The following is a 55,143-nucleotide window of genomic DNA, read 5'->3' as shown; positions in this document are numbered from 1 at the left end:
TCGTCGTGCTCGTTGAAGGCGGCATAGAGGTTGATCGGCTCGCCTTCGCAGCCCTCGGTCCACAGCTCCTTGCCCAGACGCCCCTGGTTGTTGGCAATCAGCGCGTTGGCGGCCTTGAGAATGCACGCGGTGGAACGGTAGTTCTGTTCCAGACGAATGGTCTGGGCATCGGCGAAGTCCTGGCTGAACTGCTGCAGGTTTTCGATGCGCGCGCCACGCCAGCCGTAGATCGACTGGTCGTCGTCGCCGACCACCATCAGGCTCTCGCCGCCCTTGGCCAGCAACCGCAGCCAGGCGTACTGCACGGCGTTGGTGTCCTGGAACTCGTCCACCAGCACGTGACGGAAACGCCGCTGGTAATGCGCCAGCAGCCCAGGATGGTCGCGCCACAGATCCAGCGCGCGCAGCAGCAGCTCGGAGAAGTCGATCACTCCGGCGCGGGCACAGGCCTGTTCATAGGCTTCGTAGATCTTCAGCTGGGTGGCGAGGAACAGGTCGCCGCCGGCCTGGATGTTCTGCGGGCGCTGCCCTTCGTCTTTCTGCCCGTTGATCCACCACTGCGCCTGACGTGCCGGCCAGCGCTGCTCGTCCAGGCCGAGCTCGCGAATCACCCGCTTGACCAAGCGTTGCTGGTCGTCGGAATCGAGGATCTGGAAATTCTGATCCAGCTTCGCTTCCTGCCAGTGCGCCCGCAGCAGCCGGTGGGCCAGGCCGTGGAAGGTGCCGACCCACATGCCCTGCGGATTGACGTGCAACAGCTGCTCGATGCGCTGGCGCATCTCGGCAGCGGCCTTGTTGGTGAAAGTCACCGACAGGATCGAATGCAGCGAGGCGTGTTCGATCTGGTTGAGCCAGGCGATGCGGTGTACCAGCACGCGGGTCTTGCCCGAGCCGGCACCGGCGAGAACGAGTTGACGCCCCAGCGGCGCGGCCACGGCCTGCCGCTGGGCATCGTTGAGGGAGTTCAGGAGGAGGGAGAGATCGTCAGACATGGTCGCCATTCTATCCGCAAACCGGCCTTCTTCGCTGCGTTCACCCGTCTCGGGTGGATGGGCGCTCATTCATTGGTCGGAATGGGGCTGTTGCCCTGGGCTGCCAACGTGCCATTATCCGCCGCTGTCATATTTACCAGGCTCCGGATACCACTGCAGAGCAACTGATGATCGATCCCGCTCAAGCAACACCATCGGCGTCATCGGCCAAGGAGGACCGCACCGTTTTCAACTTCGCAGGCATTTCGCAACCGACCGAACGGACACGACTCCTCTATCAGGATTCGTGGGCTTGGCTGGTGCTCATGGTCCTTGCCAGCCTGTTCTGCGCAGGGCTGTTGTGGGGTGAGGTTTCAGCGCTGGAGCTGGGGATGTGGTCCGGCTGGACGCTGTTGCTGACGTTACTACGGCTGCAACAGGCGAGTGCCTTCGCAGGTGCTGCCACGATTGACCAGCAGCGCCCCTGGTGGCGTCACGCCTTTGTCGCGGGCAATGCCTTGACGGGGCTGACGCTCAGCTATGCCTTTGTTGCGCTGGTCCCCGGCGGCGGCTTCGTCCAGCAAGCCCTGCTCTATGGATCGCTCAGCGCGGTCATCATCATCGGCAGCATTGCCAGTGCCGTTTCCTGGCGAGACTTCCTTGCGCTTGCTCTGCCGGGCCTGTTGCCGTCGGGCACGGTGTTGCTGAGCAGTGATCAGGCGACGCTGCAGGGCTGGGGTGCGTTGCTGCTGATCGTCCTGCTGACGCTGTGCATGGTTGCCTGGCAGCTCAACCGACTGCTGATTGCACGACGCAATGATCTGCTGGACGGGCCGGGTGAGCCGGCCACCGCCCGGCCACCGCAGCATGCCGAGGCATGTCCTATCGACGGGTTGCAACAGCGGGTGGCGAGCACCCTGTTCGAGGCGGCGGGCGAAGGTATGGTCATCATGGATGCCGAATTCCGCCTGCTGGCTGTCAACGATGCCTGTTGTGCGCTCTCCGGCTACAGCCGCGAGGAGCTGGTTGGTCATCGACTGGCGCAGCTGGCCAGCAGCGAAAGCAGCCGTCAGCAATACGAAATGATGCGTACCGTGTTGCTGCGCGAGGGCTGCTGGCAGGGCGAGCTGATCAAGACCCGCAAGAGTGGTGAGGTCTACCCGCAATGGGTGCAGTTGCAGGTGGTGCGCGATGCCGAGGGTGGTGTCGTCAATGTGGTGGCCTTTCTCTCCGATCTGAGCGCCCGCCGCCAGGTGGAGGAGCGCCTGCGTTACCTCTCGCACTTCGACGAACTCACCGGGCTGGGCAATCGCAGCCTGCTTCTGGAGCGGCTCAATGGTGCCTGCGAGCGTGCACGTCACAGCAGTCGCGGCCTGGCGGTGCTCTATATCGACCTTGACCGGTTCAAGATTCTCAACGAAAGCCTGGGCCACGAAGTAGCCGACCGGCTGCTGTGTGAGGTCTCACGTCGCCTGTCACATACCTTCACCAGCGCCAACACCATTGCGCGGTTGTCAGGTGACGAGTTCGTGGTGCTGCTCGAAGGCTATGGCAGCCTCTCGACCCTGGCTCACAGTGGCAGTCGGCTGCTGTCGCGCATTGCCAAACCCATCATCGTCGACGGCCAGGAGCTGGTGATCGGTGCCTCCATCGGCGTCAGTCTGCTGCCTGACAATGCCCGCGACGCCACTTCGCTGCTGCTGCAGGCGAACATGGCGATGCGGCATGCCAAGCACCTGGGCGGCAATACCCTGCAGTTCTTCACCGAACGCCTGCGGGTTCCCAGCCTGGAAAATCTCAAGCTGGAAAATCAGCTGCGTCGCGCCATCGACGAGGGTCAGCTCGAAGTCTTCTATCAGCCACGGCTGAACCTGAAGGAGGGACGTCTCGACGCGGCGGAAGCGCTGGTGCGCTGGAATCACCCGCAGCAGGGGCTGATGGCGCCGGGTTACTTCATTGCGCTGGCCGAGGAAACCGGGCTGATCATTCCGCTGGGCGAGTTCGTCCTGCGCCAGGCCTGCCGTCAGGCACGCCAGTGGCAGCAAGACGGGCTGGCGCAGATTCGCGTGTCGGTGAACCTGTCGGTCAGGCAGCTCCGACAGGGCAATTTCGTCAGCCTGGTGCGCCAGGTGCTGGAAGAAACCGGCTTGCCGCCACAAATGCTCGAACTTGAACTGACCGAAAGCCAGCTGCTCGACGATATCGACAACGCCATCAGCATCAGCCGTCAGTTGCGTGCGCTGGGGGTGAAGCTGGCCATCGACGATTTCGGCACCGGCTATTCCTCACTCAGCTACCTCAAGCGTTTCCCGGTGGATTTCGTCAAGATCGACCGTTCCTTCATCTCCGAGCTGGAACAGTTCGGAGATGATGCGGCCATCGTCCGCGCCATCATTGCCATGGTGCACAGCCTGGAGCTGCAAGTAGTGGCCGAAGGCGTCGAAACCCAGGCGCAGCTGGACTTCCTCAGCGAACAGGGCTGCGACGAGATTCAGGGCTACCTGATCAGCCGCCCGGTGCCCGCCGAACAGTTTGCCGCGCTGCTGGCTGCTCCGTAGGGCGGATGCCGCTTTTTGCATCCTCCATGTCGCCACCGGTGGATCGCCACCCGGTGGACCGACAAAGAGCTATCCACCCTATAAACGTGCAGTTCGCGGCCTCACCTCCAATACCCAGTCACCATCCTCTTCCTGCGCGGTCGCCTGCAGCCGCAGCGGCCTCAACGCGACGAGATGCAGGGTCAGGCCGTGCTCGGCGGGTTGCACACGCCAGCGAATGCTCTGGCCATTCAACCTCATCTGTCCGGCACGTTCGCGGCCCTGGGCCTGCAACAGCAGGGTGTAGGCACCATCGAGGTTCCCCTCGCGATAGACCGCTGGCACATTGAAGCGCAGCCGCAGAGCATCCTCAAAGACTTGCACGTCGACCAGCCGTGCCGGTTCCGGCGTCGTCAGCCGTCCGATCATCATGCCCACCAGCAGTCCGATCAGCACCAGCGAGGCGAAAAAGCGCCGACGCAGGCGCGGTAGCGGGTCGTGCGCCGCAGGGCCGTCTGCCGCAGGATCACCTGCCGCAGTAGAATGCCCGCCGTTTTCAGATTCGGTGCCCGCCATGTTCCACGTGATCCTTTTCCAGCCGGAAATTCCGCCCAATACCGGCAACATTATCAGGCTCTGCGCCAATGCCGGCTGCAGCCTGCACCTGATCGAACCGCTGGGTTTCGAGCTGGACGACAAGCGCCTGCGCCGCGCCGGACTGGATTATCACGAATACGCACCGCTCAAGCGTCACACCGACCTGGAAAGCTGCCTGGCCAGTCTGGGCCAGCCACGCCTGTTCGGTTTCACCACAAAAGGCTCGCAGCCTTTTCATGAAGTCGCCTTCCAGCGCGGCGATGCCTTCCTGTTCGGCCCTGAGAGCCGAGGCCTGCCGGCGGAGATTCGCGACTCGCTGCCCATTGAACGCCGCCTGCGCCTGCCGATGCGTCCCGACTCACGCAGCCTGAACCTCTCCAACACGGTTGCCGTCGCCGTCTATGAAGCGTGGCGCCAGTTCGATTTCGCCATGGACTGATCCTGAACGTTAGGCCACGCACTACGTCGTAACTAGAACTCCAGCTCAAGAAGAAAGAGGAGATCGACGTGAGCCAGCCAACCTTCAAGCCCTACCACGCGCCTGCCGGTGGCTGGGGTTCGGCCTATTCGGTCGCCAACATCCTGATTCGCCAGAAGATCCCGCTCTCCGGCGCATCGCTGCTGCTCAAGCAGAACAAGCCCATCGACGGCTTCGCCTGTGTCAGTTGTGCCTGGGCCAAACCGCATCCGTCGCGACCTCTTTCCTTCTGCGAGAACGGCGCCAAGGCCACGTCTTGGGCAGGCGATCAGATCGAAGCGGTGACCGAGGTCGATGACGGCGTGCACCGCGCTGTCGGGCCACTGCGCGTAACCCCTTACGACATTCCCGAAGGCTGCTGCGCCGGCTACTACCCCGAATGCAATGTGCTGCTGCCGCTCTGGCACCACGCCAAACGCAGCAAGGTGCCGGCGGCGAAGTCGATTCCGATACGCTTGCGCAAGGTGATTGCCGCGGCCTGAAGCCGATCACCCATTCCGCCGCGCCTCGACCCTACGAAATTGTGCGTGCAGACAACGCAGCCCTGATCGGTTGAAAAGCCCGCAAGGCTCCCCCATATCCATCGAATTCGGGCATTCATCGCCCCGCTGCGTGGAGATTTTCCTTTGACCACCATCGTTTCAGTGCGCCGCAACGGCAAAGTCGTCATGGGCGGCGACGGCCAGGTTTCCCTGGGCAACACCGTCATGAAAGGCAATGCCAAGAAAGTCCGTCGCCTCTATCACGGCCAGGTGCTGGCCGGTTTTGCCGGCGCCACCGCCGATGCCTTCACCCTGTTCGAGCGCTTCGAAGGCCAGCTGGAAAAACACCAGGGCCACCTGGTGCGCGCCGCCGTCGAACTGGCCAAGGACTGGCGTACCGACCGGTCGCTGAGTCGCCTGGAAGCCATGCTGGCGGTGGCCAACAAGGACGCCTCGCTGATCATCACCGGCAACGGCGACGTGGTGCAGCCCGAGGACGACCTGATCGCCATGGGTTCCGGCGGCGGCTTCGCCCAGGCTGCAGCCATGGCGCTGATGCGCAAAGGCGGTGAAGAAATGTCCGCCCAGGAAATCGCCGAAACCGCGCTGAACATCGCCGGCAGCATCTGCGTCTTCACCAATCAGAACCTGACTATTGAGGAACTGGACAGCGCCATCTAAAGCGCGTCCGCTTCCGGAGTACCGAATATATGTCCATGACGCCCCGCGAGATCGTCCACGAACTCAACCGCCACATCATCGGCCAGGACGACGCCAAGCGTGCCGTCGCCATCGCCCTGCGCAACCGCTGGCGGCGCATGCAGCTCTCCGCTGAGTTGCGCCCGGAAGTCACGCCGAAGAACATTCTGATGATTGGCCCTACCGGGGTGGGCAAGACCGAGATCGCCCGTCGCCTGGCCAAGCTGGCCAATGCGCCCTTTATCAAGGTGGAAGCGACCAAGTTCACCGAAGTCGGCTATGTCGGTCGCGATGTCGAGTCGATCATCCGCGACCTGGCCGATGCGGCGCTGAAGATGCTGCGCGAGCAGGAAGTACAGAAGATGCGCCACCGCGCCGAAGATGCCGCCGAAGAGCGCATTCTCGATGCCCTGCTGCCACCGGCACGTCCCGGCTTCAATGAAGACCCGGCGCCCAGCAGCGACTCCAACACCCGCCAGCTGTTCCGCAAGCGCCTGCGCGAAGGCCAGCTGGATGACAAGGAAATCGACATCGAAGTCGCCGAAAGTCCGGCTGGCGTCGAAATCATGGCCCCGCCCGGCATGGAGGAAATGACCAGCCAGCTACAGAACCTCTTCGCCAACATGGGCAAGGGCAAGAAGAAAAGCCGCAAGCTGAAGATCAAGGAAGCCTTCAAGCTGGTGCGCGACGAGGAAGCCGCGCGTCTGGTCAACGAGGAAGAACTCAAGGCCCGTGCGCTGGAGGCCGTGGAGCAGAACGGTATCGTCTTCATCGACGAGATCGACAAGGTGGCCAAACGCGGCAACACCAGCGGCGCCGATGTCTCTCGCGAAGGCGTGCAGCGCGACCTGCTGCCGCTGATCGAAGGCAGCACGGTCAACACCAAGCTGGGCATGGTCAAGACCGACCACATCCTGTTCATCGCCAGCGGCGCCTTCCACCTGTCCAAGCCCAGCGACCTGGTGCCGGAACTGCAGGGTCGCCTGCCGATCCGTGTCGAACTCAAGGCCCTGTCGCCGGAGGATTTCGAGCGCATCCTTACCGAGCCGCACGCTTCGCTCACCGAGCAGTACTGCGCTCTACTCAAGACCGAGGGTCTGGCCATCGAATTCCTTCCCGACGGCATCAAGCGTCTGGCCGAGATCGCCTGGCAGGTCAACGAGAAGACCGAGAACATCGGCGCGCGCCGGCTGCATACGTTGCTCGAACGCCTGCTGGAAGAAGTCTCCTTCAGCGCCGGCGACCTGGCCGGCCAGCAGAACGGCGAGCCGATCCGCATCGACACCGCCTACGTCAACGAACACCTGGGCGAACTGGCGGCAGACGAAGATCTGTCGCGCTACATCCTGTAAAGCCATGTTCCATGGGCTGCAAATGCCCTGCTGCGATTTGGTAGGAGCGGGCTTGCCCGCGAGCTTTTGGCGACAGATACCATGCTGGCGTGAAAAGCTGAGCTCGCGGACGAGTCCGCTCCCACCGAGGCAGGGGCAGCCAGAGCGGCGCTGGACACGGTCTTCTTTAAGACCGATTCCGGGCCGCTCGAACATCCTCGCCCAGCCCTCATCCTCTTTCCCGGTTCAATCCCATGCGCATCCCCACTCAGATAAAACTCCGCAAGGCCTCGAAAACCCTGGAACTGGAATACGGACCCAACGAGCGCTACAGCCTGCCGGCCGAATTCCTGCGGGTGCACTCTCCCTCCGCCGAAGTGCAGGGGCACGGCAACCCGGTGCTGCAGACCGGCAAGGTCAACGTCGCCCTGGAAGGTGTGGAGCCCGCCGGGCAATACGCACTGAAACTGACCTTTAGCGACGGCCACGACAGCGGCCTCTATAGCTGGGACTACCTCGATCATCTGTCTCAGAACCAGCAACGACTCTGGGATGACTATCTCCAGGCGCTGGCCACAGCCGGCAAATCCCGCGACCCGGATATCTCGCCGGTCAAACTGATGCTCTGAAGCCGGAAAGAACCGGCTGGCGTCAAGCTGCGCTGGCGCATTTCGGTTTAGAATGCCCCGCACATTCTTCCGGTGACAGTGACATGACCGACCCTCGCAAAGAGCATGACGCAGAACCCACCACCCACTTCGGCTACAAGAACGTGGCGGAGAGCGAAAAAGCGCACAAGGTGGCCGAGGTTTTCCATTCCGTGGCCGCCAAGTACGACCTGATGAACGACCTGATGTCCGGCGGTGTGCATCGCCTCTGGAAGCGGTTCACCATCGAGCTGTCCGGCGCGCGTCATGGCAACCGTGTGCTGGATATCGCTGGCGGTACGGGTGATCTGGCACGCCAGTTCTCGCGCATCGTCGGCCCCACCGGCGAAGTGGTGCTGGCCGACATCAACGCCTCGATGCTCAGGGTCGGTCGCGACAAGCTGCTGGACAAGGGCGTGGCGGGCAATATCAGCTTCGTGCAGGCCGATGCCGAGAAGCTGCCCTTCCCGGACAACCATTTCGACGTGGTCACCATCGCCTTCGGCTTGCGCAACGTCACCCACAAGGAAGACGCCATCGCCTCCATGCTGCGGGTACTTAAACCCGGCGGACGGCTGCTGGTGCTGGAATTCTCCAAGCCCACCAACCAGCTGTTTTCCAAGGCCTACGACGCCTACTCATTCAGCCTGTTGCCGATGATGGGCAAGCTGATCACCAATGACGCCGACAGCTATCGCTACCTGGCCGAGTCGATCCGGATGCATCCGGATCAGGAAACCCTCAAGGGCATGATGGCCGACGCCGGCTTCGAGCGCGTCACCTATCACAACATGACCGGCGGCATCGTCGCCCTGCACCGCGGCATCAAGCCCTGATGCTGCAGCTTGCCGTGCTGGCCGCAGCCGAACGCGGCATCAACCGCGTGCTGCGCCTGGACCCGAGCGCCTTGCCGCGACTGGCACGGCTGAATGGTCGCGTTATCGAGATCGACTGCAGCGCACCCGCCTGGCGCCTGTTCGTGCTGGCCGATGGCGAAGGCCTGCGTCTGGCGTCCGAATGGGGCAGCAAGCCTGATTGCCGCCTGCGCGCACCGGCGTCGAGCCTGGCGCACCTGGCTTTGAGCCGCAACAAAACTGCCGTACTGCATGGTCCCGAAGTCGACATCGACGGCGACAGCGCCCTGCTGATGCACCTTGCCGAGGTGCTGCAGGATCTGGAGCTGGACTGGCAATACGAGGTATCACGCTGGCTCGGACCGGTCGCCACCCAGTTGCTCGACAGCAACCTGCGCGGACCGCTCGCCTGGGCCAGGCAGAGCAGCGACAGCCTGCGCCTGAACCTGGCCGACTACCTCAACGAGGAGTCCCGCACACTGGTCGGCAACAATGAAGCGCAAGCCCGCTTCGACGAACTCGACCGGCTCAAGCTGGCACTCGACCGCCTCGAAGCGCGGTTCGAACGCCTCACCCATTCCCTGCAACCAGATCAAGCCGAATGAAGCTGTTCGCCGCCACCCGCCGCCTGTTCCGCATCCTGCTGGTGGTGATTCGCTACCGCCTGGACGACCTTATCCTCGATCTGCCGATGCCCTGGTGGCTGCGCGCAAGCAGCTATCTGCTGCCCTGGCGCTGGCTGCCACGGCGGCCCAGCGAACTGTCCCGCGGTGCGCGTCTGCGCCTGGCGCTGGAGGGCCTGGGGCCGATCTTCATCAAGTTTGGCCAGATCCTCTCAACCCGTCGCGACCTGTTGCCGCTGGACATCGCCGAAGAGCTGGCGATGCTGCAGGACCGCGTACCGCCCTTCGATTCGGCCATGGCTATCACCTTGATAGAGCGCCAGCTGGGCGCGCCTGTAGGCGAAGTGTTCGCCCGCTTCGACAACAAGCCGCTCGCTTCCGCCTCGGTTGCCCAGGTGCATGCAGCGCAGTTGCGCAGCGGCGAGGAAGTCGTGGTCAAGGTGGTGCGGCCCAATCTCAGGCCCATCATCAATCAGGATCTGGCCTGGCTGTTCCTGCTGGCCAGAACCGCCGAGCGCGCCTCCATCGACGCCCGCCGCCTGCATCTGGTGGAAGTGGTCGAGGATTACGCCAAGACCATTCATGACGAGCTCGACCTGCTGCGCGAGGCCGCCAACGCCAGCCAGCTCAGGCGCAATTTCCAGGACTCACCGTTGCTTTACGTACCGCAGATTCACTGGGACTACTGCCGCTCGCAGGTCCTGGTGATGGAGCGCATCTACGGCGTACCGGTCACCGACATGGCCAGGCTGGCCGAGCAGCGCACCGACATGAAGCAGCTGGCCGAACGCGGCGTGGAGATCTTCTTCACCCAGGTGTTTCGCGACAGCTTCTTCCATGCCGACATGCATCCCGGCAACATTTTCGTCAGCACCCAGCAGCCGTGGAACCCGCAATACATCGCGGTGGACTTCGGCATCGTCGGCAGCCTGACGCCGGAAGACCAGGATTACCTGGCACGCAACCTGATGGCCTTCTTCAGGCGCGATTACCGCAAGGTCGCGCAGCTGCACATCGATTCAGGCTGGGTGCCAGCGGAAACCAAGGTCAACGAATTCGAGGCGGCGATCCGCACTGTCTGCGAGCCGATCTTCGAAAAACCGCTCAAGGACATCTCCTTCGGTCAGCTGCTGGTACGCCTGTTCCAGGTGGCGCGGCGCTTTAACATGGAAGTCCAACCGCAGTTGGTGCTGCTACAGAAGACCCTGCTCAATATCGAAGGCCTGGGCCGCGAGCTGTATCCCGATCTGGACCTGTGGAGCACTGGCCAGCCTTATCTCGAGCGCTGGATGCGCGAGCGCATGAGCCCCAAACAGGTGCTGAAGAATGTGCAGGGCCAGATCGAACAGATACCGCACCTGGCCGGCATGGCCCGCGAGCTGCTCGAACACATGTCGCAGCCCCACGCCAACAACCCGGCGCCACCCTGGCGTGAGCGTCACCACGGCTGGCCGCTGCGACTGATGGGCGCAGCCCTGCTCGCCGGCGGCGCTGTTCTGGCCACCGGTGCCGACTCCTTCATCGCCGTCGCCAGCTGGCCGGCCTGGATGATGCTGGGGGCCGGCGCGTACATCGTCGTGCGCCGATAGCCATGGCCGATCGGGGCTGGCACACTTGGCGGCATCTGCGGAGAAATCGATGAACTGGCTGGACGAAATCAAGTGGAACGCCGATGGCCTGGTTCCGGCCATCGCACAGGATTACAGAACCGGGCGCATCCTGATGATGGCTTGGATGAACCGCGAAGCGCTGACGCTCACCACGCAGGAAAACCGTGCCATCTACTGGTCGCGCTCGCGCGGCAAACTATGGCGCAAGGGCGAGGAATCCGGCCACATCCAGAAACTGCACGAACTGCGCCTGGATTGCGATGCCGACGTGATCGTGCTGATCGTCGAGCAACTGGGTGGCATCGCCTGCCATACCGGGCGGGAAAGCTGCTTTTACCGCGTATTCGAGAACGACGAATGGAAAAGCGTCGATCCGGTTCTCAAGGACCCGCACGCCATCTATGCGGAGCACAAGCATGAGTGACACCCTCACCCGTCTGGCCGAAGTTCTGGAGGCCCGCAAGGGCGCCGCACCGGACAGCTCCTACGTGGCCAGCCTGTACCACAAGGGCCTGAACAAGATTCTGGAAAAGGTCGGCGAGGAATCGGTGGAAACCATCCTGGCGGCCAAGGATGCCGCCGTCAGTGGCGACACCCGCGAGCTGATCGGTGAAACCGCCGATCTGTGGTTTCACAGCCTGGTCATGCTGGCCGCACTCGATCAGCATCCCCAGGCGGTACTCGACGAACTGGACCGCCGCTTCGGCCTTTCCGGACACGCGGAAAAAGCCGCGCGCCCGCACAACTGATTCATTTTTGGAGGTAGCACCATGGGTTTCGGTGGAATAAGCGTCTGGCAACTCCTGATCATCCTGCTGATCGTCGTCATGCTGTTCGGCACCAAGCGCCTCAAGGGCCTGGGCTCGGACCTGGGTGATGCGATCAAGGGCTTCCGCAAGTCGATGGGCACCGATGAGGAAAAGCCCGGCGTCGAAGAAAAGCAGAGCCACACCATCGATGCCGAGGCACGCAAGGTCGAAGAACCGACCAAGAAAGACTAGGGCTCTCCGATGTTCGATATCGGCTTCACTGAACTGCTCCTGGTAGGGTTGGTAGCCCTGTTCGTGCTTGGCCCCGAGCGCCTGCCCGGCGCGGTGCGCACAGCCGGATTGTGGGTTGGTCGCCTCAAGCGCAGCTTCAACAACATCAAGGCCGAGGTCGAGCGGGAGATCGGCGCCGACGAAATTCGCCGCCAACTGCATAACGAGCGCATTCTCGATCTTGAGAAGGAGCTGAAGGAGAGCATCATGCCGCCCTCCACCAGCGCCGCCCGAGCCCCGACCGAGTCGACTGAGCCCGCTAAACCGACCGAAACGGCCACGCCTGCCGAATCGCCCCCCGCTCCTCGCCAGGACAGATCCCCCGAACCATGAGCCACGATACTGGCACCGATCAGGAAATGCCGCTGATCGCTCACCTGACCGAACTGCGCAAGCGTCTGCTGCGCTGCGTAGTGGCGATACTGCTGCTGTTCGCCGGCCTGTTCTATTTCTCGCAACAGATCTACGCGCTGGTCGCCGCGCCCCTGCGTACATACTTGCCGGAAGGCGCGACCATGATCGCCACCGGCGTGGCCTCGCCATTCCTGACGCCGTTCAAGCTGACGCTGATGGTGTCGCTGTTCATGTCGATGCCGGTCATCCTGCACCAGATCTGGGGCTTTATCGCGCCCGGTCTGTACAAGCATGAAAAACGCATCGCCGTACCGCTGCTGATCTCCAGCATCATCCTGTTCTACGCCGGCATGGCGTTCGCCTATTTCGTGGTCTTCCCGATCATGTTCGGCTTCTTCGCCAGCGTGACCCCCGAAGGCGTGGCGATGATGACCGACATCGGCCAGTACCTGGATTTCGTGCTGACGCTGTTCTTCGCCTTTGGCGTGGCCTTCGAAATTCCGGTGGCGACCTTCCTGCTGATCTGGGTCGGCATCGTCGACGTGGCCACACTGCGCAAGAGCCGCCCCTATGTGATCGTCGGGTGCTTCGCCGTGGGCATGGTACTGACACCACCGGACGTATTCTCCCAAGCGTTGCTGGCCATACCCATGTGGCTGCTGTTCGAGGCCGGCGTGATCTGCGGCAGCATGATCAAGACGCGCGAAGCGGGTTTCCGCGGCGATGCCGATGAAGACAGGCCCGAGCGCGACCAGCCACCCGTTTCACGCCCGTGAATCTGATACTGCTGGAGCCGGCGGATTTCATCGACGCCGAGCGGGTGGTACTGCGTGACCGCCGACTGGCACACCTGCGTGAGGTCCACCGCGCCGAGGCTGGCGAAACCCTGCGCGTAGGCCGGCTCGGCGGCGAAATGGGTGAAGGCCGGTTGCTGCGTCTGGACAGCGCGTCAGCCGAACTGCAGGTCCGCTTCGATCAGCCACCCCCGCCCAAGCTGCCCATCACCCTGTTGCTAGCCCTGCCGCGCCCGAAAATGCTGCGCCGCGTGCTGCAGACAGTCGCCACCATGGGCGTACCGCGGCTGGTGCTGCTCAACAGCTATCGGGTGGAAAAGAGCTTCTGGCAGACGCCCTTCCTGGACCCTGCAGCCATTCGCGAACAGCTGATCCTGGGCCTGGAACAGGCGCGCGACACGGTGCTGCCCGAAGTGATCATCGAAAAGCGTTTCAAGCCTTTCGTCGAAGACCGCCTGCCGCAACTCGCCGCCGGCAGCCTGGGCCTGGTCGGTCATCCCGGTGATTTTCCGCACTGCCCACGGGCGGTGGAACACCCGGTGACGCTGGCCATTGGCCCCGAAGGCGGCTGGATTCCCTACGAAGTGGAAAAATTGGCCGAAGCAGGCCTCACCCCGGTGCAACTCGGCGAGCGCATTCTGCGCGTCGAGACAGCCGTCAGCGCTTTGCTGGCACGGCTGTTCTGAGGGGTTTGCCCGCGATTTCACAGCCATCTCGTCAGAATGCCAACCAGTACCGATGAACGTAATGCACGCAATGGGTGCAAATGGGTCAGAGCCTCTGAGTCCCACGAAGCAGAGCCTGCCATGCGCCCGATGACCATTGATCTGTACCGTCTGGAATACGCTTTGGATGCCCGCGATGCCTGCGCGCATTACCTCGATCTGGAAAGCGGCGATATCCGCGCCGTTTTCCCCGGCGAAGCACCGCCCAGCGCCAACGAGAAATACGACGTCCGGTCCGACCGTTACCTGCATATCGAACCGCTCGACCTGCCACAGTCCATCGCCATGCGCGAAGCCTTTTTGTTCGCCCAGCATGACCCCAGCGCCTATGCCGTGCTGAACACCGCACTGCGCGGGCGTAAACCGCTGCGCACCTTCGATTTCAAGCTGGAAGATTTTCCGGAGATACGCCAGGCATGGCTGGATTACCAGACTGTCCAGCTGCGCGAATACGCCATGAACTGGCTGCACGACAACGGGCTCGAGCCTTCCGGACGCTAGGCGTCAGCTTTCCAGCAGAAAGGTCACCGGCCCGTCGTTCTGCAGATGCACCTGCATATCGGCGCCGAAGCGACCGCAGGCGACCTGTGGATGCTGCTGACGCGCCTGGGCCAGCAGATATTCATACAGTTCTTCGCCCAGCATCGGCGACGCCGCGCTGGAGAAACTCGGTCGCAGCCCACTGCGAGTATCGGCAACCAGGGTGAATTGCGAGACCAGCAGCAAGCCGCCGCCGATATCGCTCAGCGAGCGGTTCATCCGCCCCTCTTCGTCTGCGAATACCCGATAGCGCAGCAGCTTGTGCAAAAGCTTGTCCGCCCGGGCACGGTCATCCTCACGCTCGACGCCGATCAGTGCCAGCAGCCCTTGATCTATGGCTCCAACGATCTCGCCAGCCACCTCGACCCGCGCCTGCCGCACGCGCTGAATCACTGCCCTCATCAGGCCTCCTCGGGCGGCAGGTCCAGCAGGCGATGGGCGATGACACTGGCGGCGCGCACCAGAGCGTCGCAATTGCCGGGCTCGCTGGCCGAGTGTCCGGCTTCACGGATGATCTGCAGTTCGCTGCCGGGCCAGGCTTCGTGCAGCTGCCAGGCATTCTCCAGCGGGCAGATGACATCGTAACGACCGTGCACGATGATCCCCGGCAGGTGCGCGATCTTGTGCATGTCACGCAGTAGCTGATCGGGCTCGAGAAAGCCCTGATTGACGAAGTAATGACACTCGATTCGCGCCATGGCCAGCGCCCGGTGAGTATCGGCGAAACGCTCCGCCACATCATGGCTGGGCCGTAGCGTAGCGGTCCGCCCTTCCCAGCAGGACCAGGCCTTGGCCGCATGCATCTGGGCGATCTGGTCGCTGCCGGTCAGGCGCCTGTAGAACGCCTGCATCAGGTCACCGCGTTCCTCCGAAGGAATTGGCGCGATGAAGTCCTGCCAGTAATCGGGAAACAGGCGGCTGGCGCCCTCCTGATAGAACCAGGAAAACTCGTGCGGTCGGCAGAGGAAGATGCCGCGCAGGATCAGCGCATGGACATGTTCGGGGTACGCCTGGGCATAGGCCAGCGACAGCGTCGAACCCCATGAGCCACCGAACAGCACCCATTTGTCGATCCCGAGAAATTCGCGGATACGTTGCATATCAGCGATCAAATGGGCCGTGGTGTTGTTTTCAAGACTCGCGTGAGGCGTCGAGCGACCGCAGCCGCGCTGATCGAAGGTGATGATGCGGTACAGGTTGGGATCGAAGAAGCGCCGACTCAGGGCGTCACAACCGCCACCGGGACCACCATGCACGAACAGCACGGGCAGGCCGTCCGGCGAACCGCTCTCGTCGACATACAGCACATGCGGCGCTTCGACCGCCAGCTCATGCCGCGCGTAGGGTTTGATCTCCGGGTGCAAGGTTTGCATGGCACACTCCCTTGGTTTGTACAGCGGGCGCGAGGGGCCGCCTGAGGTTTCCGGCATCATAACGAGGATCGAGGGGTTCGGCATGTCTGTATGGAAATTAGCCAGCATCACTGCAATGGCCATGCTGCTACTGGCTGGTTGCGGTCGCGAAGCCCCTGAGGCGGCGCTCGAATCAGCGGCAAGAACGCTGCAGGAAAGCATTGAGAACAGGGACACCGCGGCATTGCTGGCGCAGATTCATCCGGACTTTCGCGCCAATCAGAACCTGGACCGTGAATGGCTGCGGCGCACCGCCGCACTGATGTTTCTGCGGCATCGCAACGTGCGGGTACTGGCACTGAGCAGCGACAGCTGGCTCGATCCAAGCTACACCAGCAAGGGCCATAGCGAGGCACAGGTGGCGCTGACCGGCGCGCAGGGCCTAGTACCTGAACGCGTCGGGCACTACAGCGTCAGGCTCGAATGGTGGCTGGAAGACGGCGAATGGCTGCTGGCGCGGCTGGACTGGGATTGAGCGGTAGCGCCACCACGCCGGCCATTAGAAAATGAATGGGATAAAGCGCTTGCTGCGCTGCATGTAGCGCCGATAGCCCTCGCCGAAGTACGCCAGACATTCCTCCTCGTCGCGCAGCGCTGTCAGCCACAGGAACAGCGAGGCGGCCAGCGCCAGCAGCAAGCCAAGCAGCCCCGCCTGCTTGAAGAAAATGCCCCAGGCCAACAGCAGCAGCGAGCAGTACATGGGATGGCGGATATACCGGAAGATGCCCACCGTCACCAGCTGCGAGGTTTTCTCGAAGGCGAACAGTTCGTCATCGTCGCGCGCCTGATCGGTCTTGCCAACGCGCCGCAGCATGTACAGCCCGGCGACCAGAACGGCGATGGATACCTGCAGCAACACCCAGGACACCAGTTGATGCGGGGCATAGCGGTCATCGAACCAGACCGGACCGTTGAGCGCCAGCAACGCGAGGATCGCCACCCAAGCGAGAAAACGCGGAAAACCGTGCGAGCGAGGCTGGCGCAACGACGCCCGCGACAGCCAGGCCAGAATCAGCGTACCCAGCAGGAAAAAACCAGCCTGCAGCATCAATCATCTCCTTTGAGCAGTGCCCACCTGGGTGGACGGCCATGCCTGGAAGCCATCTGCTACACTTCCGGCCCGCCAATATTCTCGCAGCAGTCTTCACGATGGATCGAACCCAACTGCTCAGCCTGCTGCCGCATCAGGGACCCGCGCTCTGGCTGGACCGGGTGCTCGAACACGATCCCGGCGGCATCCGCGGCCTGAGCGCCTGGTCCCATCTGCAACCATTCGGTCCCGATGCTTCGCCCTGCCTGCTGTTCGAGGCGGCGGCGCAATTGTGCGGCGCGCATGGTGCCCTATACGGCGCTGGAAAATCCATCGAGATGGCCCTCGTGGGCAAGCTGAGCGCACTGCAGCTGCACCACGAACCCAGCGAGCGCAACGGTCTGCTGCTGGTGAGTGCGACGCAGGAAACGCTCAGCCCGACCGGCGCGCTCTACGCCTTCAGCATCCACAGCGGCGACCGACTGCTGCTCGATGGCCGCCTGCTGCTGGTTCTTGTTCATGCTTGAATTACGCGGCCTGGGCTTTCGCTATCCCGACACCGAGCACCCGGCGCTGGACGGCATCAATCTGCGTCTGGAAGCCGGCCAGTGCCTGGGGCTGCTGGGCAGCAATGGCGCAGGCAAGACCACCCTGCTATCGCTGATCGCTGGCCTGCGCCAGCCGCAGCAGGGTGAAATCCGCTGGCAGGGTGAGCGCAGCATCGGCCTGGTTCCACAGCAACCGGCCTTTCATGCTGGGCTGAGCGTGAAGGAAAACCTGCAGCTGTTCGCCGACCTCTACCGGCTGCGCGGAACCGAACGCAGCAACCGCCTGCAGCGCTGCATCCACGACACCCATCTGGAGTCACTGCTGGGAACTCGCGCCGCCCGGCTTTCCGGTGGTCAGCAACGCCGCCTCAACTTTGCCATCGGGCTGCTGCAGCCTGCTGCGCTGTATCTGTTCGACGAAGCCACAGTCGGTGTCGATATACATTCGCGCGAGCTGCTGCTCGGCGCCGTGCAGGGCCTGGCTGCCGACGGTTGCGCAGTGATCTACACCAGCCACTATCTGGAAGAGATCGAGCGTCTGGCGCAGCGGATCGTCCTGCTCGCCGAAGGCCAGGTACGTCTCGATCTGGACAAGCGCCAGCTGCTCGGCGATGACCATGGCCTGCTACTCGAATGGCCCACCGCGCCGCCAAGCGGCCTCGATGCACTGCTCGCGGAGTTGCAGCTCGAATGCCTGCCGACCACTCGTGGCTGCCGCATTGAGCGTATCGACGCCCCCCAGCTGGCCCGCCTGTGCCAGTTCATCGCCAGCCAACCGCAACTGCCCGACCTGCTGCGCTTCGGTCGGCCCTCGCTGGAACAGCTCTACCTGCACTTCAGCGGAGGTGCGCTGTGAGGTTACGGGCACTGGTGCGCAAGGAATTCCTGCTGCTGATCCGCGACCATCATGCACTGGGCGTGCTGTTTCTGATGCCGGCGCTGTTCGTGCTGCTGATGGCCTTCGCCCTGGCCGAGGTCAACCAGGATCGTCTGCCAGCCCTGGAGTTGGTTCTGGGAATTCCTCAGCCCAGTGAGGAAAGCGCCTTCTTTGCTGCCGCGCTGGATGAACAGCTGGGCGAAAGCCGGAGACTTGAAAGTACCGCCACTTCCGCCCCCCATCTTCGCCTGAGTCCGGCGTTCGCCGAGCAATTGCTGGACACCGAACAGGCCAGCCTGGGCCTGGTCTTCCCCGCCGCCACCGACGCCCTGAGCCGCCAGCGCGTGCGCGCCGCCGCCCATGCTGCACTGGCGCAGACGCGGCTGATGGCGTTTCTGCTGGACACGGGTGAACTCGACGCCGACTCGTCCCTGGCCGAACGCATGACGCTGATCCGGCAGCGCACCGAGGTTCGCATCGACGAGCAGGAACGCCTGGCCAGTGGCGCCCTCGACCAGCGCGCCAACGCCAGCCAGCACAGCGTGCCGGCCTGGCTGATCTTCGGCATGTTCTTCGTGATGTTGCCGATGGCCAACAGTTTCCAGCGCGAGCAGCAGAGCGGTACCCTGCTGCGCCTGCGCTGCCTGGGCGTGAACATGGGCACGCTGGCGCTGAGCAAACTGCTGCCCTATCTGGCGATCAATCTGCTGCAATTCGGCCTGTTGCTGGCCATCGGTGTCTGGGCACTCCCGCTGCTGGGCTTGCCCGGCCTGCACCTGCCCGGCAGCATCGCTGCCTGGCTACTGCTGGCCGGCAGCCTGGCCCTGGCGGCCTGCAGCCTGGGACTGGCCATCGCCAGCCTGGCGCGCAGCGGCGAGCAGGCGCTGATGTACAGCGGCGGCATCAACCTGATTCTGGCGGCCATCGGCGGCGTCATGGTGCCCAAAAGCGTGATGCCCGAGGCCATGGCCCGGCTGGCGGAGCTCTCACCCATGAGCTGGGGCCTCGATGCCTTTCTGGTACTGCTGGTCGGCCAGGGTTCGCTGACCGATGTTGCGCCCTGGTGCGCCCGCCTGCTGCTGTTCGCGGTGGGGGTGGGTGCGCTGGCGCTGTTCCTGTTTCTCAAACGACTGAACGACACGCAATGGACGACACACAACTAAAACAGGCGCTCAAGCAGTTGCTGATCCGCGAATGCGACAAGCAGGACGATATCGACTGGGAGAGTATCGCCGACGACGAGCCACTGTTCGGTCAGCAAAGCCGCATCCAGATGGACAGCCTCGACGCGCTGCAGGTGTCACTGGCTCTGCAACAGCATTACGGCGTACGCATCGAGGGCGCCAAGGATGGCCGGCGCATTCTCAACAGCATCGACAGCATTGCTGCCTTTATCAGGCTGACCTCGTGAAGCCGGTCTACCTGCAATCCGCTCAACTGTGCAGCGCCCTGGGCGAAAACCTGCAGGACGCTGCCCTTGCCTGCCATGAGGGTCGGCTGCCGCAGCCGAAGTGGTTCGAGCTGCACGAGCGCCATGAGCAACGTCCGTATCTGGCTGTTGCCGGCGCACCACTGGATCTGCGCCAGCGCCTGCAACAGCTGATCCGCACCAGCAGCGAGGGTGGCGCGCTGGACGACTGCCTGCTGATTCTTGCTTCAACCACGCTGGATATCGCGGCCATCGAGGCGCGGGTTGCAGCCGGTGAGGCAACCGGCAATCAGATGGCCCCGGCACTTGACGCCCTGGCCGAAGAGCTCCGTCGCGAGTGGGGTTTCGCCGGCGCCTTCACCCTCAATACCGCCTGCACCAGCGCCGCCAATGCACTGCTCTATGGCGCGCGGCTGATTGCCCGCAGCCACTACCGGCGCGCGCTGGTGGTGGCCTTCGAAACGCCCAGCGAAGTCACCCGGCAAGGCTTCGGAGTGCTGGAACTGACCAGTCCCAGCGCGGCCTATCGCCCTTTCCATGCCGAACGTGACGGCTTGATTCTCGGCGAGGCCTACGCCAGCGTGATGCTCGCCTGCGAACCCGGCCCGGCGCCCCTGGCACGGCTGTTGGGCGGTTTCAGCGCCTGCGACACCAGCAGCCTGACCAACACTGCCGAGGACGGCAGCCATATCGACTGGGTCATGCGTCGCGCACTGTACAGCGCAAAAACCAAGCCGGCGAAGATCGCCCTGGTCAAACTGCACGGCACTGCCACTCAGACCAATGATCTGGCTGAAAGCAACGGCATGCGCCGCACCTTCGCCCAGGCGCTGCCGCCGTTGTGCGTGCTCAAACCTTATCTGGGACACACGCTGGGCGCTTGCGGCCTCAGCGAAACCCTGCTGCTGCTGGAGAGTCTGCGCCAAGGCTCACTGCCAGGCTGCGATTACGCCGGACAGGCGCTGTTGCCACTGGCCGCCGAACCGCTGGCAGTAGCCGGCCACAGTCTGATGCTGGCCAACTATTTCGGCTTCGGTGGCAACAACGCCAGCCTGGTATTGCAAGGAATCACGCCATGAAGGTAATCGCCGCCAGCGAAGTCCGCTGTCGCAACCACAGCGACAGCGAACTCAAGGCAGCCCTGGGCAGTCACCTGCCCAACCCGCCACGGCGCACGGACCGCCTGACGCTGCTGGCACTGCTTGCTGCCGCGCCGCTGAAGGCGCATTTGCAGGCAGACACCGGGCTTTATCTCGCCGCCACCTACCCGGCGCGACAGAACATGTTCGCGCTGCTGGAGAACGTCTGCGCCCAACAGCGCTTGCCCAAGCCCTTCGAGTTCGTCAACAGCGTCAGCAATGCCGCAGGCTTTCATGTGGCACAACAACTGGGCCTGCAAGGGCCGAACCTGTTTATCGGTGCCGGCCCCCAGGTTTGGGGGCATCTGCTCGATCTGGCGGGCAACGACCTGGAACGGGCGCAGATCCGGCAGGGGCTGGTGCTGCTGGTCGACGAAGACGAGCAGGACGGATTCTGCGTCCAGGCGCTGGTGCTGGAGAATGGCGGCGATGCACTCAGCGCGCGGGATTTCGTGGCGCTGAGCGATTCAGTTGAGGTTGTGCGGCTGGAACTGGGCTCGTAGGGCCTCCGCTGTCAGCCTCATCGCCGGGTTACGCTTCGGTTAACACGACCTACAGCGGAGCTAGCGTCTGGCCCAGTCCGCCAGCCGCCGCACCAGTTCGCGCTCCTGCACGGCGATGCTTTCCAGCATCCCGGCGATGGCATTGAAGTCACTGTCGCCCTGCTTGTTGCGCGACTGGCGCACGCAAGCCGAGGCGAATTGGCGCCAGTCGTCACCGATGCGTGTCAGCTGCACGGCCATGTCGTTGAGCGCCGGATCGCCCAGCAACGCGCCGGACTCCTGCAAAAAGCTGGCGTACATGAAACGGAAGCCGGCGCCACCGGTGCCGATCTCTTCCTGCATGCGCACGATATGCGTGAGATAGAGGCGGTTGTACTTGGTCTGCACCGGATCAAGCCTGCGGATCTGCGCGGCCAGATGACGGATGCCGCGAATGCCGATCCAGGGCAGTGGCATGCCGTCGAGAATACGCGAGGTGGAAACCAGACTCTGTCGCACCAGGCGATCCCAATCCTGCTCAGCCGGTACATCCTCAACCCAGTACATCAGCCCCTTGGCGGCCAACGCGCCCTTGGCGAAACGGGCCTTCTGCAGATCAGCGCCGGCACAACGCACCGGCTCTTCGAATACAGGATCGCTGAGCAGGTAGTCGTCCCCATCACGGCCATAGGCCAGCAGATTGTGCGCGTTGAAGTGAAAGCGCATCTCCGGCGGGAAATAGGGCAACCAGAACACCGAACTCTGCAGGCCGGTCAGACGGCCTTCAGCCAGCGCGCGGTCCAGCGCCAGGCGACCCTGTTCCGGCTGGCGGAAGGTAGCGGTGTGCAGCCGCGCACCGAGGCGTTTGCTCAGCGTCTTGATGATGTGCTTCGGCGGCATCCGGTAGGCAATCAGCGGCATGCCGCCAAGCTTGACGATGGGCAGGTAGGCGAACGCCAGCCCGGAGGACAGGCCGAACGCCATCGGTTCGCTCATGGGCAGACCGGCGTGCGTCAGCAGATTGGCCATCACGCCGCTTTCGCAGTGAGCGCTCTGCCGATGCTGGAAGGTGCTCATCGCGGTAGCTCCTGCTGATAGCGGATCAGTTCGGCGACATCCAGGCCGAAGGCCTCGGCATAACGGGTCAGCTGCCCGGCAGACAACCGGCGATAGATGGCGGGCCGAAAATGCCGACGAATGCGCCACTGCCAGAAGCCGGTCACCTGCGCCAGCGCCGGCTCGTCGAGACGATAGCGGTACATCAGGCATTTGAGCGGCGAGGCCTGCCCGCTGCGCCATTCGGTCAGGGCCTGGGCTTCCTGCTCTTCGAGCTGCGCCACGGCCAGTTGCGTGGAATAGGACTCCGGCTCCCAGCCAGCGCTCTGCGTACCGCAGTAGCGGCCCTGCTCGTCGACGGCGTAGAGCAGTTTGCTATGGCCACCGTAGCTGCTGTTGGGGTCCTGCGGGACCTCGTCAAGCTTCATCCGATACGCCCTGGACCACGGTCATGTGCAGAAAGGCGCTGGAGAAGCGGCCACTTTCCGGGACATAACCCAGCAGCCGCTGGCCGGCCCGGAGCTGGCCGCTGTGGAACAGCTCGTCAAGCATGATGAAAAAGGAGGCCGCGCCGGTATTGCCCTTGCGCGTCAGGTTGGTGAACCAGCGCTGCAGGGGAATGGCAAAGCCGATACGGGCCAGGCCTTCGGCCAGGCGATCACGGAAGAACTCGGAGGAATAGTGCGGCAGGAACCAGTCGATGTCCTCGGCGCGGATATCCCGGCGCCTGCGGATGCGCTGCAGTGCCTGCTCCACGGTGACCTCGACGATGTTCTCGTTGAGCAGTTTGACGTTCTGCTTGATGGCCATCACTGAACGGCGATTACGCTCCTGCGCAGACATGCAGCTCCAGCCCACCAGCTGCTCGCCCTCCATGTGTGCACCGGCATACATGCAGGCCGGGAATTGATCGGCGAAGGACAGGATATCGATCCAGTCGATGCGCAGGCTCAGGCCATTGGGGTTGGGGCGGTCTTCCAGCCAGACCGCGCCGGCGCCGTCAGAGAGCATCCAGCGCAGGAAGTCCTTCTCGAAGGCCAGCTCCGGACTGCGTTCCAGATCCTCGGCGGCGCTATCGATTTCCGCCGTGAAATTGCGTGCGTGCATCAGCGCCGAAGCGACTTCCGAGCCGCAGGCCACGGCGTTGCGGCTCTCGCCACTGGCCACGTTGAGCCAGGCGTATTTCAGCGCACTGACGCCGCACAGGCAGATGCCGGCAGTCGTCACCACCTCGCAGGGTGGATTGCCCAGCTCGCCATGCACCATCACCGCATGGCCCGGCAGGGTCTGGTCCGGCGAGGAGGTGGCGGCCACCAGACACTGGATATCCTGCAGTTCAGCGGGGCCGACCAGGCCGCGAATGGCCTCGGCAGACAACTGCGCATTGGTCATGCTCGGCTTGCCCGTGAGCGGATCGATCACGTAGTGACGCTGACGTATGCCGTTGCGGCGCAACACGATGGAGCGCGCCCGCGAAGGCCGGTCACCCACCTGACCGAGACGGGCTTCCATCTGCTCGTTGCTGACCGGATCGTGCGGCAGGCAAGTACTGATGCGGGTGATGTAGACGGGATTTACCAAGGGAATCAGTCCTCGAAACGCTCTCTCACTCGCCGGACGGCGCAGCAAAGTAGGCCTTTTCTCGCTGGATCCGGGCGCGGGTCAGCGGGGCGAGCAGCTTTTTCAGCAAGGCGGTGATCGGCACCACGGTGATGATCAGGCTCAACAGAAAAACGATATAGACGATCAGCCCGACGCGACGGCGCCGGCTGTGCTGCGGGCCGAGGGCCGCCAGCAGCGTACCCCAGGCCTTGAAACTACGGGCGCCTACACGCTCACTGGCAATCAGTTTTTCATCAATTCGTACCGCACCCAGGCCGCGCAGCATCGGCTGCTCAACAGGCCCGCTCAGCGCCAGACGCTCGCCGATGGCCACGCCAAAACGCCGCGCGCCGGCAATTTCCGCCTCGCTGATACCGGCCTTGGGCACCCAGGGAAACGCTTTCTGGCGACCGGTGAACATCCACAGCGGCGTGGCGAGGAAACTCGCCGCGCTGCCACATTCATCGGTCAGCACGATGTTGTCCACCAGTCGCGCACCCAGCGCATCCAGACGTGCCTTGAGCTTTTCCTGGGCCATCAGCCACATGTTGCGGCAACCGATCAGCGTGACCACCGGCGTATCGTTTAGCAGTTGCGCCGCTTCAGGCGAGGCGAGAAAGCTGGTGATGGGCCGTGAGGGCGAAAGGAACCAGACCTGATAGGCGAGGATCACCAGGTCATAGCGCTTGGCCTTGTCCACCTGCAACGGTTGCAGGGGCTCCGGACGCATCAGCACGGTTTCGGGGAAGACGCTGAAAAAGGTGAGAAAGGGCCAGGGAAAGGGATAAGGTGTGGCCGGCTGCACAGGCAGGAAATCCACCTGCAGATCGTCACGCACCAGCAGCGGCGCACAGACGGACTGCACCAGCCGTCCAAGCTGCCCTGTTTGCGAATAGTGAACGACCAAGACCTGGCGCATTGAAACTTCTGTCACCGAAAATGGTCGCGATTATGCCACAGCATGTAAAACAGAATGTAACGCGCGCCTGGCTCATTGCAGGCCTTGTGACGACCGGCATGGGCGCAGCGCAAGCAACAGACATTCAATTGCAGACCGCGCCGGTGGAGCAGGGCCTCTTTTATGCCGAGCTGCATGCAGCCACGGCAGAACACTGGAACGCTCCGCTGCGGCACATCAGCGGCGGCCTTGAGGAACTGGTGTTTACCGATGTCCCGCCCGGACGCTATGCCGTACAGCTATTCGTCGACCTGAACGGCAACGGCCAGCTCGATCTCAGCCCCAGGGGCATACCGCGCGAACCCGTGGGCTTCTCCGGCAACGCGCGTCTGAGCAGGGGAAAGCCCGAGCCGCAAGGCTGCGCCTTCGAACATGACGACCGTGACAGTCTGGTGCAGATCAAATTACACCGGGGTGGCTCGAATCACCCGCTGGAGTGAATGCAGCATCAGCCCGCCTCGCCTCGCCAGATCAGCCCACCGGTGTCGTAGCCACGCTTGCGCGCCTCGTCGAGCAGACGATCACGTGTCGCCGCATCGAGCTGCACGTCGCGTGACAGTAGCCAGAGAAACTCCCGATCCGGACTGCCCACCAGCGCGACGCTGTAGTCCTGATCCAGGTAGAGTACCCAGTAGTGGCCCTTGGTCAGGCCGGGGAAGAGATTGCTGAACCAGTTGTCAAAGCGCACCCAGAGCCTGTCGGTACTGCCCGGCTGCTGCGGCTCCGCCTCACCTCTGGCCTCCTTCCACTCACCGCTTGTGGTTTCGCAGCGGTTGACCACCTCGACATTGCCATTATCCAGCAGGCTGTAGCGGGCCTCGGACCTGATGCAGTCACGCTGGAAGAACATCGGCAAACGCGCCTGCTCGTACCAGATGCCCTGGTAGCGCTGCAGGTCGACATTGCCCACGGTGGACGGTGCGTCATCGACACTTTTGGAGCCGGAACAACCGGCCAGCAGGACGGCGCTCAGAAGAACACTGGCGATACGCATGCTTCTCTCCCAATCGAATGCGATTTGAACTATTTCAGACCCTGGCCGGAAAACATCATGACCTTGTCTCCGGCGAACTGGATGCTGATAAACCGATGCTTGGCGCCCCAGGTACAGCTGGACATGCCCAGCGCACCGGCGCACTCGCCCGGCTTGCCGAGAAACGCTTCCACCTGCTGTCGCGACATCCCGGCTTCGAGTTTGGCGAAGTTTTCCTGAGTGACCGGACTGCAGCCGGCAAGGGCCAACAGCGCGACCAGCATTCCTGCATAACGCAATGACATAGAGCACCTCCCAAGGCTGCAGCGCAGTATAGACAAGTGTCTCGCGTGGCTGCCGAGCTGATGGCGCCTGCCATCAGACCTCACTGATCACGCTTTGTCGCAGCATCTGCCAAAGGTCTTAACGTCCCGGCTGCGGGCGAAAGCCCGGTATTGCGGTGGGACGGTCCGTCCGGGTGGCCGGCATCGTGCAGTTGAGATCGCGAAACGGCTGCTCACTAAGGCGCTCCCAGCCATGCCCGGGCGAGGTTTGCCGGCAAATGACTGTGCCGTCGGTCTTGCTTTGCCACTGGTAATAGGGCGCCGGGGCGGCATTCGCCAATAGCGGGAATGCCAGGCTGAACGCGAGAAGCAGTGCACGCATGGTCGGGCTTCGCTGGAAAGGGCTGCCCCACTGTAGCGCTGTCAGCCTATTGCACAAGCACATCCCGGCACCCACTACCGGACGGGAGTATCGCCAACCGCCTGCGTGGGCGCATTTTCGCCGACGCATGAAGCCGAATAGGCGGATTCCTGCCGATCAAACCGGCTTTTATCGTCGCAAACCCTTCAGCCTCCATGCAAACAGCACTGGCACGGCTCCTGCAGTGCATCTGTGCTCGATGCGATGCCAATGACAACAAGGTTGCAGCGATACACCTGCCTGGGGGATGCCCCGACACCATCGCCCCTCTGCTTGTCCTCTCGGCTTCTGCCTCCTCTACCGAGAGCAATCGTCTATCGTGAGTGCTGCACCAACCAATAAAAACGAAACGGAGATCCACCATGAGACTGACCAAAAGCCTGGGCCTGCTCGCTGCAGCAGTAGCGTTCACCGCCAGCACGGCGGCTGTCGCTGCGCCGACCTTCATCAATATTCTCACTGGCGGCACCAGCGGCGTGTACTACCCGATCGGCGTGGCCCTGTCGCAGCAGTACAACAAGATTGACGGTGCCAGGACATCCGTTCAGGCCACCAAGGCCTCGGTGGAAAACCTCAACCTGCTGCAGGCCGGTCGCGGCGAGCTGGCCTTCTCCCTGGGTGATTCGGTTGCCGACGCCTGGAACGGTGTCGAGGACGCCGGCTTCAAGGCGCCACTCAAGCGCCTGCGCGCCATCGCCGGCACCTACAACAACTACATCCAGATCGTGGCCAGCAAGGAATCCGGCATCCAGACGCTGGACGACCTGAAGGGCAAGCGCATCTCCGTCGGCGCACCGAAGTCCGGCACCGAACTCAATGCCCGCGCGATCTTCAAGGCCGCCGGCCTGGACTACAAGGACATGGGCCGTGTCGAATTCCTGCCCTACGCCGAGTCGGTCGAGCTGATCAAGAACCGTCAGCTGGACGCCACCCTGCAGTCTTCGGGCCTGGGCATGGCCGCCATCCGCGACCTGGCCAGCACCATGCCGGTGGTCTTCGTCGAGATTCCGGCCGATGTGGTCGAGAAGATCGAGAGCGATGCCTACCTGGCGGGCGTGATCCCGGCCGGCACCTACGACGGTCAGGACGCCGACGTACCCACCGTGGCCATCACCAACATCCTGGTCAGCCATGAGAAGGTCTCCGATGAAGTGGCCTACCAGATGACCAAGCTGATGTTCGACAACCTGTCGGCACTGGGCAACGCCCACTCCGCAGCCAAGGACATCAAGCTGGAAAACGCCACCAAGAACCTGCCGATCCCGCTGCACCCGGGTGCCGAGCGCTTCTACAAGGAAGCCGGGGTTCTGCAGTAACCCAAGCGCTGACAGACGGACGGAGCAGGCCCCAGCGCCTGTTCCAGTCCGCTCCTTGTAGCAGCAGGCTTGCCCGCGTTGCCTCGTTGGCAAGCCTGCTTCTACAGGCCCCCTTGCAGTGAGAGAGTAATTCCCATGAGCGAAAGCCAAGGGCTGCACGCCAGCCCCAGCGAATGGCCGAGGGCGCTGTTCTACGTCGCCCTGCTGTTCTCCATCTATCAGATCGTCACCGCCGCCTTTCACCCGGTGTCCAGCCAGGTGCTGCGTGCCGGTCACGTCGGTTTTCTGTTGCTGCTGGTGTTCCTCTGCTACCCGGCGCGCGGCAACGGCAAGCCGTTCCAACCGCTCGCCTGGCTGCTGGGCCTGGCCGGCTTCGCCACCTTCTTCTATCAGTGGTATTTCGAGGCGGACCTGATCCAGCGCTCCGGCGACATGAGCACCGCCGACATGGTGGTGGGCCTGACGCTGATCGTGCTGGTGTTCGAAGCCGCGCGGCGGGTCATGGGCATCGCCCTGCCGATTATCTGCGGACTGTTTCTCGCCTACGGTCTGCTCGGCGAATACCTGCCGGGCGAACTGGCCCATCGCGGCTACTACCTGGACCAGATCGTCAACCAGCTGTCGTTCGGTACCGAAGGCCTCTACGGCACACCGACCTATGTGTCGGCGACCTACATCTTCCTGTTCATCCTGTTCGGCTCGTTCCTCGAGCAGGCCGGCATGATCAAGCTGTTCACCGACTTCGCCATGGGTCTGTTCGGCCACAAGCTCGGCGGCCCGGCCAAGGTGTCGGTGGTGTCTTCCGCGCTGATGGGCACCATCACCGGCTCGGGCGTGGCCAACGTGGTCACCACCGGTCAGTTCACCATTCCGCTGATGAAACGCTTCGGCTATCGCCCGGCGTTCGCCGGCGGCGTCGAGGCCACCTCGTCCATGGGCAGCCAGATCATGCCTCCAGTGATGGGTGCGGTCGCGTTCATCATGGCCGAAACCATCAACGTGCCCTTCGTCGAGATCGCCAAGGCCGCGCTGATTCCGGCGCTGCTGTACTTCGGCTCGGTGTTCTGGATGGTCCACCTTGAAGCCAAGCGCGCCGGCCTCAAGGGCCTGCCGAAGGACGAATGCCCGAGTGCCTGGGCTGCGGTGAAGGAGCGCTGGTACCTGCTGATCCCGCTGGTGGTGCTGGTCTGGCTGCTGTTCTCCGGACGCACGCCGATGTTCGCCGGGACCATCGGTCTGGCGCTGACGGCAATCGTCATCCTCGGTTCGGCGATCATCCTCAAGGTGTCGTCGTTCGGGCTGCGCATCGCCTTCTGGATCGCGCTGGGCCTGCTCTGCGCCGGCTTCTTCCAGCTCGGCATCGGGGTCATCTTTGGCGTCATCGCGGCGCTGGTGGCGGTGTGCTGGTTCATCAAGGGCGGTCGCGACACCTTGGTCATCTGCCTGCATGCGCTGGTCGAAGGCGCGCGCCACGCAGTGCCTGTGGGCATCGCCTGCGCCCTGGTCGGCGTAATCATCGGCATCGTTTCGCTGACCGGCGTGGCCTCGACTTTTGCCGGTTATATCCTGGCGGTCGGCGAGAACAACCTGTTCCTCTCGCTGCTGCTGACCATGCTGACCTGCCTGGTGCTGGGCATGGGTATCCCGACCATTCCCAACTACATCATCACCAGTTCGATCGCCGCGCCGGCACTGCTCGACCTCGGTGTGCCGCTGATCGTCTCGCACATGTTCGTCTTCTACTTCGGCATCATGGCCGACCTGACGCCGCCGGTGGCGCTGGCATGCTTCGCCGCCGCACCGATCGCCAAGGAGAAGGGCCTGAAGATCAGCATGTGGGCCATCCGCATCGCCATCGCCGGATTCATCGTGCCGTTCATGGCGGTGTACAACCCGGCGCTGATGATGCAGGGCGGCGATTGGGGCGCCACGCTGTACATGCTGTTCAAGGCCGGCTTCGCCATCGGCCTGTGGGGCGCGGTGTTCACCGGCTACCTGCAGCGGCGCATGGCGCTGTGGGAAAAACTGCTGGCCTTCGCCGCGGGCGCCTCGATGATCCTCGCCACGCCGATGAGTGACGAGATCGGCTTCGCCCTCGGCACGATCTTCCTGGTGCAGCACATCTGGCGCGCTCGCCGCGCCGAGCGTCTGGCGGCAGCGTGATAGGGCTCTGCCTGGGGCTCGCTGGCGTGGTATGGGCCGAGGTGCCCACACCCGCCTTCACCCTGGCGTGGACCCACACCATCGAGAAGATCCGTTGGGAAGAGGATTACCGCGTGACGCCGGACGGGCTGCTGCTCGGCGAAGCGCGGGTCAAGGGTTCCGGCGCCGGGATGGAAATCCCGGATGATGCCGAACTGCGTAACGGGGCCTGGCACTACCAGCGCCGGATGCCACCGCTGCCACTCCTGCGCCTGGGGCGAACCCCCGAGGCAGGGGATTACCAACTGTGTTTTGACCAGCGTTGCCACGCCATGAGCGAATGGCTCGGCCCGCCACAAGCGGACCAGCCGGCACTGGAGGTCTGGGGCTGCAGCTTGGCCAAGGCCGACCCTCATGATGGCAGTGGATCGGGACAACCGGCGCATCGATAACCAACCCGCTTCACGCAATCAAACCACCTGCACCTGCCCCCGCTTGAACGCAGTTGCTCTTCTCGCCCGCAGTTTGCGCCACCAGATCACCACACCTGTTGCCGACAGCACGGCAATCGCCACGCCCAGCACTGCGATCAGGATGCGCCCAGGCATGCCGAGAATGCGCCCACCATGGATCGCCGGCTGCAACATGTGGAACTGCTGGCCCAGCGTGCCCTGCCCCGGTATTTCCTGACCCAGCAACTTCGTCCCGTCACTGCCGTGGAAGAACAGCCAGGCATTGCCCTGGTTGCTGTCATGCTCACCAAAGCCCGCGCCATAGAAGTTGTATTCAAAGCTGTAGTACAGCTCGGTGATCGCCTCGGTGAGGCCCAACTCAGCGGCGTGCTGCATGGCATAGTCGTAGGCCTGATGGAAGTCGTAGGCGGTCGTGCCCAGCTGCTCGGGCGGCATTCGCCCGCGAGCTTCGTAGACACTCGCCTCCACTGGCGAAAACAGCGACACCACCGGTTTGAACACCTGCTCGGGCAGGTTCATCGCCACGCTGCTGATCGCCACTGGCGCGAGCAGCAGCCACAGCCACAGGCCCCCGGCACGGTGCACGTCATGATTGAGACGCTGACGCTTGATCTTCCAGGCCGTCCACCACTTGCCGAAGAACGGTCGGCCACGCGGAAAAGTCAGCAGCAGCGAGACGACGCAGTCGAACGTCCAGGCAATCGCCACGATGCCCATCAGCCACAGGCCCCAATTGCCCGGCAGCGACAGGTTGTAGTGAAACTCGAGGATGAAGGGCACGAAGTTCTTGCGCGAGAAGCAGCATTCGCCCCAGTAGCGTGCGCCCACCGTCTCGCCGCTCACCGCATCTAGGTAGTGCACCACCGGTCGCTCGTCATAGGGCTTGCCAGTCGCCGGATCATTGCGCGGCACCAGCGCCATCAATGCGGCGTGCCCGGGCTCGCTGGGAAACGCCATGTACCAGACCTGCAGACGCGGGTTGGCCTGCTCGACGCGTTCCACCAGCGTCCCCGGCGCCAGCACCGGACCCTCACTGGTGGTGTGGTAGAACTCCGGGTTCAGCCATTCGTCCAGTTCGTGATGAAAGGCCAGGATGCTGCCGGTGATACCGGCGAGGAACAGGAACAGGGCAGTGGCCAGGCCGATGTAGCGGTGCAAAAGCACGAGAATGGAACGCATCATCCGTCGTCCGTCTTTCAGAAAGCACAAAGCCGCCGCCCTGTCGGGACGGCGGCTGGTTGATCGATCAGAATTCGTGACTGATGGTTGCAGTCACGTTTCGCTCGGCGCCGTAGTAGCAAAAGTTGAGGCTTCCGCAGGACGCAACATAGCTTTCGTCCGTCAGGTTATTGGCATTCAGACGCACTGAAGTGCCCCTCAGGCCGACCTGCGCCAGGTCGTAGCTGAGCGATGCGTCGTACAGCGTGTATGACGGCACCTGCACGGTGTTTTCCGCATCCGCCCAGCTCTTGCCCATATAACGAACGCCGAGCCCTGCACTCAACCCGGCAAGTGCGCCACCGGCAAAGCGATAATCCGCCCAGAGGCTGGCCATGTGTTCTGGCGTCTGCGCTGGCGTGTTGCCCTCGACATTGCGCGTCAAGCCATCGGCAGCCCTGTTGAAATAAGGCTTGGTGTAGTCGACTTCGGTGAAGGTATAACTGCCCAGCAATCGCAGACTGTCACTCAGCTGAATGCGCGCCTCCAGTTCGAGACCTTGAGACTCCAGTTCGCCGGCTTTGCGATAGAAGTCTTCGCTCGCCTGCTTGGTCGCGACGTTTTCCTGCGTGATGTGGAAAAGCGAGGCGGTGTAAAGGTCGTCAGTGCCCGGCGGCTGGTATTTCAGCCCCAGCTCCCACTGGGTTCCTTCCGAGGGATCGAGCAGGCTGCCGGCAGCATCGCTGTAGGTCGATGGATTGAACGATTCGGAGTAGCTGATATAGGGCGCAACGCCATTGTCGAACTGGTAGAGCACGCCAGCACGACCGGTCAGCTTACTGTCGTCCAGTTTGTTCTCGGTACCTGCAGCTCGATTGACGAGGCCTGTAGAGGCACTGTACTCGTCCAGACGGTTGCTTTCAGAAACCTCGAACCAGTCCTTGCGCAGGCCCAGCGACAGATTCCAGCGACCCACTTCAATTAGATCCTGGATGTAGGTACCGGTCTGCTCCTTGCGCCTCAGGTAGCTGTAAAGATCATATGGCGGGTAATAAGCGACCTCGTCGTTGCCATACTCAGGGCGAAACGGATCGATATTGCCCGGGGTTCCATAAGCCCAATCCACCACGTTCTTGATTCGCTGGTAATCGAACCCCATCACCAGCGTGTGCATGGCTGAACCCGTCATGAACTCAGCCTGGACCATGTTATCGATGATCCAGGAATGCAGAGCCTCTTCGGCCCCTGTGTACTGGCGATACAACTCATTGGGACGTGGCATGTAGCCAGGGTACGGGTCAAAATTGTCATAGCCCCATGCGTATACCTGCTCCTGCGTATGCTCGGAGTCCAGATAACGGAAGTTTTGCCGTACGCTCCAGACCTCGTTCAGCCGATGCTGAAATTCATAACCGAACATCTGCTGGTCGCGCTTGGCGGTATCCAGACCCGGCTCACCTTCGAAGAAGCTGTCCGAAATTCGCTGGCCGTTGGTGTGGGGATAAAGCGTTCCGGAAGCCGGCAGACCGCCGTGGTAGCCGCTTTGCGGATCACTCTGCAAATAGCCGTACAGGTTCAGCGAGGTATCTTCACTGAAGTTGATCGCCACGCTGGGCATCAGGGTGTAGCGCGTCTCTTCGACATGATCGAACTGGGTGTCACCATCCTTGGCGATACCCACGAGACGGTAGGCGATGTTCTCGGTCAGAGGGCCCGTGAAATCGAAACCGAGGCTTTTATGGTCATTGCTCCCGGCAGAGAGTTCTACCGAACGACGCGCCTCGAACTGCGGGCGTTTGGTCGTCAATGCCACCAGGCCGCCGGGGTTGCTGCGGCCATATAGAACCGAGGACGGCCCCTTGAGCACATCGATACGCTCTATGAAATAGGGATCAACCTGAAGGCTGCTGAAGGTGCCCGCGTCGCTCATCGACTTGAGTCCGTCGACGATGATGTTATCCACCGAGCCATCATTGAAGCCGCGCATGGCGACGTAGTCGTAGCGCCGTGTGGCGCCATAGGGATTGGTCACCACGCCTGGGACATAGCGAATCGCTTCGGAGACGGTCTGAGATCCTTGATCATCGATCTGTGCACGCGTGACCACGGACACGCTTTGCGAGGTGCGCACCAGCGGCATACTGGTCTTGGTTGCCACGCTGCTGTGGGTGGCGTTGTAACCCTCCATCTCGCCCAGGGCGTTACCCAGCGCGAACCCTTCAACAAGCATGGGCTTGAGTTCAACGGCGTTGACCTGTTCGGCACGTGGAACCAACGAGTAGGTGCCCCGGCTGTTGTGTACAGCCTGTAGCCCACTGCCTTGCAACAGCGCATCGAAACCTTCTGCCACGCTGTATTGCCCACTCAGGCCGCTCGACTGACGCCCCTCAAGCAAGGCGCCATTTACCGAGAGCATGGCGCCTGCTTCACCGGCGAAGCGGCTGAGCACGCTGGACAACGAACCTGGGGGAATAGCATAGCTGCGCAGCGATTGCTCGCTGGCAGCCGACTGCGCAAGCGCTGCAGGCGGAGCGACCATGGTCGCCAGTGGCAGACAGAACATCGCAGCACGGATCGCGTGCGTCAGACGCTGGGAATGCTGAAACGGGCGGATTCGGGAAGGCATGAGGCATCCTTTTTGGCGAAGGCAAAATTCACGATCGGTGACGGTATGCCCGCCTGGCTCGCCAAAAAGGGAACTGAATTGAGAATCTTTTTCATCCACGCAACATTAGGCTCAGGCTTCGCCTGTTTGGATCAGGGGCTCCAGGCTGACCCACCAGGGCAGGCGCTGGTGGATGCGTAGCGGCAGAGTGCTTTCCAGCGCGTCCAGCACCTGCCCGACATCCGTCAGCGGGAATGCGCCTACGACTCGCAGATCGGCTATGCGCGGGTCGCAGCCGATATAGCCACGGCGATAGCGACCCAGCTCGGTAACGAAGTCTTCAAGACGCAGGTTGTCAGCCAGCAGTACGCCGCTGGCCCATGCCTGGCTGGCAGCCTGAACGGGTTGTGCCGGTTGGATGAGGTCGCTGTCGAACCTTGCTTGCTGCCCCGAGGTAATGGTGTGCGGCTTGTCGAGACGGCTCGGCTGGACTTCCACCGCACCGGCAAACACATCAAGCTGGGTCGCCCCATGGTGCTGTCGCACTGCAAAGCGTGCCCGCTGGCGTGCCTGCACCCGGCCCTGCGCCGTACGCAGCAGCAGAGGGCGGCGCTCATCAGGCGTATCGAGCAACAACTCTCCGCGATACAGCGCAACCTGGCGCCTGTCTCCATCAAAGGCCACATCCACTGCGCTGTTTGTGTTCAGCCACAGTTGCGAGCCGTCCGCCAGGCGTAACGCGCGCACTTCTCCGACCGCTGTGCGCTGGTCAGCGGACCAGTCCCGCCAGGAGCCTGCACCCGCCACCACTGCCAGCGCTCCACCCGTCATCAGCGAAAGCAACTTCAGCGCCTGCCTGCGATTGGGCTGACGCTGCTGCAACAGGCAGCTGGCTGCACATCCGCTCCGGTCATCTGCAAGCGGCTGGAATTGCCCGCTGATCCGCTCGACCCGTTGCCAGGCAAGCACATGCTCCGGCTCGTGCAACCAGGCGCGCCAGGCCAGTCGGTCAGCCTCGCTGGCGGAGTCGGACTGCAGCACCGCAAACCATTGTGCTGCCTCCTGCAGTACCCGGTAATCGGCGTTCACGGCTCTTCCACCAGCAGCAGGCAATGCAGCATCGCCTGGGCCATGTACTTTTTCACCATGCGCTCGGAAACGCCCAGCTCTGCGCCAATGGCTGCGTACTTCATACCGTGCAGCTGGGACATAAGAAATGCCGCACGCACCTTCGACGGCAGCCGGGCCAGCATCGCGTCGATGCGCAACAGTGTCTCGACGATCAGCGCTTGGGATTCAGGCGAGGGCGCTACTGCTTCCGGCTGCAGCGCCAGGGCATCAAGATAGGCCTGTTCCACCTGACGGCGACGCCAGTGATTGATCAGCAACCCTTTGGCGATGGTGTGTAGATAGGCGCGTGGCTCGCGGATTACGGCTAAATCCTGATCCTTGCCCATTAGCCGGACGAAGGTGTCTTGCGCCAGATCAGCAGCGTTTTGACTACAGCCCAGCTGACGCCGCAACCACCCGTTCAGCCAGCCCTGGTGCTCGACATAGAGCCGATGCATGAATTGTTGCCGGATAAGTCCGTCGGCTGCCATGGAGCCTCCCGCACGCTTGATGCGGGAATGATAACGCTTCTCAATAGCAAAATTCTACTGCGTAACGCCTTGATCGCCAAAGCCGGAACCGGCAGTTTTCGAGTGCCTTTTCTTGGGCAAAAAAAACCTCGAACTTCGTTGGGGGAGGGGGAAGTTCGAGGTTGAATCCGGACCGCTAGGGCGGGGTCCGAAGATCTGCCAACACTTAACACAACAAGGAGCATCGAAGAGCTTTCACACCCTTCGAAGCCTATGACTCGCCTGTTTGGCCCGAAGTTCAACGCCTTGTGAAAATATTTTCACTATCGACAGGCAAAGTCCCGGTCAGTGCGCCTCATCCCAGTTGTTGCCCACGCCTGCCTCGACCAGCAGCGGCACGTCCAGCTCGGCCGCCTGGCTCATCAACGGGCAAAGCGCCTCGCGCACCTGCTCGACCAGATCCTCGCGCACTTCCAGCACCAGCTCATCGTGGACCTGCAGAATCACCCGCGCATCCAGGCCGCTTTGCTGCAGCCAGCCATCCACGGCAATCATTGCGCGCTTGATGATGTCCGCCGCGGTGCCCTGCATAGGCGCGTTGATCGCGGTGCGTTCGGCGCCCTTGCGCATGGCGCCGTTCTTGGAGTTGATCTCGGGCAGATAAAGGCGGCGACCGAACAACGTCTCGACATAACCCTGCTCGGCGGCTTGGGCACGGGTGCGCTCCATGTAGGCCAGCACGCCCGGATAACGCGCGAAGTAGCGGTCGATATAGGCTTGGGCTTCGCCACGTGCCACATCGATCTGTTTGGCCAGGCCGAAGGCGCTCATGCCGTAGATCAGGCCGAAGTTGATTGCCTTGGCGCGGCGGCGCTGCTCTGCGCTGACCTCATCCAGCGGCACGCCGAAGACCTCGGCGGCAGTGGCTCGGTGGACATCCAGACCGTTGCGGAAAGCGTGCAGCAGGCCTTCGTCCTGGGCCAGATGAGCCATGATGCGCAGCTCGATCTGCGAGTAGTCCGCCGCCAGCAACTTGTAGCCGGGTGCCGCGACGAAAGCCTGGCGGATACGCCGACCTTCGGCAGTACGGATCGGGATGTTCTGCAAGTTCGGATCGCTGGAAGACAGCCGCCCGGTGGCGGTGACTGCCTGGTGATAGCTGGTGTGAATACGCCCGGTGCGCGGGTTGATCTGCTGCGGCAGCTTGTCGGTATAGGTGCCCTTGAGCTTGCTCAAACTACGGTGCTGCATGATCACCTTGGGCAGCGGGTAATCGCGCTCGGCCAGCTCGGCGAGCACGCCTTCGGCTGTCGAGGGCTGGCCACCGGCAGTTTTCGAGAGCACCGGGCAACCGAGTTTTTCGTAAAGGATGGCGCCCAGCTGCTTGGGCGAGCCGAGATTGAATTCTTCGCCAGCGATATCGAAGGCTTCGCGTTCGAGCTGGACCAGTTTTTCACCCAGCTCCACACTCTGCCGGCCCAGCAACTGGGCATCGACCAGCGCGCCGTTGCGCTCGATACGCGCCAGCACCGGCACCAAGGGCATTTCGATCTCGTTCAGCACCTTGAGCAAGGCCGGTGTGGCGTCTAGCTTTTCCAGCAGCGTCTGGTGCAGGCGCAGGGTGATGTCGGCATCCTCGGCGGCATAAGGCCCGGCCTGCTCGATGGCAATCTGGTCGAAGGTCAACTGCTTGGCGCCCTTGCCGGCAATGTCCTCGAAGCGGATGGTGCCGCGGCCGAGGTACTTGAGTGCCAGGCTATCCATGTCGTGGCGGGTGGCGGTGGCATCCAGCACGTAGGATTCGAGCATGGTGTCGAAGCGCAGACCGCGCATTTCAATGCCGTAGTGCATCAGCACGTTCATGTCGTACTTGCCGTGCTGGCAAATCTTGCCCTTGTCCGGGTCTTCCAGTAGCGGCTTGAGCGCGGCGAGTACCGCGTCGAGATCGAGCTGCTGCGGTACGCCCATGTAGCTGTGGCACAGCGGCACATAGGCGGCTGTGCCGGCCTCGATGGCAAAGGACAGGCCTACCAATTGCGCCTTCTGCGCGTCGATGCTGGTGGTTTCGGTATCGAAGGCGAAGCAGTCGGCACCTTGCAGTTGTGCCAGCCAGCGGTCGAAGTCGGCCTGTTCGAGAATCGTCTGGTACTCGGCTTCGGCCTGGATCGATGCACCTTCCGGCGTACTCTCGTCGATTTCAGCGGCTTTCGCCTCACGCAGCAATTCATCCAGCCACTGCTTGAACTCCAGCTCGCGGTAAAGCGCGATCAGCGCCTCGCGATGGGGCTCGCCGGGCATCAGGTCGCTTACCTGTACATCCAGCGGCACGTCGAGCTTGATCGTGGCCAGCTCGTAGGACATGAACGCCGCGTCGCGGTGTTCCGCAAGCTTGGCACCCAGTGACTTGGCGCCGCGAATCGGCAGCGCGGCAACCTGATCGAGGTTGTCGTAAAGCCCCTTGAGTCCACCTGAAATGCCATTGAGCAGGCCGCAGGCGGTCTTCTCGCCGACGCCGGGCACACCGGGGATGTTGTCCACCTTGTCGCCCATCAGGGCCAGGAAGTCGATGATCAGGTCCGGGCCGACGCCGAACTTGTTCTTCACGCCCTCGATGTCGTAGACGCTGCCGGTCATGGTGTTGACCAGACTGACGTGGGGGCAGACCAGCTGCGCCATGTCCTTGTCACCGGTGGAGATCACCACATCACGCCCCAACGCCGCGCACTGGCGGGCGAGGGTGCCGATCACGTCGTCCGCCTCCACCCCTTCCACGCATAGCAGCGGCAGGCCCAGCGCACGCACGCTGGCGTGCAGCGGCTCGACCTGGCCCCGCAAGTCGTCCGGCATCGGCGGGCGCTGGGACTTGTATTCGGCGAACAGCTCGTCACGAAAGGTCGGCCCTTTGGCATCGAACACCACCGCAAACGGGCTGTCCGGGTATTGCCGGCGCAGCGACAGCAACATGTTCAGCACACCCTTGACCGCACCGGTGGGCTTGCCGGTGGATGTGGTCAGCGGCGGCAGGGCATGGAAGGCACGATAGAGGTAGGACGAACCGTCCACCAGGACCAGGGGCGTTTGACTCATGAGCGGGATCAACCTTTTCGACGGTCTCGGGGCTAGAATGCTCAGGACCAATCACTGGAAAAGGGACAAGGTTATCATGCGCGCTCTCAAACACCTGATGCTCGCCGGCGTGCTGGCAGCCGTACCGCTGATCGGTTTCGCCCAGGAGTCGGTGGACGGCGAACCGGACGTCACCATCCGCCAGGAAGGTGAGCGCACGGTGGAGGAATACCGGGTCAACGGGTTTCTCTACGCCGTGAAAGTCACGCCCAAGCACGGCAAGCCCTACTTCCTGGTGCGCGCCGACGGCGACAGCAACTTCATCCGTGCCGACAAGCCGGACATGCTGATCCCTGCCTGGGAAATCTTCCGCTGGTAAGCGTCGTCATCTATCGAGGTCTGGCACGTCATGTCCGTATTCACGCCGCTTGAGCAGCATGAGCTGGAGGCCTTTCTGACACCCTACAGGCTCGGGCGCCTGCGCGACTTCCAGGGCATCGTCGCCGGCACCGAGAACAGCAACTTCTTCGTCAGCCTGGAGCAGGGGGAATATGTCCTCACGCTGATCGAACGCGGGCCGGTACAGGACATGCCGTTCTTCATCGAGCTGCTCGACGTGCTGCATCAGGCCCGCATCCCGGTGCCTTACGCCGTACGCACTGCCGAAGGGGCAGCGATGGGCTCGCTGGCGGAAAAACCGGCTTTGCTGCAGCCGCGCCTGCCGGGCCGGCACGTTACGGCGCCGAATGCCGCGCACTGCTCGGAAGTGGGGCGCCTGCTGGCACGCATTCACCTGGCGACCCGCGAGCGAATTCTGGAACGCCCCAGCGACCGTGGGCCGGACTGGATGCAGCGGGAAGGGCCGAGCCTGGCCTTGAACCTGCCCGACGCGCAACTGCCGCTGCTGCGCGATGGCCTGGCAGAAATTGCCGAGTTGAAGCCGAAGTTTCGGTCACTGCCCAGGGCCAACCTGCATGCCGATCTGTTCCGCGACAACGTATTGTTTGAAGGCAGCCACCTGACCGGCGTGATCGACTTCTACAACGCCTGCTCGGGGCCGATGCTCTATGACGTGGCAATTGCAGTGAACGACTGGTGCTCACACCCCAACGGTGAAATCGACGAGGAGCGCAGCAGGCCTCTGCTGGCAGCCTACTCTGCCCTGCGCCGCTTCACCCCCGCCGAAGCCGAGCTGTGGCAGCCGATGCTGCGCATGGCCTGCGTACGTTTCTGGCTCTCGCGACTGGTCGCCGCACAGCAGGTCGCTGGCCAGCAGGTGCTGGTCAAGGACCCCGAGGAACTGCACCGCCTGCTCCGCGCACGCCAGCATTTCCACAGCGCACTGCCGTTCGCCTTCTGACGGGAACGTTTTTCCGCTGCCGGCGTCTGTCCTCTCCGCCCGTGATCCTTCTGACGAGTGCGGTAACAGGCCGTCGAAAAACGACCTGTTAAGATAAACCACCCTTGACCATTGCCCGCTGTAACCTCGCTGCTGTTGGGCTGATCACTCACCATCCTGATGCACCTGTGCCCTTGCGGGCCGGCGGCATTGTCTTCAGGGAAACACGAATGACTTCACGCTATGTAATCGATGCCTCGGTACACCCCAAAGGCAGTCTGGAAACGCTGTCCCAACGGGAAGTCCAGCAGCTGAGCGAAGCCGGCTCAGGCAGCACCTATGCGCTGTTCCGCCAGTGCGCTCTGGCAATTCTCAATACCGGCGCGCATATCGACAACGCCAAGACCATTCTTGAGGCCTACGAGGACTTCGAGGTGCGCATCCACCAGCAGGACCGTGGCGTGCGCCTGGAGCTGATCAACGCGCCTGCCGACGCCTTCGTCGACGGCCATATGATCGCCAGCACCCGCGAAATGCTGTTCAGTGCACTGCGCGACATCGTCTATACCGAGAACGAACTGTGCAGCACGCGTATCGACCTGAGCACTTCACAGGGCATCACCGACTATGTGTTTCACCTGTTGCGCAATGCCCGCACCCTGCATCCCGGCGCCGAACCGAACATGGCCGTGTGCTGGGGTGGACACTCGATCAGCAGTGAGGAGTATCAGTACAGCAAGCGCGTCGGTCACGAACTGGGCCTGCGCAACCTGAATATCTGCACCGGCTGCGGGCCGGGGGTGATGAAAGGCCCGATGAAGGGCGCCACCATTGCCCACGCCAAGCAACGTCTGGTCGGCGGGCGCTACCTGGGTCTGACCGAGCCGGGGATCATCGCCGCCGAGGCGCCGAACCCAATCGTCAACGAGCTGGTGATCCTGCCGGATATCGAAAAACGTCTGGAGGCCTTCGTGCGGATCGGCCACGGCATCATCATCTTCCCGGGCGGCGTGGGCACGGCGGAGGAGTTTCTCTATCTGCTCGGCATCCTGCTGCACCCGGACAACCAGGACATACCCCTGCCGGTGATTCTTACCGGGCCGGATGAAGCGGCACCCTACCTGCAGCAGCTGCACGCCTTCGTTGGCGCCACCCTGGGTGAAGCCGCCCAGCAGCGCTACCAGATCATCATCAACAACCCGGCCGAAGTGGCCCGGCAGATGGTCAAGGGACTGAAGGCGGTGAAGGATTTCCGCTGCGAACGCAACGACGCCTTCCATTTCAACTGGCTGCTGAAGATCGAAGAAAGCTTCCAGCACCCCTTCGACCCCACGCACGAGAACATGGCCGGCCTGCAACTGACCCGCGATGTGCCGCCCCATGAACTTGCGGCCAACCTGCGCCGGGCGTTTTCCGGGATCGTCGCCGGCAATGTGAAGGACAAGGGCATCCGTCGCATCGAGCAGTTCGGTCGCTACGAGATACATGGCGACCCGGCAATCATGAAACCGCTGGACGCGCTCCTGCAGGCCTTCGTCGCGCAGCATCGGATGAAATTGCCGGGTGGACGCCCCTACGAGCCCTGCTACCGCGTGGTGAGCTGAAAAAGCTTCGCGGCTGAAGCCGCTCCCACCAGACACATCAACGTGGGAGCGGCTTCAGCCGCGCATGCATGCGTGACCTATGGTCTCAGCCGGCTAATCAACCGCACTTGGAATTGCCGCAGTTCAGACAGGTGGCGCAACCATCCATCTGTACCACGGCCTGGGTGCTGCACTTGTTGCACAGCTGTGCGCCAGCGGGGAAGCCGTCGCCCGGCTCCAGTGCCACGGCACCCTGGCTGGCTTCGTAGGCGGCCCGCTTTTCGGCCAGGTACTTGAGCTGGCTTTCATCCAGCGCCTGACCTTCGAGCATGCCGATGGCGATCAGGTGACGCTCCAGCACGCCGCCAATCTCGGCAACGATGGAGGGCATGTAGACGCCGCCCTTCTTCAGGTAACCGCCACGCGGGTCGAAGACCGCCTTGAGCTCTTCCACCAGGAAGGTGCAGTCGCCGCCCTTGCGGAATACTGCCGACATAATGCGGGTAAGCGCGACGATCCACTGGAAATGATCCATGTTCTTCGAGTTGATGAAGATCTCGAAGGGACGACGCTGCTCATGGGGCGTACCGGCATTGAGCACGATGTCGTTGACGGTGACATAGAGCGCATGCTCGAACAGCGGCGACTTGATCTTGTAGGTCATGCCAACCAGGGTTTCCGGCCGCTGCAGGCTCTCATCCATCTCCACCACGTTGGGCTTGGCGGACTTCTGCTCGGCGGGCGCCAGGGGTCGCTCGATGGTTTCATCGACGACCTTGAAGCCCTTGATGCGCTGAGTGATCTTTACGGTCATTGCGGTTCTCTCCATCCGGGCGGCGCGGGCCGCCCGGCTATCAATCGGATGACAGGCCGGCTCAGTACTTGCCGTAATAACCTTCTTTGAGTGCATCGAAGAGGTTGGCGGCACTGTTCACCTCGCCGTCGTATTCCACTTCCTGATTGCCCTTGAGCTCGACCACGCTGCCGTCTTCGAGGGTGAAGCGGTAGAGGGTCTTCTCCAGATCCGACTCCTTGACCAGCACGCCCTGGAATGCCGCCGGGTTGAAGCGGAAGGTGGTGCAGCCCTTGAGGCCCTGGCGCCAGGCGTAGCGGTAGATATCCTTGAACGCCTCGAACGGGTAATCGGTGGGCACGTTGGCGGTCTTGGAAATCGAGGAGTCGACCCATTTCTGCGCGGCGGCCTGGATATCCACATGCTGCGTCGGCGTGATGTCATCAGCCGTGATGAAATAATCCGGCAGTTTCTCGCCCGGCTCTTCGGAGCCCGGCTTGGCGCGCTCGTTGATCAGCGTGCGGTAGGCCAGCAACTCGTAGCTGAACACCTCGATCTTTTCCTTGGCCTTGCGGCCAGCGCGGATCAGGTTGCGCGAGTAGTGATGGGCAAAGCTCGGCTCGATGCCGTTGGAAGCGTTATTGGCCAGACTCAGGCTGATGGTGCCGGTCGGTGCGATGGAGCTGTGGTGAGTAAAGCGCGCACCCTCCTCGGCCAGTGACTCGATCAGCTCCGGTGCGTACTCGGCGATCTTCTGCATGTAGCGCGAGTACTTGGCGTGCAAGACGCGGCCCGGCACCTGATCACCCACCTGGTAGCCGTCCTTCTTCATTTCCGGACGTTTGCGCAGCATCTCGGCGGTGACCTCGAAAGTCTCCGCAAGCAGCGGCGCCGGGCCTTTTTCGCGGGACAGTTCGAGCGCCACCTGCCAGCCGACCAGGGCCATTTCGCGGGCGACTTCTTCGGTGAACACGCAGGCTTCCGGACTGCCGTAGCGCAGCTTGAGCAGGGTCAGGGCCGAACCGAGACCAAGGAAGCCCATGCCATGACGACGCTTGTGTTCGATCTCGTGGCGCTGACGTGCCAGCGGCAGACCGTTGATCTCCACCACGTTGTCGAGCATGCGGGTGAACAGGCGCACCACTTCGCGGTATTTGTCCCAGTCGAAGCGTGCTTCCTCGCCGAAGGGATCAATGACGAAGCGGGTCAGGTTGATCGAGCCCAGCAGGCAGGAACCGTAGGGCGGCAGCGGTTGTTCGCCGCATGGATTGGTGGCGCGAATCGCCTCACACCACCAGTTGTTGTTCAACTGGTTGACGCGGTCGATGAGAATGAAGCCCGGCTCGGCATAGTCGTAGGTGGAGACCATGATCATGTCCCACAGATGCCGCGCCTTGACCCTGCCGTAGATCTTGCAGGCAACCAGACCGTCATCGCGAACAATGTAGCTCTCATGGGTCGGCCACTCGCGCCAGACCACCTGCTCGGGATCGTCCAGATCGAGTTCGGCCTTTTCCTTGAGGTGCAGCGGGAAAATCAGCGGCCATTCGCCGTCGGCTTCGACGGCTTGCATGAACTCGTCAGTGATCAGCAGGCTGAGGTTGAACTGGCGCAGACGGCCATCTTCACGCTTGGCGCGGATGAATTCGCGCACGTCCGGATGGCCGACGTCGAAGGTGCCCATCTGTGCGCCACGGCGACCGCCGGCGGAGCTGACGGTGAAGCACATCTTGTCGAAGATATCCATGAACGACAGCGGCCCGCTGGTGTGCGCGCCGGCACCCGAAACGAAGGAGCCGCGCGGACGCAGGGTGCTGAATTCGTAGCCAATCCCGCAGCCGGCCTTGAGCGTCAGCCCGGCTTCGTGGACCTTGCCAAGGATCTCGTCCATCGAGTCGTCGATGGTGCCGGATACGGTGCAGTTGATCGTCGAGGTGGCCGGTTTGTAGGCCTGCGCGCCGGCGTTGGAAATGATACGCCCGGCAGGGATGGCGCCATTGCGCAGCGCCCAGAGAAACTGCTGGTACCAGAGCTCGCGGGTGTCCTGCGCTTCCACTTCGGCCAGCGCCCGTGCAACCCGCTGCCAGGTGGCGTCCACGTCCGCATCGACTGCAGCACCATCCTTGCTGGTGAGGCGATACTTCTGCGCCCAGATATCCTCGGAGGCCACCTGCAGGGGAATGCTGGAAGTGGTTGTGTTCTCTGCCGCGACCGGCCCGACCGTCTTCGCCATGCGCTGCGCATCCTCGTGTCGTATGGGAAAAATCGAAGCGCGAAGCTTATGCCATGCCGGCGAGAATGGCACCTGACCGTTATCAATCTAGCTCACGGATACGCATGAAAATCGCGCATTCCGGATCAATGGCCGCGGCGTCCAGCCAGGACAGGTGACGCCATGAAACCGTTGGTCAGAGCGATTCCAGGCACTCGGCCAGGGTGTTGCCCAGATTTTCCACAAGCCGCTCGTAGCCATGGACGTCCACGGGCAAACCTACGCCCAGCACGTCCAGTTCGGCCATTTTCACCGGCAGGCCGGCGGTCAGGGTGTCGGCCAGACGTGGGCGCGTCGGGGGTTCGCTGAACACGCAGCTCGGCCCGGCCTGCTGCAGCCGCTGGCGCATGGCTGCGACATGCCGGGCGCCGGGTTGCGCCTCACCACCGACACTGAATACGCCGGCATGGCGCAGACCGTAAGCCGCCTCGAAGTAGTCGTAGGCCTCATGGAAAACGAAGAACGGCTTGTTCTGCACCCTGGTGAAGCGCTGCTTGAGGCGCGCATCGAGCGCCTCGATGCGCTGGGCGAAGGCGGTCGAGTTGGCCTGATAGCGCTGTGCATTGGCCGGATCCGTGGCGGCCAGGTCAGCCGCCATGCGCTCGGCGATGATCAGGGCATTGGCCGGCAGCAGCCACAGGTGCGCATCGAGTGTGCCCGGACGATGGTCGTGGTCGTGCTCGTCGGCATGGGGGGTCTCGCCATGCGCAACCTCTTCATGCCCGTGAGCATCATGATCATGACCGTCGTGATCGTCGTGATCGTCGTGATCGTCGTGATCGTCGTGATCGTCGTGATCGTGATGTTCAGCCTCGTCGTGCGCGTGCGCATCACCAAAACGACGCAGGGTCAGCTTCGGCAGGTCCTGCACCGCCACGGTCGTGCCTTCGCGAGCGCTCAGCGCACGCGGCAGGAAGCTCTCCAGATCCGGGCCGATCCAGTAGAACAGCTGCGCATCGCGGATACGCCGTACGTCGGACGGTCGCAGCGAATAATGATGCGCCGAAGCACTGGCCGGCAGCAGGACATCCGGCTCACCGACGCCATCCTGTACCGCCGCGGCGATCAGCTGTAGCGGCTTGATGCTGGTCAGCACACGAACTTCGGCGTGGGCGGACGCGGCGCCAGCAAGCAGCGTCGCAAGTAAGGGAAGGGAGAAAAGACGGATCACGGGCAGCACTCGATGTTCGAAATTGGTACATAATAACGTCTCTCCACTATCACGTCGCTGCCCATGTCCAAAACTCCGCTGGCCTGCACGCCTCACGACCACGACCATTGCGTCAGCCATGCGCTGGCCGAAGCCGACAGCCTTTGCGCGCGCCAGGGCGTGCGCCTGACCGCCTTGCGCAAGCGTGTGCTGGAGCTGGTCTGGCAGAGCCACAAGCCCCTCGGCGCCTACGACATTCTCGCGTCGTTAAGCGAGCAGGACGGTCGTCGTGCCGCACCGCCCACCGTCTATCGGGCGCTGGATTTCCTGCTGGAGAACGGTCTGGTGCATCGCATCGCATCGCTCAACGCCTTCATGGGCTGCAACCGTCCCGAGCACCCGCATCAGGGCCAGTTCCTCATCTGTCGCAGCTGCCACACCGCCATCGAACTGGAGCAGCGGGCGATTGCCGAGGCCATCGATGCCGCCGCACGCACCGTAGACTTTGTCGTCGAAGGCCAGACTGTTGAAGTGGTCGGCCTCTGCGCACCATGCCGGAGCGCCGCATGAGCGAGGTGCTGCTGCGGCTGGATGACATCCACGTGCGCTTCGCCAACCAGAACGTGCTGGAAGGCGCGCAACTGCAGGTGCATCGTGGCGAAATCGTCACGCTGATCGGTCCCAACGGTGCCGGCAAGACCACGCTGGTGCGTGCGGTGCTGGGCCTGCTCAAGCCCGATCGTGGCCATGTCTGGCGCAAGCCGAAGCTGCGCGTCGGCTACATGCCGCAGAAACTGCATGTCGACGCCACCCTACCCTTGTCGGTGCTGCGCTTTCTGCGCCTGGTGCCCGGCGTCGACCGCGCCCGCGCACTGGCGGCGCTGGGTGAGGTGGGCGCCGAACACGTCATCGACAGCCCGCTGCAGAGGATTTCCGGCGGCGAGATGCAGCGCGTGCTGCTCGCCCGCGCCCTGCTGCGCGAACCGGAGCTGCTGGTGCTGGATGAACCTGTGCAAGGCGTGGACGTGGCTGGCCAGGCCGAACTGTACCGGCTGATCGGCGTGCTGCGCGACCGCTACGGCTGCGGCGTGCTGATGGTCTCCCACGATTTGCACCTGGTGATGAGCGCAACCGATCAAGTGGTCTGCCTGAACCGTCACGTCTGCTGCTCGGGGCATCCGGAACAGGTCAGCAGCGACCCGGCCTTCATCGAGCTGTTCGGCCAGGATGCCCGCAGCCTGGCGATCTATCACCACCAGCACGACCATAGCCACGACCTGCACGGCAGCGTGGTGACCGGCAAACCCCACGTCCACGGCCCGAACTGCAAGCACTAGACAGAGCCTCCGATGCCCGATTTCCTACTCAACGCCCTGCTCGCCGGCCTCGCCCTGGCATTGGTCGCCGGCCCGCTCGGCTCGTTCGTCGTCTGGCGGCGCATGGCCTATTTCGGCGACACCCTGTCCCACGCCGCGCTGTTCGGCGTCGCCCTCGGGCTGATGCTCGACGTCAACCTGACCCTGGCAGTGACAGTCGGCTGCGTGCTGCTCGCCTTGCTGCTGGTGACCCTGCAACAGCGCCAGCCGCTGGCCTCGGACACCCTGCTCGGCATCCTCGCCCACAGCACACTGTCGCTGGGGCTGGTGTCGCTGAGCTTCATGAAGGACGTGCGGGTCGATCTGATGGGCTACCTGTTCGGCGACCTGCTTGCCGTCGGGCCGAGCGATCTGGCCTGGATCGTCGGCGGCAGCGCGCTGGTGCTGCTGATGCTGATTCCGCTCTGGCGGCCTCTGCTGGCAATCACCGTGCACGAGGAACTGGCCAAGGTCGAAGGCCTGCCGGTGGCCGGCATTCGCCTGGCGCTGATGTTGCTGATCGCGGTGGTGATCGCCGTGGCGATGAAGATCGTCGGCGTGCTGCTGATCACCGCGCTGCTGATCATTCCCGCCGCCGCCGCGCAACGCCATGCGCGCACCCCGGAGCAGATGGCCTTTGGCGCCAGCGTGCTGGGTATCGTCGCGGTATGCCTGGGGCTGACGCTGTCCTGGTACGAGGACACCCCGGCCGGCCCGTCCATCGTGGTCAGCGCCGCCGCACTGTTTCTGCTCAGCTTCGCCTGGCCTCGCAGGGCCTGAGCTATGACCGATCTCAAGTACCTGCGCGGCTACCCTGAGCCGCTGCTGGCGCAGGTTCGCCAGCTGATCGCCGAGCAGCGCCTGGGCGACTATCTGCAGCGTCGTTACCCTGCACGGCACGAAGTGCAGAGCGACAAGGCGCTGTACAGCTATGTGCAGAAACTCAAGCAGGACTACCTGAAAAGCACACCACCGATCGACAAAGTGCTCTATGACGGTCGGCTGGACCTCACCCATCGTGCCCTTGGCCTGCACACCGCGGTGTCACGGGTGCAGGGCGGCAAACTCAAGGCGAAGAAGGAGATTCGCGTCGCCGCGCTGTTCAGGGACGCGGCGCCGGAATTTCTGCAGATGATCGTCGTCCACGAACTCGCCCACCTGCGCGAGAGCGAGCACAACCGTGCCTTCTACAAACTCTGCGAGCACATGCTCCCAGGCTACGGGCAGATCGAGTTCGACCTACGGTTGTTTCTGCATTGGCGGGAGCTGCAAGACAGCTGACGAGGCGCCTCGCGCAGGATGGAAAACTCGCACAGCGATTTTCCATGCGAGTCACCCGAACACATCGTGTGCCGAGCCAGTCGCCGCACCGCGTGGATGGCTGCGGCCATCGACCCTACGGTCCTGCTCGCGCTGGAGGCCAGTGTAGGGTGGAAAACCCGCGAAGCGGTTTTCCACGCAGACGGCCCCCGACCACACCGCGCCGGACCAGCCGTCGAACCGCGTGGATGGCTTCGACCATCCACCCTACGCACACCCGTTACGCCGGAATCGCCTCCGCTGCGGCCTCGCGATCCCAGACCCGATGCTGACCGAGCGCCTGAGCGAAGGCGCCGAACACCGCATCCACGTCATCACCCTCCAGCAGGCCGGCATCGGGCTGCAGGCCCAGGCTCGCCAGCAACGGACGCGCCGCCCCAAGCATCACGACGGGCTTGAGATGCTTATAGGCTTCCAGCAGGTAGTGCTTGGCCTCGCCGGACTTGGCCATGACCGCAGCCGCATCGACGCCACCGGGAACGAACACCGCGTCGAACATCACCGAGGGCATGCCGTCCATCGCGGCATCGACCGGCAGCATCGTGCCGTCCGCCGTTTTCACCGGAGCCGGCGACGGGCCGATAATCTTGGCCAGCGCGCTTTCCTTGGCCAGCCTGGCCTTGAACGCATCAACCGCCGCGCCATCGACGCCGTTCGCCACCAGAATCGCCACCTTGCGCGACTTGATGTTGCCCGGCACGTGATTCATCAGACTCAGGGCCGGCGAGCTCTGCACGCTGGACGGCTTGGTGGTCACGGTCGGCGCGCTCGGCACCGGCAGGCCGAGATTCTCGGCGACGCGGCGAGCCAGCTCCAGGTCGATGTTGGCGAGGATCTCGTTGACCTGGCGCTCGCGGATGAACACCCGCTCCACCTTGCCGAGTTCGAAGGTGTAGGCGCCGATGATGTGCTCCTTCTCCGGCGCGCTCATGCTGTTCCAGAACAGCGTGGCCTGGGAGAAGTGGTCGCCGAAGGATTCGCTGCGGTTGCGGATCTTGTGCCCTTCGACCCGCTCCGGATAGCTCTCGAAACCGCCGCCCTGGGCCGCCGGCGGGGTTTCCTTGGGCCAGCCGCTGTCGATCGAGTTGGGCTCGTAGTTGGCGCGGCCCTTGTGGATCGTCTGGCGATGGAAGGCATCGCGCTGGTTGTTATGGAACGGGCACAGCGGGCGGTTGATCGGGATCTCGTGGAAGTTCGGCCCACCGAGACGCAGCAGCTGGGTGTCGGTGTAGGAGAACAACCGGCCCTGCAGCAGCGGATCGTTGGTGAAGTCGATGCCCGGCACGATGTGGCCGATGTGGAAGGCGGCCTGCTCGGTTTCGGCGAAGAAGTTGTCCGGGTTGCGATTGAGGGTCATCTTGCCGAGCTTCTGCACCGGCACCAGCTCCTCGGGGATGATCTTGGTCGGGTCGAGCAGGTCGAAGTCGAAGCTGTGCTCATCAGCCTCTTCCACCACCTGCACGCCCAGCTCCCACTCAAAGTAGTCGCCCATCTCGATGGACTCCCACATGTCGCGGCGGTTGAAGTCCGGGTCTTTGCCGGCAATCTTCAGCGTCTCGTCCCAGACCAGCGAGAAGGCACCGGCCACCGGTTTCCAGTGGAACTTGACAAAGCGGCTGACGCCCTCGGCGTTGATCAGGCGGAAGGTGTGCACGCCGAAGCCTTCCATCGCCCGGTAGCTGCGCGGCAGGGCGCGGTCGGACATGGTCCAGAGCACCATGTGCGCCGATTCCGGGGTCAGCGAGACGAAATCCCAGAAGCTGTCGTGAGCCGACTGGGCCTGCGGAATTTCGTTGTGCGGCTCAGGTTTGACTGCATGCACGAAGTCGGGAAACTTGATCGCGTCCTGAATGAAGAACACCGGCATGTTGTTGCCGACCAGGTCGAAGTTGCCCTCGTCGGTGTAGAACTTGGTGGCGAAGCCGCGCACGTCACGCACGGTGTCCGCCGAGCCACGCGAACCCTGCACGGTGGAGAAGCGCGTAAAGACCGGGGTTTCCTTGCCTTCGGCGGAAAGGAACGAGGCCTTGGTCAGCCAGCTGTGATCGGCGTAGCTCTGGAACACGCCGTGCGCCGCGGCGCCGCGGGCATGCACGATGCGCTCGGGAATGCGCTCATGGTCGAAGTGGGTGATTTTCTCGCGCATGATGAAATCTTCGAGCAGCGAGGGCCCACGATCGCCGGCCTTGAGGGTGTTCTGGTTGTCGGCGATCTTCACGCCCTGGTTGGTGCGCAGCGCCTCGCCGGTGGCGTCGCTGCGAAACGCTTCCAACTGATCGAGCTTGGTGTTGTGATTGGCGCGGTCGACGGTATCGGTGCCGGCCAGCTCGCTCTGTTTGGGGGTTTTGTCGGTCATGATGGGCCTCCGTTTGCGGTGAGCTGAACCGCGAATGATCGGGCCACGCTCTGGACCTGATAGGTGATCTATTCACGGCGTACCGATTAGTGACCCCGCCAATCGTCGCAAGGTTGCCGTCTGCGTTGATTTGCTTTGCCTATCGGCACCATGCTTTTGCTTAATCCCACCCGCGCGGACGAGCGACCTCGGCGCCAAACGAGTAGAATGGCCACCTTTCGCCGATTATCCCGGCAACGAACGCCGCACCCACAAGGTTCGCCCGTGATCGAATTCCATCAAGTCCACAAAACCTATCGGACCGGCGGCAGAGATGTCCCTGCCCTACAGCCGACGCAGCTGGAGATCGCCTCCGGTGAAATCTTCGGCCTGATCGGCCACTCCGGCGCCGGCAAGAGCACGCTGCTGCGCCTGATCAACCGCCTCGAGGAACCCTCCGGCGGGCGCATTCTGGTCAGCGGTGACGACGTCACCGCGCTGGATGCCGACGGCCTGCGGCGCTTCCGCCAGCGCGTCGGGATGATCTTCCAGCACTTCAACCTGCTGATGTCCAAGACCGTGGCGGACAACGTCGCCATGCCGCTGCGCCTGGCCGGCATCCGCTCGCGCAGCGAAATCGACGCCCGCGTCGCCGCTTTGCTCGACCGCGTTGGTCTCAAGGATCACGCGCGCAAGTACCCGGCGCAGCTCTCTGGCGGTCAGAAGCAGCGCGTCGGCATTGCCCGGGCGCTGGCCACCGAGCCGAGCATCCTGCTCTGCGACGAGGCCACCAGCGCCCTCGACCCGCAGACCACGGCATCGGTGCTGCAGCTGTTGGCCGAGATCAATCGCGAGCTGAAGCTGACCATCGTGCTGATCACCCACGAGATGGACGTGATCCGCCGCGTCTGCGACCGCGTGGCGGTGATGGACGCCGGCGCCATCGTCGAGCAGGGGCCGGTCACCGAGGTGTTCCTGCACCCCAAGCACCCGACCACCCAGCGCTTCGTGCTGGAAGACGAGGCGATGGATGAAAGCGAGCTGCACGACGATTTCGCCCACGTGCCGGGCCGCATCCTGCGCCTGACCTTCCAGGGCGATGCCACCTACAAGCCACTGTTGGGCACCGTCGCCCGTGAAACCGGGGTCGACTACAGCATCCTTTCCGGGCGCATCGATCGCATCAAGGACACCCCCTACGGCCAGCTCACGCTGGCGCTGATCGGCGGTGACATGGCGGCGGCAATGGCACAACTGCAGGCCGCCGACGTGCACGTGGAGGTATTGCGCTGATGGACGCCTTTTTCAGCTCCTTGTTAGGGAATGTCGACTGGTACGAGATCTGGCTGGCGACGCTGGACACCCTGCTGATGCTCGGCGGCTCGCTGCTGTTTACCATCCTGCTCGGCCTGCCGCTGGGCGTGCTGCTGTTTCTCTGCGGTCCGCGCCAGCTGTTCGAAAACGCGCCGCTGTATGCCGCGCTGTCGTTCGTGGTCAACGTGCTGCGCTCGCTGCCGTTCATCATCCTGCTGATCGTGATGATCCCCTTCACCGTGCTGATCACCGGCACCTCGCTGGGCGTGGCCGGTGCCATTCCGCCGCTGGTGGTGGGCGCTGCACCGTTCTTCGCGCGCCTGGTGGAAACCGCGCTGCGCGAAGTGGACCGCGGCATCATCGAGGCGACTCAGGCGATGGGTGCCACCACGCGGCAGATCATCTTCAGCGCATTGCTGCCCGAGGCGCGACCGGGCATCATCGCTGCGGTCACCGTTACTGCCATCACCCTGGTGTCCTACACTGCGATGGCCGGTGTAGTGGGGGCCGGCGGCCTCGGCGACCTGGCGATCCGCTTCGGCTATCAGCGATTCCAGACCGACGTGATGGTGGTCACCGTGGTGCTGCTGCTGGTACTGGTGCAGGTGCTGCAAAGCGTCGGCGACCGGCTGGTCACCCATTTTTCACGCAAATGAACCGCAACCAGGGCGAGCGAACCTTCGCACCCCACTCAATCTACGAAGGAACCGAACGATGAAGAAACTGATTGCCGCCCTGGCCACCGTCGCGGCATTTTCCGCACAGGCCGCCGAAACCCTGACCGTGGCCGCCACCGCCGTGCCGCACGCCGAGCTGCTGGAGTTCGTCAAGCCGCAGCTGGCCGAGCAAGGTGTCGAGCTGAACGTGAAGGTCTTCACCGATTACGTGCAGCCGAACATCCAGGTCGCCGAGAAGCGTCTGGACGCCAACTTCTTCCAGCACCAGCCGTACCTGGATGAGTTCAACAAGGGCAAGGGCACCGATCTGGTCAGCGTGGCCGGCGTGCATATCGAACCCTTTGGGGCCTACTCGAGCAAGGTCAAGTCGCTGGACGAACTGCCCAATGGCGCCACCGTGGTCATCCCCAACGACGCCACCAACGGCGGTCGCGCGCTGCTGCTGCTGGAAAAAGCTGGCGTGATCGGGCTCAAGGAAGGCGCCGGCATCACCGCCACGCCGAAGGACATCGCCGAGAACCCGAAGAACATCAAGATCCGCGAGCTCGAAGCCGCAACCCTGCCGCGCGTGCTGACCCAGGTCGACCTGGCGCTGATCAACACCAACTACGCGCTGGAAGCCAAGCTGAACCCCACCGAAGACGCACTGGTCATCGAAGGCAGCGACTCGCCCTACGTGAACATCCTCGTCGCCCGTCCGGACAACAAGGACAGCGACGCCATGCAGAAACTCGCCGCCGCGCTGCACAGCGAAGAGGTTCGCCAGTTCATCGAAGAGAAGTACCAGGGTGCGGTCGTCCCCGCGTTCTGACCTGCTCCTGGTCTGACAACGAACCCCGCCACGTGCGGGGTTCGTCGTTCAGGGCGGGTGGTTTTCCTGGGGCCGGGTTTATACGGCCACATATTTGCGATGGCGAACACGTTCGACCCTACGACGGCTACTCCACCTGGGTCAGTAACCCTGGTAGCTGTTCCTTCAGCTTCTGCACCTTCAGCGGCGCACGAATAAAGCCGCGCTGGCGACCGTCCGGGCCGATGATGACCAGGTTGCCGCTGTGATCGACGGTGTAGTTTTCCCGGCTGGTATCGCCGGGGATGAAGGGAATGCCGACGCCATTGGCCAGGGTCTGGATATCATCCAGCGGGCCGGTCAGCCCGGTGAAGCCGTCACCGAAGAAGCCCAGGTACTGCTTGAGCTGCTCGGGCGTGTCGCGCTGCGGATCGACACTGACCAGCACCGGCTGCATGCGCTCGCGCACCGTCTCGGGCAGCTCGTTGCGCAGCTGGCGCAACTCAGCCAGAGTCGCCGGGCAGATGTCCGGGCAAAAGGTGTAGCCGAAGAACAGCAGGGTCCACTTGCCCTTCAGCTCGTCCACCTGAACCGCCTCGCCCTCCTGATTGATCAGGCTCAGCGCCGGCACCGTGCGGCTCTGCGGCAACAGTATGATCCCGGCATCGAGCATCCGGGTCGGATCGGCCTGGGGCTCGCTGTCGAGCACCCGGTAGACCGTCAGCCCGATGACCAGCGCAATCAGCGCGACGAGGATGAAGACAGTGGTCTGGATACGGGTCATGTGCGTCTCTGAGGGTGGCTTAAAGGTTGAGCAGCAGATAATGGTCAACCAGCAGCGCGATGAACAGGGCGAATAGGTACCAGATACTGAATTTGAAGGTCTTGATTGCCGCATGGGGCCGGCTGTCGCGGTACAGCACGATGGCCCAGTAGAGGAAGCGAGCGCCCAGTGCAACTGCTGCAGCCAGGTACAGCAGGCCGCTCATGTGGATGGCGAAGGGCATGAAACTCACGGCCAGCAGGACCGCCGTGTAGAGCAGGATATGCACCTTGGTGTAATGCTCACCGTGGGTCACCGGCAGCATGGGGATGTTGACCTTGGCGTACTCGGCCTTGCGGTGAATGGCCAGTGCCCAGAAGTGCGGCGGCGTCCAGGCGAAGATGATCAGCACCAGCAGCAGCGGTTCGGCACTGATCTGTCCGGTCACCGCAACCCACCCCAGAAGAGGCGGCGCCGCCCCGGCCAGGCCGCCAATGACGATATTCTGCGGCGTGGCGCGCTTGAGAAAGCCGGTATAGATCACTGCATAACCAAGCAGCGAGGCCAGCGTCAGCCAGGCCGCCAGCGCGTTGGTGAACACCAGCAACAGGGCCAGGCC

At 63.1% G+C, this 55,143-nt stretch carries 60 protein-coding genes (2 of these 60 running past the window's edge); 37 read left to right on the top strand and 23 right to left on the bottom strand.

The annotated features are described in order from the left end of the window. A protein-coding gene (uvrD, locus tag NAV32_RS04530) for a DNA helicase II (RefSeq protein WP_256051607.1) crosses the window boundary here: on the bottom strand, positions 1–992 show its start. The gene continues 1,198 nt to the left of window position 1, outside the view; only the first 992 of its 2,190 coding nucleotides appear in the window; it begins with the start codon at positions 990–992; its stop codon lies off the left edge, out of view. 167 nt (positions 993–1,159) lie between these two features. Between uvrD and NAV32_RS04525 the strand changes: the two genes are divergently transcribed. Then, positions 1,160–3,529: a putative bifunctional diguanylate cyclase/phosphodiesterase gene (locus NAV32_RS04525; protein WP_256051606.1), complete on the top strand. Its 2,370-nt coding sequence runs from the start codon at positions 1,160–1,162 to the stop codon at positions 3,527–3,529. Between the two features lie 78 nt (positions 3,530–3,607). On the opposite strand, the gene NAV32_RS04520 is transcribed toward NAV32_RS04525, so the two are convergent. After that, complete coding sequence (locus NAV32_RS04520; RefSeq protein WP_256051605.1) at positions 3,608–4,084, bottom strand: hypothetical protein; 477 nt, start codon at positions 4,082–4,084, stop codon at positions 3,608–3,610. Here NAV32_RS04520 and trmL point away from each other — a divergent pair. From trmL to NAV32_RS04445, 15 genes are all read left to right on the top strand, one after another. Beyond that, complete coding sequence (gene trmL, locus NAV32_RS04515) at positions 4,083–4,544, top strand: tRNA (uridine(34)/cytosine(34)/5-carboxymethylaminomethyluridine(34)-2'-O)-methyltransferase TrmL (RefSeq protein ID WP_256051604.1); 462 nt, start codon at positions 4,083–4,085, stop codon at positions 4,542–4,544. The two genes, NAV32_RS04520 and trmL, sit on opposite strands and share 2 nt — an antisense overlap. 68 nt (positions 4,545–4,612) lie before the next feature. Continuing rightward, complete coding sequence (locus NAV32_RS04510; RefSeq protein WP_256051603.1) at positions 4,613–5,065, top strand: hypothetical protein; 453 nt, start codon at positions 4,613–4,615, stop codon at positions 5,063–5,065. Between the two features lie 144 nt (positions 5,066–5,209). Then, a complete protein-coding gene (gene hslV, locus NAV32_RS04505) occupies positions 5,210–5,746 on the top strand; it encodes an ATP-dependent protease subunit HslV (protein WP_256051602.1) in 537 nt (178 codons plus the stop codon). A gap of 29 nt (positions 5,747–5,775) precedes the next feature. After that, positions 5,776–7,116, top strand: a complete 1,341-nt coding sequence (gene hslU / locus NAV32_RS04500) for an ATP-dependent protease ATPase subunit HslU (RefSeq protein ID WP_256051601.1) — start codon at positions 5,776–5,778, stop codon at positions 7,114–7,116. 233 nt (positions 7,117–7,349) lie between these two features. Beyond that, positions 7,350–7,724 carry a gamma-butyrobetaine hydroxylase-like domain-containing protein gene (locus NAV32_RS04495; protein ID WP_256051600.1) on the top strand — a complete coding sequence of 125 codons (375 nt, stop codon included), beginning with the start codon at positions 7,350–7,352 and terminating at the stop codon, positions 7,722–7,724. A gap of 83 nt (positions 7,725–7,807) precedes the next feature. After that, the gene (ubiE, locus tag NAV32_RS04490; protein ID WP_256051599.1) at positions 7,808–8,578 is read left to right on the top strand and encodes a bifunctional demethylmenaquinone methyltransferase/2-methoxy-6-polyprenyl-1,4-benzoquinol methylase UbiE; all 771 of its coding nucleotides are present in this window, start codon (positions 7,808–7,810) and stop codon (positions 8,576–8,578) included. Next, entirely contained in the window at positions 8,578–9,201 is a 624-nt protein-coding gene (locus NAV32_RS04485; RefSeq protein WP_256051598.1) for a ubiquinone biosynthesis accessory factor UbiJ, read from the top strand. The genes ubiE and NAV32_RS04485 overlap by 1 nt, the downstream gene beginning before the upstream one ends. Beyond that, entirely contained in the window at positions 9,198–10,808 is a 1,611-nt protein-coding gene (ubiB, locus tag NAV32_RS04480; protein WP_256051597.1) for a ubiquinone biosynthesis regulatory protein kinase UbiB, read from the top strand. Before NAV32_RS04485 ends, ubiB begins: the two co-directional genes overlap by 4 nt. Positions 10,809–10,833: 25 nt before the next feature. Then, positions 10,834–11,253 (top strand): phosphoribosyl-AMP cyclohydrolase, encoded by a 420-nt coding sequence (gene hisI, locus NAV32_RS04475; protein WP_256051596.1) that lies wholly within the window; start codon positions 10,834–10,836, stop codon positions 11,251–11,253. Beyond that, the gene (locus tag NAV32_RS04470) at positions 11,246–11,578 is read left to right on the top strand and encodes a phosphoribosyl-ATP diphosphatase (protein ID WP_256051595.1); all 333 of its coding nucleotides are present in this window, start codon (positions 11,246–11,248) and stop codon (positions 11,576–11,578) included. Before hisI ends, NAV32_RS04470 begins: the two co-directional genes overlap by 8 nt. A 21-nt stretch (positions 11,579–11,599) precedes the next feature. Then, entirely contained in the window at positions 11,600–11,830 is a 231-nt protein-coding gene (tatA, locus tag NAV32_RS04465) for a twin-arginine translocase TatA/TatE family subunit (protein ID WP_256051594.1), read from the top strand. A 9-nt stretch (positions 11,831–11,839) separates the two neighbouring features. Then, a complete protein-coding gene (gene tatB, locus NAV32_RS04460) occupies positions 11,840–12,202 on the top strand; it encodes a Sec-independent protein translocase protein TatB (RefSeq protein ID WP_256051593.1) in 363 nt (120 codons plus the stop codon). Continuing rightward, positions 12,199–12,999, top strand: coding sequence for a twin-arginine translocase subunit TatC (gene tatC / locus NAV32_RS04455; protein ID WP_256051592.1), 801 nt, complete (start codon positions 12,199–12,201; stop codon positions 12,997–12,999). The genes tatB and tatC overlap by 4 nt, the downstream gene beginning before the upstream one ends. Next, positions 12,996–13,703 carry a 16S rRNA (uracil(1498)-N(3))-methyltransferase gene (locus NAV32_RS04450; RefSeq protein WP_256051591.1) on the top strand — a complete coding sequence of 236 codons (708 nt, stop codon included), beginning with the start codon at positions 12,996–12,998 and terminating at the stop codon, positions 13,701–13,703. The genes tatC and NAV32_RS04450 overlap by 4 nt, the downstream gene beginning before the upstream one ends. A gap of 120 nt (positions 13,704–13,823) precedes the next feature. Continuing rightward, positions 13,824–14,243 carry a UPF0158 family protein gene (locus NAV32_RS04445; RefSeq protein ID WP_256051590.1) on the top strand — a complete coding sequence of 140 codons (420 nt, stop codon included), beginning with the start codon at positions 13,824–13,826 and terminating at the stop codon, positions 14,241–14,243. A 3-nt stretch (positions 14,244–14,246) separates the two neighbouring features. On the opposite strand, the gene dtd is transcribed toward NAV32_RS04445, so the two are convergent. Next, a complete protein-coding gene (dtd, locus tag NAV32_RS04440) occupies positions 14,247–14,684 on the bottom strand; it encodes a D-aminoacyl-tRNA deacylase (RefSeq protein WP_256051589.1) in 438 nt (145 codons plus the stop codon). Further along, positions 14,684–15,655, bottom strand: coding sequence for a prolyl aminopeptidase (pip, locus tag NAV32_RS04435; protein ID WP_256051588.1), 972 nt, complete (start codon positions 15,653–15,655; stop codon positions 14,684–14,686). Before pip ends, dtd begins: the two co-directional genes overlap by 1 nt. Before the next feature lie 82 nt (positions 15,656–15,737). On the opposite strand from pip, the gene NAV32_RS04430 reads away from it, so the two are divergent. Continuing rightward, positions 15,738–16,169 carry a hypothetical protein gene (locus NAV32_RS04430; RefSeq protein ID WP_256051587.1) on the top strand — a complete coding sequence of 144 codons (432 nt, stop codon included), beginning with the start codon at positions 15,738–15,740 and terminating at the stop codon, positions 16,167–16,169. 24 nt (positions 16,170–16,193) lie between these two features. On the opposite strand, the gene NAV32_RS04425 is transcribed toward NAV32_RS04430, so the two are convergent. Continuing rightward, positions 16,194–16,742 carry a methyltransferase family protein gene (locus NAV32_RS04425; RefSeq protein ID WP_256051586.1) on the bottom strand — a complete coding sequence of 183 codons (549 nt, stop codon included), beginning with the start codon at positions 16,740–16,742 and terminating at the stop codon, positions 16,194–16,196. A gap of 101 nt (positions 16,743–16,843) precedes the next feature. Here NAV32_RS04425 and NAV32_RS04420 point away from each other — a divergent pair, with 101 nt between their 5' ends. From NAV32_RS04420 to NAV32_RS04395, 6 genes are read left to right on the top strand one after another with little or no spacing between them, the layout of a single operon-like run. Continuing rightward, positions 16,844–17,251: a beta-hydroxyacyl-ACP dehydratase gene (locus tag NAV32_RS04420; protein ID WP_256051585.1), complete on the top strand. Its 408-nt coding sequence runs from the start codon at positions 16,844–16,846 to the stop codon at positions 17,249–17,251. Continuing rightward, on the top strand, positions 17,244–18,128 hold the full coding sequence (locus tag NAV32_RS04415) for an ABC transporter ATP-binding protein (protein ID WP_256051584.1): 885 nt from the start codon (positions 17,244–17,246) through the stop codon (positions 18,126–18,128). The genes NAV32_RS04420 and NAV32_RS04415 overlap by 8 nt, the downstream gene beginning before the upstream one ends. Continuing rightward, positions 18,125–19,312, top strand: a complete 1,188-nt coding sequence (locus NAV32_RS04410; RefSeq protein WP_256051583.1) for an ABC transporter permease — start codon at positions 18,125–18,127, stop codon at positions 19,310–19,312. Before NAV32_RS04415 ends, NAV32_RS04410 begins: the two co-directional genes overlap by 4 nt. Beyond that, positions 19,294–19,560, top strand: a complete 267-nt coding sequence (locus NAV32_RS04405) for an acyl carrier protein (protein WP_256051582.1) — start codon at positions 19,294–19,296, stop codon at positions 19,558–19,560. The genes NAV32_RS04410 and NAV32_RS04405 overlap by 19 nt, the downstream gene beginning before the upstream one ends. Beyond that, a complete protein-coding gene (locus NAV32_RS04400; protein ID WP_256051581.1) occupies positions 19,557–20,657 on the top strand; it encodes a beta-ketoacyl synthase N-terminal-like domain-containing protein in 1,101 nt (366 codons plus the stop codon). The genes NAV32_RS04405 and NAV32_RS04400 overlap by 4 nt, the downstream gene beginning before the upstream one ends. Continuing rightward, positions 20,654–21,220, top strand: a complete 567-nt coding sequence (locus NAV32_RS04395) for a hypothetical protein (RefSeq protein ID WP_256051580.1) — start codon at positions 20,654–20,656, stop codon at positions 21,218–21,220. The genes NAV32_RS04400 and NAV32_RS04395 overlap by 4 nt, the downstream gene beginning before the upstream one ends. 60 nt (positions 21,221–21,280) lie before the next feature. On the opposite strand, the gene NAV32_RS04390 is transcribed toward NAV32_RS04395, so the two are convergent. From NAV32_RS04390 to NAV32_RS04375, 4 genes are read right to left on the bottom strand one after another with little or no spacing between them, the layout of a single operon-like run. Beyond that, the gene (locus NAV32_RS04390; protein ID WP_256051579.1) at positions 21,281–22,276 is read right to left on the bottom strand and encodes a BtrH N-terminal domain-containing protein; all 996 of its coding nucleotides are present in this window, start codon (positions 22,274–22,276) and stop codon (positions 21,281–21,283) included. After that, the gene (locus NAV32_RS04385; protein ID WP_256051578.1) at positions 22,273–22,683 is read right to left on the bottom strand and encodes a hypothetical protein; all 411 of its coding nucleotides are present in this window, start codon (positions 22,681–22,683) and stop codon (positions 22,273–22,275) included. Before NAV32_RS04385 ends, NAV32_RS04390 begins: the two co-directional genes overlap by 4 nt. Beyond that, positions 22,673–23,836: a beta-ketoacyl-ACP synthase III gene (locus tag NAV32_RS04380; RefSeq protein WP_256051577.1), complete on the bottom strand. Its 1,164-nt coding sequence runs from the start codon at positions 23,834–23,836 to the stop codon at positions 22,673–22,675. The genes NAV32_RS04385 and NAV32_RS04380 overlap by 11 nt, the downstream gene beginning before the upstream one ends. 25 nt (positions 23,837–23,861) lie before the next feature. Further along, positions 23,862–24,776, bottom strand: a complete 915-nt coding sequence (locus tag NAV32_RS04375; RefSeq protein ID WP_256051576.1) for a dialkylrecorsinol condensing enzyme — start codon at positions 24,774–24,776, stop codon at positions 23,862–23,864. Between the two features lie 98 nt (positions 24,777–24,874). Here NAV32_RS04375 and NAV32_RS04370 point away from each other — a divergent pair, with 98 nt between their 5' ends. Beyond that, positions 24,875–25,255: a DUF2141 domain-containing protein gene (locus NAV32_RS04370; RefSeq protein ID WP_256051575.1), complete on the top strand. Its 381-nt coding sequence runs from the start codon at positions 24,875–24,877 to the stop codon at positions 25,253–25,255. Positions 25,256–25,263: 8 nt separating this feature from the next. Here NAV32_RS04370 and NAV32_RS04365 read toward each other — a convergent pair whose 3' ends face one another. The 3 genes from NAV32_RS04365 to NAV32_RS04355 all read right to left on the bottom strand — a co-directional run bounded on the left by NAV32_RS04365 (position 25,264) and on the right by NAV32_RS04355 (position 26,454). After that, a complete protein-coding gene (locus NAV32_RS04365; protein WP_256051574.1) occupies positions 25,264–25,809 on the bottom strand; it encodes a lipocalin family protein in 546 nt (181 codons plus the stop codon). Between the two features lie 29 nt (positions 25,810–25,838). Beyond that, positions 25,839–26,093: an outer membrane protein assembly factor BamE domain-containing protein gene (bamE, locus tag NAV32_RS04360; RefSeq protein ID WP_256051573.1), complete on the bottom strand. Its 255-nt coding sequence runs from the start codon at positions 26,091–26,093 to the stop codon at positions 25,839–25,841. 118 nt (positions 26,094–26,211) lie between these two features. After that, complete coding sequence (locus NAV32_RS04355; protein WP_256051572.1) at positions 26,212–26,454, bottom strand: hypothetical protein; 243 nt, start codon at positions 26,452–26,454, stop codon at positions 26,212–26,214. 401 nt (positions 26,455–26,855) lie between these two features. Between NAV32_RS04355 and NAV32_RS04350 the strand changes: the two genes are divergently transcribed. The 3 genes from NAV32_RS04350 (at position 26,856) to NAV32_RS04340 (ending at position 30,403) form a co-directional block, all read left to right on the top strand. Then, entirely contained in the window at positions 26,856–27,809 is a 954-nt protein-coding gene (locus NAV32_RS04350) for a TAXI family TRAP transporter solute-binding subunit (RefSeq protein WP_256051571.1), read from the top strand. A 135-nt stretch (positions 27,810–27,944) separates the two neighbouring features. Further along, positions 27,945–29,972 (top strand): TRAP transporter permease, encoded by a 2,028-nt coding sequence (locus tag NAV32_RS04345; protein ID WP_256051570.1) that lies wholly within the window; start codon positions 27,945–27,947, stop codon positions 29,970–29,972. Next, positions 29,969–30,403 carry a DUF1850 domain-containing protein gene (locus NAV32_RS04340; protein ID WP_256051569.1) on the top strand — a complete coding sequence of 145 codons (435 nt, stop codon included), beginning with the start codon at positions 29,969–29,971 and terminating at the stop codon, positions 30,401–30,403. Before NAV32_RS04345 ends, NAV32_RS04340 begins: the two co-directional genes overlap by 4 nt. 18 nt (positions 30,404–30,421) lie before the next feature. On the opposite strand, the gene NAV32_RS04335 is transcribed toward NAV32_RS04340, so the two are convergent. The 5 genes from NAV32_RS04335 to polA form a co-directional block, all read right to left on the bottom strand. Further along, the gene (locus NAV32_RS04335) at positions 30,422–31,603 is read right to left on the bottom strand and encodes a PepSY-associated TM helix domain-containing protein (protein WP_256051727.1); all 1,182 of its coding nucleotides are present in this window, start codon (positions 31,601–31,603) and stop codon (positions 30,422–30,424) included. 67 nt (positions 31,604–31,670) lie between these two features. Next, positions 31,671–34,208: a TonB-dependent siderophore receptor gene (locus NAV32_RS04330; protein ID WP_256051568.1), complete on the bottom strand. Its 2,538-nt coding sequence runs from the start codon at positions 34,206–34,208 to the stop codon at positions 31,671–31,673. A 111-nt stretch (positions 34,209–34,319) separates the two neighbouring features. Continuing rightward, on the bottom strand, positions 34,320–35,276 hold the full coding sequence (locus NAV32_RS04325) for a FecR domain-containing protein (protein ID WP_256051567.1): 957 nt from the start codon (positions 35,274–35,276) through the stop codon (positions 34,320–34,322). Further along, positions 35,273–35,788, bottom strand: coding sequence for a sigma-70 family RNA polymerase sigma factor (locus tag NAV32_RS04320; RefSeq protein ID WP_256051566.1), 516 nt, complete (start codon positions 35,786–35,788; stop codon positions 35,273–35,275). Before NAV32_RS04320 ends, NAV32_RS04325 begins: the two co-directional genes overlap by 4 nt. A 324-nt stretch (positions 35,789–36,112) precedes the next feature. Then, a complete protein-coding gene (gene polA, locus NAV32_RS04315) occupies positions 36,113–38,854 on the bottom strand; it encodes a DNA polymerase I (RefSeq protein ID WP_256051565.1) in 2,742 nt (913 codons plus the stop codon). 76 nt (positions 38,855–38,930) lie between these two features. On the opposite strand from polA, the gene NAV32_RS04310 reads away from it, so the two are divergent. From NAV32_RS04310 to ppnN, 3 genes are all read left to right on the top strand, one after another. After that, on the top strand, positions 38,931–39,212 hold the full coding sequence (locus tag NAV32_RS04310) for a DUF2782 domain-containing protein (RefSeq protein WP_256051564.1): 282 nt from the start codon (positions 38,931–38,933) through the stop codon (positions 39,210–39,212). Between the two features lie 30 nt (positions 39,213–39,242). Beyond that, a complete protein-coding gene (locus tag NAV32_RS04305; protein WP_256051563.1) occupies positions 39,243–40,193 on the top strand; it encodes a homoserine kinase in 951 nt (316 codons plus the stop codon). Between the two features lie 209 nt (positions 40,194–40,402). Beyond that, a complete protein-coding gene (ppnN, locus tag NAV32_RS04300; RefSeq protein ID WP_256051562.1) occupies positions 40,403–41,776 on the top strand; it encodes a nucleotide 5'-monophosphate nucleosidase PpnN in 1,374 nt (457 codons plus the stop codon). 97 nt (positions 41,777–41,873) lie between these two features. On the opposite strand, the gene NAV32_RS04295 is transcribed toward ppnN, so the two are convergent. The 3 genes from NAV32_RS04295 to NAV32_RS04285 all read right to left on the bottom strand — a co-directional run bounded on the left by NAV32_RS04295 (position 41,874) and on the right by NAV32_RS04285 (position 45,991). Further along, positions 41,874–42,569 carry an NrdJb gene (locus NAV32_RS04295; protein ID WP_256051561.1) on the bottom strand — a complete coding sequence of 232 codons (696 nt, stop codon included), beginning with the start codon at positions 42,567–42,569 and terminating at the stop codon, positions 41,874–41,876. 61 nt (positions 42,570–42,630) lie between these two features. Continuing rightward, on the bottom strand, positions 42,631–44,781 hold the full coding sequence (locus NAV32_RS04290) for an adenosylcobalamin-dependent ribonucleoside-diphosphate reductase (RefSeq protein WP_256051560.1): 2,151 nt from the start codon (positions 44,779–44,781) through the stop codon (positions 42,631–42,633). Between the two features lie 175 nt (positions 44,782–44,956). Beyond that, positions 44,957–45,991, bottom strand: a complete 1,035-nt coding sequence (locus tag NAV32_RS04285) for a zinc ABC transporter substrate-binding protein (RefSeq protein ID WP_256051559.1) — start codon at positions 45,989–45,991, stop codon at positions 44,957–44,959. Between the two features lie 63 nt (positions 45,992–46,054). Between NAV32_RS04285 and zur the strand changes: the two genes are divergently transcribed. The 4 genes from zur to NAV32_RS04265 are packed head-to-tail and all read left to right on the top strand — an operon-like array spanning position 46,055 to position 48,606. Beyond that, on the top strand, positions 46,055–46,540 hold the full coding sequence (gene zur, locus NAV32_RS04280) for a zinc uptake transcriptional repressor Zur (RefSeq protein ID WP_103457608.1): 486 nt from the start codon (positions 46,055–46,057) through the stop codon (positions 46,538–46,540). Next, positions 46,537–47,307: a zinc ABC transporter ATP-binding protein ZnuC gene (znuC, locus tag NAV32_RS04275; RefSeq protein ID WP_256051558.1), complete on the top strand. Its 771-nt coding sequence runs from the start codon at positions 46,537–46,539 to the stop codon at positions 47,305–47,307. Before zur ends, znuC begins: the two co-directional genes overlap by 4 nt. Positions 47,308–47,319: 12 nt before the next feature. Next, positions 47,320–48,105 carry a zinc ABC transporter permease subunit ZnuB gene (gene znuB, locus NAV32_RS04270; protein WP_256051557.1) on the top strand — a complete coding sequence of 262 codons (786 nt, stop codon included), beginning with the start codon at positions 47,320–47,322 and terminating at the stop codon, positions 48,103–48,105. A gap of 3 nt (positions 48,106–48,108) precedes the next feature. Further along, positions 48,109–48,606, top strand: coding sequence for a YgjP-like metallopeptidase domain-containing protein (locus NAV32_RS04265; RefSeq protein ID WP_256051556.1), 498 nt, complete (start codon positions 48,109–48,111; stop codon positions 48,604–48,606). 259 nt (positions 48,607–48,865) lie between these two features. Here the strand turns inward: NAV32_RS04265 and katE are convergent, their stop codons facing one another. Further along, complete coding sequence (katE, locus tag NAV32_RS04260; protein WP_256051726.1) at positions 48,866–51,037, bottom strand: catalase HPII; 2,172 nt, start codon at positions 51,035–51,037, stop codon at positions 48,866–48,868. A 228-nt stretch (positions 51,038–51,265) separates the two neighbouring features. Between katE and NAV32_RS04255 the strand changes: the two genes are divergently transcribed. Genes NAV32_RS04255 through NAV32_RS04245 form a run of 3 tightly spaced genes read left to right on the top strand, consistent with a single transcriptional unit; the run spans position 51,266 to position 53,782 of the window. Next, positions 51,266–52,273: a methionine ABC transporter ATP-binding protein gene (locus NAV32_RS04255; protein ID WP_256051555.1), complete on the top strand. Its 1,008-nt coding sequence runs from the start codon at positions 51,266–51,268 to the stop codon at positions 52,271–52,273. Next, positions 52,273–52,950: a methionine ABC transporter permease gene (locus tag NAV32_RS04250; RefSeq protein ID WP_042927901.1), complete on the top strand. Its 678-nt coding sequence runs from the start codon at positions 52,273–52,275 to the stop codon at positions 52,948–52,950. Before NAV32_RS04255 ends, NAV32_RS04250 begins: the two co-directional genes overlap by 1 nt. A 58-nt stretch (positions 52,951–53,008) precedes the next feature. Continuing rightward, the gene (locus tag NAV32_RS04245; RefSeq protein ID WP_256051554.1) at positions 53,009–53,782 is read left to right on the top strand and encodes a MetQ/NlpA family ABC transporter substrate-binding protein; all 774 of its coding nucleotides are present in this window, start codon (positions 53,009–53,011) and stop codon (positions 53,780–53,782) included. A 127-nt stretch (positions 53,783–53,909) separates the two neighbouring features. Here the strand turns inward: NAV32_RS04245 and NAV32_RS04240 are convergent, their stop codons facing one another. Then, positions 53,910–54,545 carry an SCO family protein gene (locus tag NAV32_RS04240; RefSeq protein WP_256051553.1) on the bottom strand — a complete coding sequence of 212 codons (636 nt, stop codon included), beginning with the start codon at positions 54,543–54,545 and terminating at the stop codon, positions 53,910–53,912. A 19-nt stretch (positions 54,546–54,564) separates the two neighbouring features. After that, positions 54,565–55,143: the 3' portion of a heme o synthase gene (gene cyoE / locus NAV32_RS04235; protein WP_256051552.1), read on the bottom strand. 321 nt of this gene lie beyond the right edge of the window; 579 of the gene's 900 nt are visible here — the last part of the coding sequence; the start codon falls outside the window, past its right edge; its stop codon occupies positions 54,565–54,567.

The sequence above is a fragment of the Stutzerimonas stutzeri genome, assembly GCF_024448695.1.
Classification (GTDB): Bacteria; Pseudomonadota; Gammaproteobacteria; order Pseudomonadales; family Pseudomonadaceae; genus Stutzerimonas; species Stutzerimonas stutzeri_T.
The sequence above is the reverse complement of the archived record's forward strand: the minus strand, read 5'-3'. Positions and strand labels throughout refer to the sequence as shown.

Bases quoted from the DNA above. Each gene is read 5' to 3' on its own strand.
- NAV32_RS04330 (WP_256051568.1), bottom strand. From the start codon at position 34,208: ATGCCTTCCCGAATCCGCCCGTTTCAGCATTCCCAGCGTCTGACGCAC.
- ppnN (WP_256051562.1), top strand. From the start codon at position 40,403: ATGACTTCACGCTATGTAATCGATGCCTCGGTACACCCCAAAGGCAGT.
- NAV32_RS04425 (WP_256051586.1), bottom strand. From the start codon at position 16,742: ATGCTGCAGGCTGGTTTTTTCCTGCTGGGTACGCTGATTCTGGCCTGG.
- tatB (WP_256051593.1), top strand. From the start codon at position 11,840: ATGTTCGATATCGGCTTCACTGAACTGCTCCTGGTAGGGTTGGTAGCC.
- NAV32_RS04420 (WP_256051585.1), top strand. From the start codon at position 16,844: ATGGATCGAACCCAACTGCTCAGCCTGCTGCCGCATCAGGGACCCGCG.
- znuC (WP_256051558.1), top strand. From the start codon at position 46,537: ATGAGCGAGGTGCTGCTGCGGCTGGATGACATCCACGTGCGCTTCGCC.
- pip (WP_256051588.1), bottom strand. From the start codon at position 15,655: ATGCAAACCTTGCACCCGGAGATCAAACCCTACGCGCGGCATGAGCTG.
- NAV32_RS04430 (WP_256051587.1), top strand. From the start codon at position 15,738: ATGTCTGTATGGAAATTAGCCAGCATCACTGCAATGGCCATGCTGCTA.
- NAV32_RS04310 (WP_256051564.1), top strand. From the start codon at position 38,931: ATGCGCGCTCTCAAACACCTGATGCTCGCCGGCGTGCTGGCAGCCGTA.
- NAV32_RS04265 (WP_256051556.1), top strand. From the start codon at position 48,109: ATGACCGATCTCAAGTACCTGCGCGGCTACCCTGAGCCGCTGCTGGCG.
- NAV32_RS04415 (WP_256051584.1), top strand. From the start codon at position 17,244: ATGCTTGAATTACGCGGCCTGGGCTTTCGCTATCCCGACACCGAGCAC.
- NAV32_RS04405 (WP_256051582.1), top strand. From the start codon at position 19,294: ATGGACGACACACAACTAAAACAGGCGCTCAAGCAGTTGCTGATCCGC.
- hslU (WP_256051601.1), top strand. From the start codon at position 5,776: ATGTCCATGACGCCCCGCGAGATCGTCCACGAACTCAACCGCCACATC.
- NAV32_RS04470 (WP_256051595.1), top strand. From the start codon at position 11,246: ATGAGTGACACCCTCACCCGTCTGGCCGAAGTTCTGGAGGCCCGCAAG.
- NAV32_RS04320 (WP_256051566.1), bottom strand. From the start codon at position 35,788: ATGGCAGCCGACGGACTTATCCGGCAACAATTCATGCATCGGCTCTAT.
- NAV32_RS04520 (WP_256051605.1), bottom strand. From the start codon at position 4,084: ATGGCGGGCACCGAATCTGAAAACGGCGGGCATTCTACTGCGGCAGGT.
- NAV32_RS04365 (WP_256051574.1), bottom strand. From the start codon at position 25,809: ATGCGTATCGCCAGTGTTCTTCTGAGCGCCGTCCTGCTGGCCGGTTGT.
- dtd (WP_256051589.1), bottom strand. From the start codon at position 14,684: ATGAGGGCAGTGATTCAGCGCGTGCGGCAGGCGCGGGTCGAGGTGGCT.
- ubiE (WP_256051599.1), top strand. From the start codon at position 7,808: ATGACCGACCCTCGCAAAGAGCATGACGCAGAACCCACCACCCACTTC.
- NAV32_RS04305 (WP_256051563.1), top strand. From the start codon at position 39,243: ATGTCCGTATTCACGCCGCTTGAGCAGCATGAGCTGGAGGCCTTTCTG.
- ubiB (WP_256051597.1), top strand. From the start codon at position 9,198: ATGAAGCTGTTCGCCGCCACCCGCCGCCTGTTCCGCATCCTGCTGGTG.
- NAV32_RS04350 (WP_256051571.1), top strand. From the start codon at position 26,856: ATGAGACTGACCAAAAGCCTGGGCCTGCTCGCTGCAGCAGTAGCGTTC.
- NAV32_RS04445 (WP_256051590.1), top strand. From the start codon at position 13,824: ATGCGCCCGATGACCATTGATCTGTACCGTCTGGAATACGCTTTGGAT.
- NAV32_RS04240 (WP_256051553.1), bottom strand. From the start codon at position 54,545: ATGACCCGTATCCAGACCACTGTCTTCATCCTCGTCGCGCTGATTGCG.
- NAV32_RS04335 (WP_256051727.1), bottom strand. From the start codon at position 31,603: ATGCGTTCCATTCTCGTGCTTTTGCACCGCTACATCGGCCTGGCCACT.
- polA (WP_256051565.1), bottom strand. From the start codon at position 38,854: ATGAGTCAAACGCCCCTGGTCCTGGTGGACGGTTCGTCCTACCTCTAT.
- tatC (WP_256051592.1), top strand. From the start codon at position 12,199: ATGAGCCACGATACTGGCACCGATCAGGAAATGCCGCTGATCGCTCAC.
- NAV32_RS04355 (WP_256051572.1), bottom strand. From the start codon at position 26,454: ATGCGTGCACTGCTTCTCGCGTTCAGCCTGGCATTCCCGCTATTGGCG.
- NAV32_RS04250 (WP_042927901.1), top strand. From the start codon at position 52,273: ATGGACGCCTTTTTCAGCTCCTTGTTAGGGAATGTCGACTGGTACGAG.
- NAV32_RS04390 (WP_256051579.1), bottom strand. From the start codon at position 22,276: ATGAGCACCTTCCAGCATCGGCAGAGCGCTCACTGCGAAAGCGGCGTG.
- NAV32_RS04395 (WP_256051580.1), top strand. From the start codon at position 20,654: ATGAAGGTAATCGCCGCCAGCGAAGTCCGCTGTCGCAACCACAGCGAC.
- zur (WP_103457608.1), top strand. From the start codon at position 46,055: ATGTCCAAAACTCCGCTGGCCTGCACGCCTCACGACCACGACCATTGC.
- NAV32_RS04495 (WP_256051600.1), top strand. From the start codon at position 7,350: ATGCGCATCCCCACTCAGATAAAACTCCGCAAGGCCTCGAAAACCCTG.
- NAV32_RS04290 (WP_256051560.1), bottom strand. From the start codon at position 44,781: ATGGCGAAGACGGTCGGGCCGGTCGCGGCAGAGAACACAACCACTTCC.
- znuB (WP_256051557.1), top strand. From the start codon at position 47,320: ATGCCCGATTTCCTACTCAACGCCCTGCTCGCCGGCCTCGCCCTGGCA.
- NAV32_RS04345 (WP_256051570.1), top strand. From the start codon at position 27,945: ATGAGCGAAAGCCAAGGGCTGCACGCCAGCCCCAGCGAATGGCCGAGG.
- NAV32_RS04245 (WP_256051554.1), top strand. From the start codon at position 53,009: ATGAAGAAACTGATTGCCGCCCTGGCCACCGTCGCGGCATTTTCCGCA.
- NAV32_RS04485 (WP_256051598.1), top strand. From the start codon at position 8,578: ATGCTGCAGCTTGCCGTGCTGGCCGCAGCCGAACGCGGCATCAACCGC.
- NAV32_RS04370 (WP_256051575.1), top strand. From the start codon at position 24,875: ATGGGCGCAGCGCAAGCAACAGACATTCAATTGCAGACCGCGCCGGTG.
- NAV32_RS04295 (WP_256051561.1), bottom strand. From the start codon at position 42,569: ATGACCGTAAAGATCACTCAGCGCATCAAGGGCTTCAAGGTCGTCGAT.
- trmL (WP_256051604.1), top strand. From the start codon at position 4,083: ATGTTCCACGTGATCCTTTTCCAGCCGGAAATTCCGCCCAATACCGGC.
- bamE (WP_256051573.1), bottom strand. From the start codon at position 26,093: ATGTCATTGCGTTATGCAGGAATGCTGGTCGCGCTGTTGGCCCTTGCC.
- NAV32_RS04375 (WP_256051576.1), bottom strand. From the start codon at position 24,776: ATGCGCCAGGTCTTGGTCGTTCACTATTCGCAAACAGGGCAGCTTGGA.
- NAV32_RS04385 (WP_256051578.1), bottom strand. From the start codon at position 22,683: ATGAAGCTTGACGAGGTCCCGCAGGACCCCAACAGCAGCTACGGTGGC.
- NAV32_RS04525 (WP_256051606.1), top strand. From the start codon at position 1,160: ATGATCGATCCCGCTCAAGCAACACCATCGGCGTCATCGGCCAAGGAG.
- tatA (WP_256051594.1), top strand. From the start codon at position 11,600: ATGGGTTTCGGTGGAATAAGCGTCTGGCAACTCCTGATCATCCTGCTG.